Source organism: Priestia sp. FSL P4-0332, from assembly GCF_038005845.1.
Lineage (GTDB): Bacteria > Bacillota > Bacilli > Bacillales > Bacillaceae_H > Priestia.
The window spans coordinates 1-57,671 of sequence record NZ_JBBOUA010000006.1; the positions used below are offsets into that span (position 1 = coordinate 1).

The following is a 57,671-nucleotide window of genomic DNA, read 5'->3' on the forward strand; positions in this document are numbered from 1 at the left end:
CACAATATCTCCAACACAACAGCTTCGAAACAAATTCAAGTCACGAATGAGAGCTTACAAGAAGAAAATAAAGAGTTGAAAAAACAATTAAGTGAAGTTCGTCCTTCTGCCCAAGAACAACAAAAACGAGATTACTTGAATACAGTTAAACAGTTTATCGATGTGTCCTATCATCGTGAAAAAGATGGATTTGAGGAGCGAAAAAAGATTGCTAAAGCCATTATGGATAAGGAACTTTATGAGCAATTTTATCCTTCTGAAAAGTTCGTATATGGAGATAGTTACACCTCGACTCCAAACGATTTACAGCTCTATGTTCAACAATATGATGGAGGGCAAGAAGAGGTTGAAGTCATTGCTGAATTTACGAATCATCTTGTCATAAAAGATGAGAATGTCGACGATCAAACGCATGACATTATTAAAGTTTCTCTACGGAAAGAAGAGAATAAATGGGTGGTTTATAGTATTGAAGAATTGAAAACAGAAATGATGAAATGAGGTGGTATAAGTGGCGTTTAAAAAGCAATTGGAAGACTATCGGTTTAATTTAAATCGCAATCGATCATGGAAGTATACAGCCGTTTTAATCTTTTTCTTTATCGGTTTTTTATCCTTACTGACATCAAAATTTTATTTAAAAACAGAAGATCCGTTATACCATACCAAAACCTATGAGGCTGTTTCTTCCAACATAACAGGAACAGTAACGATTGAAAATCGTGTGTATCATCCGGCTTCAAGTTCACTCGATATGGTCATCAAAATGGATCAAACGGATGAAGAAGAAGTAAGTTTCCTTGCACAAGAAAAAGCGAACCCAAACATTAAATTACCTGTTCATTTATTGTATGAAGATGATGGCTATTATGTGGTAAGGATCAGCGATTTATCTCCAAATTGGGAAGCACTTGCCTTTGATCTTTATCAAGAAAATGAAGAAAAAGAAACAGTAAATGTGGACGATGTAACGAGTGATTCAGAAACCGATTCAACAGAGGAAATAGATGCTCATGCGTTAATTACAACGCTCTATTCTGACCAACGAAAAACGAAAAGTGAAGAAGGAAAAGGAACAAAAAACAAACAAGAATATGCGCTTTTGGTCAATGATTTAGAAAAGCAATTTGTTAAAAAGAAAATGAAAAACTATGAAAAAGCAATCACAGTAGAAGCCAAACATAAGCGTCAAACGCAACAAGAAATGAACGAGTTAAAACGTGATATGAAGTACCAAGTGAATGAGGAAAAAGCCGATACAGAATCAAAAATTGCGATGAAAAAGGATGCCATTCAGTCGAGTGATGAAAGCATTCAGCTCTATGAAGATGAACAAAAAATTTTGCAAGAAAAGCTCCAAAAATTGAATGAAAAGCAACAAGATTTAGCCATTAAGTGAAAAAACACAGGGGGACGCAAAGGGGACATGGCTCCAAAATAGGGGGACATAAAGGGGACATTGGGATTTTAAAAGGGGACGTAAAAGGGACGTACACCAAAAAAAGGGGACGCAAAGGGGACATTCAGCGACTTTCTTTGATATCACGGTTTTGCTAGGCTCTGCCTAGCCTATCACACCCTGTGATAGCAAAAACCCCTTATGCTCTTCTCTCTTTTGTAGTGGGGAACCACAATTTACAGGAAAGGAACGAATGTTATGGATATTCTTTTAAGAGATATTGATCCAACTGCCGTAAAAAAAATAGATGAAATTGCAAAAGAAAAAAAGATTTCTCGTCAGGAATTCTTAAAAGGTCAGGTTGAAACGCTGGCTGTTTTTCAAGAACAAAAAGAACGTGAAGCAGAACTCGAAAATATCATCTATAAAAATATAAAGATGATGGAAAAATGTGCAGTTGCAATTGAAACAGTCAATGGATTTATTCAAGAAATGATGGGAGAGGATGAAGAATGATAAAACAAAGACGTATGGTTTCTTTTGATCCAGAAACCGATCAGTACCTTAGTGATTATATGAAAGAACATCATTTTCGTTTTCCTGGTGATGCCATTGCTCGAATATGTAAGGAACATGAGGAATTTAAAAATAAGGAAGAGAATCATTCGCTCTCTATCAAAGAATCTGTTCCGAAGAATATAGAGTCTCTTTTAAAAGAAGAGCTAAAAGATATAAGAGATGAAGTAAATCGCACAGAAAGAAATATTCAGTATTCACTCACTAAAAATTTAATGGAGATGCGTGAGTATTTTTATCAAAAGGACGATAAAAAATGAATCAATCAACGATCACACCAGGGGTGGTATTAAAAACAAAGTTTGTCACAGCTGATAAAAAAGCTTTTCAAGATTATGTTGATTATGTAGATCGTGATGAGGCGAAAAAAGAACAGGAAGTACATGAGAAACTGTTTACTCTTTATCAAGATTATATGGATAACCCTGATAAAACATCTTCTTTGTTCACTCAACAATCCAATCACTTGAATGATGTAGAGAAAAAACAATTAAAAAAGTTGTTTGAAAAAGCTCAAAAAAATAACAGTATTATGTGGCAAGATGTCATCACATTTCATAATCCTTGGCTCCAAGAAAATGGTTTATACGATGCTCATACTCATACAGTGGATGAGAAAAAATTAATGGACATTACCCGTCAGTCTATGAAGGAAATGCTTAAAAGGGAAAGGTTAAATGAGTCGGCTGTTTGGTCAGCTGCTATACACTATAATACGGGGAACATTCATATTCATATTGCGACAGTAGAACCACAACCTACACGTGAGCGAGGCAAAAGAAAGCCTAAAACATTGGATGCGATGAAGTCAACAGTTGTAAATCAAATTTTAAATCGAGGTGAGCAGCAGCAGAAAATAAATGAGTTAATTCGAAATGATATGGTTGGGAAAAAGAAGCAGGATTCTTCATTAAGGTGGAAGAATCGAGACATTCAACCATTGTTTCTCCAAATTTATAATCATCTTCCAGAAGATAAAAGGCAGTGGCAATATAGCTACCGAACTTTAAAGCCAATGAAGCCATTTATTGATGTGCTGAGTCACAAATACATTGAAAAGTATCATAACCATGAGTATCAACAATTACTTGGAAAATTAGATAAAGAAGTAGAGGAATTAAAGAAAGCTTATGGTGAAGGAAAAGGAGATGAGAAGCGATACAAGGACTATAAGCAAACAAAAATAGATGATCTTTATAAGCGAATGGGGAACGCCTTTTTAAAAGAAATGAAAGATTATGATAAGCAGCAGCAACAGATTAAAAGAATGGCAGAAAGTAAGAAACAATCAAAACGTCCTGCAAATTTCAATCAAAAGGTCTCTATGCATGTTGCATTAAAAAAGATGGAGCGAGCGTTTAAATCAGAATATGAAAGTTGGAAAAACCAACAACATTATGAACGATTACAAAAAGAAATTGAACATCATCGTCAGGAAGAGAGGAGTTATTAAATGAATAAACAACGTATGAAATTATCATTGGATGAGGAAACAAAACAATATATTCAAACATATATGGAAGAAAACAATATAGGATTCACGGGTGAGGCGATTGCTCAGATCTGTATGGATCATAAAAAAACTAAAAGTAATGAATGGTCATTGCAATATATTTCGGAAGTGGTCAGCAATAACTTACATCAGGTTTTAAAAGATGAATTAACAAAGATTCGTCTTGGGGCAAATAGTGCTGATAAAAACACACAAATTTTAATTGAATATATGAACGGTCTTTTCTTCCATCACGGTTTTGATGGATTAATGACAACCGATTTACAAGAGTTAGATAGCACAAAGGTCGCGAAGGAAGCTGTTGAGAAGCGTATTGCAAATCAACGTCAAAAACGAATTGATTGGGAAGAGTCCAAAGGGAAACAGCCATCTCATTGATGGATTTATATAAAGATAGTTTAAAAAATGTAGAGGAGGAACGAAATATGTTTTTTAACAAAGATTTAGTGTTAGCTTCGATTAGAGCTGTAGGAGATGATCATGCCATTGTGCAATATCGAGACAAAGAAGTAGAGGTGAATTTAAGTCCAGAAGAAGCGAAGGAGTTTCATCAATATGTTGTACATCAAGAGAATATGTTGGTGCCAATGAATATTAAAACACAGAAGCTTTTTGTAGATTTAGAAGAACCTTGGTATGAACAAGAATTAGAAGAGCTTAAGGGGATCTCCTATCAAGAAGAGGAGGGAGAAGATGAGTAAAACCTATGCGAAGAAATCAGTCGAAGATAAGCGTAAAGAAGTCGAGGAGCTAACAAATGGAATGGAGAAAAAAATTGAGCAGCATTTTCATTCTGCCGAAGAACTAAAAGACTACTTATCTTTTATGGGTAAGTTTTATCAATACTCCATGTCGAACACGGCACTCATTCAAAAACAGTTTAGGGGTGCCCAAGCTGTTGGTTCATTTAAGTTTTGGAAAGATAAAGGGTTCTCTGTCAATAAAGGAGAGAAAGGCATTAAGATCCTTGTTCCAAATAAAACAGTCCCAAAATTCAGGGATGAAAAAGGGAAATGGAAGTCCATTAATAAAGCTACTCCCCAAGAGAAGCAGCTGATTAAAGAGGGGAAAAAAGAAGTTACTCAAGGCCGACTGTATTTTTCAGTCGGCCATGTTTTTGATATTCACCAAACGAACGCAACGGCTAATGATTTACCTAAGATATTCCCAAATCGTTGGTTAGAAGGAAACGTGGAGGACTACAAGGCGCTTTATAAAGGAATGGAAGCCATTGCTGGAAAGAATGGTATTTCCATCATTGCTCCTAAAGAAGAACTAGGCAGCGCAAAAGGCGCTTGCTATCCGTTAACAAAGGAAGTTGCATTGAATCCTCGTAACTCGGAACGTCAAAATGTAAAGACACTCCTTCATGAAATCACGCATGCCAAACTTCATACGGAGGAGTCACGGGCAAACTATACGGATACAGAAAGAGAGTTTCAGGCGGAAATGACAGCCTATACGGTTTCGTCTTATTTTGGCGTTGATACGAGTGAGTATTCTCTAGGATACCTGTCACACTGGACGAAAGGAAAGAGCTTTGAAGATAAAACCAAGATTTTAAAAGAAGTTCATGAAACGTCAGTTGGCTTTATTGAAACAATGGAAGAAACGTTGGTAAAAGAACGAGAAAAAAAGGATGAAAAACAGCAGCAATCAGATCCTCTTTCTTCTGAAAATGTACAAGAGAAAATGAAAGAAGGATATGAAGATTATAAACAAAAGCAGCAACAGGAATCGGCACAAAATGTAGATAGTATTTTAGATCGTGTCACGGCTGAAGAGAAATATTATTCAACCAAAACCCAAGCGATCAAAAATGGATGGATGACAAAGGAGGAAGTCGTGAAATTTGAACATCAGATTGATTCAACCATGACTAAAAACGAGAAGGGGGTCATGAATGGTCAAGTTCAGGAACAATCTCTTACTTTTCAAGACCGTATGGAAGTGGGCAGTCAAATGCAATTCCAAAAACGTACAGGCACCGTCAAAAAGAAAAATGAAGAACAGGAACTCGAAAGGTAAGGGAGCATAAAAAGCTCTCTTTTTTATTGTCCAAATACTACTTTAATGGAGGAATTTATGATGAAAAAAATTACGTCTCTTTCAAATGACCAATTTAAAACGCTCGTTTCCGATAAACGAGAATTAAAGAAGTTTATGAAGCACCCACAAAATGAAAAAATCGAGGCAGATTGGGCGAATGTCAGTGAGAAACAGCTACAAGACATTCCTTCTGGTGCTGTTTACTTAACACAATCAGCTCTAGGAGAGGAAAAACCGCAGGTTTTACTTGTTTCTACCGATGAAAAAGGGCAAAAACAAGCCTATAAAAGTGAAGCAACCGTTGATTTTTTGAGAAGTCATGATGTGAATCCTGTTTTAGAGAAAGATCGAGAAACGCAGCTCAAAACAAGCTATCTTACATTTTTACAAGCTCATGAAAAAGAAAAGCCTCAAGATATTGATAGTATGTTAGCCCGTGTAAATGCAGAAAACGATTATGTGATGTTGAAATCAAGTGCTTTAAAGGAAAAACAGTTCACCCCTGACCAATTGAAAGGAATGGAAAATGAAATTTCTCATCAGTTTCAAGCACGAAAACAAGCACAAGAAAAGGAGCAATATCAAGAAGATTACAAACAAGAAGTGCTAGAAGTTATGCAGCAGCCTAGTGAAGAAACACAGTATAAGCAAATGTTTAAACAAAACTTGTTAGCTCAATTAGGCATATCAGATGAAAAAGAGTCTTCTAAAGAAGCAAAAAAGGAAGCCGAAGTAGAAAAAGCTCCTGTCGAAAGACAGCTCAAGCAAGAAACACCTCAAGAGAAAGAGCAGCGTGTGGCCAAAATGAAGGAATTTGAACAAAAGCATTCCTTTGATAAGGTGTATAAATTAAAAAAAGAAGTGCTGCAGGAATTAAAAGAGCTTAATTTGACTGATTCTCAACGTGAGAAATTAACCAAGCTTGAAAAGGCTTTGGACACAGAGAAAAAGGATCATGACAAGCAGAAAAAAGAAGAGAAATCACAGAATGGATTTACAAAGTTTTTTGCACGGAATAATGGAGCATTTTCTTCAAAGAAACGGCAAGATCAACAAGAAATAGAACGTTAAAAATGGCAAAAGATTGAAAAAGAGTGAGGGGGCTGAAAAGCTCCCTTTTTGCATAGGGTGAAGTGAGGAGGGATTAAGATGAGAGAACGAAAACACGTCAAGGAGGAGGAGATTATGAAGGCACGAGATGTTGATTTGTTGTCGTATCTGAAATCCAAAGGCGAAACCTTTGTAAAAGAAGGAAAATACTATCGTCATACGGAACATGATAGCTTACTCATCAAAGGAAATATGTACGCTTGGAATAGCCGGAATGAAACAGGATACGGAGCAATCAGTTTCGCTCGAATGTATTATGGGATGTCATTTCCACAAGCCGTATTAGATATTAACAAAGGCAATTATAAAGAGCTTTCTCAGTCGCATGAGCAACCGTCGGTTTCATCATCAAAAGAGCCTTTTCGCTACCCAAAAGAGTTAGAAGTAAAGGATCAAAGCAAAATAAAAGATTATCTCATAAAAGAACGTAAAATAGATTCTCGACTAGTTGACTGGCTCCTTCAAAAAGATTTAATCGCCCAGGACAAACGAAACAATGTGGTATTTAAATGGCGTGAACATGGAGGTAAAGGAAAGGTAATTGGGGCGGATCGGCAAGGAACAGCTTCGATAAAAAATAAACGAGGTTCTTTTAAACAAGTCTTACCGAACGATAACCCACATACAGGCTTTTCAGTTGATATCGGACATCCAAATAAGATTCATTTCTTTGAAAGCCCAATTGATCTCCTTTCTTATTGGAGTATACAGGAGAATCAACTACAGAATACACGCCTTATTAGTATGAATGGCTTAAAACCTAAAACTGTTGCTCAATCTTATATCGAAGCTCGAAGAGAAGGCTTGAGCATTAAAGAAATGGTGTTAGCTGTCGATAATGACCAAGGTGGAAAAGAATTTATTGACAAAATGAACCAAATCGTTAATGCTGATTTAATAAGAGCAGATATTCCAAAGGGAGCGAAAGATTGGAACGACGCATTAAAGAAGAATGGAAAAAACATTCAACCTGTAGCATCACGTCTCCGGAATAAACAAACAGAACAGGAGCTTTCAATGAATGGATAAAGTGTTTCAAAGCGTGTTTTATCTTTTTCTTATCATCATTTTATTTAAGCTTTCTCAATTTGCTTACCGTGTTCTTCGTGAACGGAAGTATAGAAAAGAATTAGCCCAATCAGGCATGCCCTATATTGATAAAATGGATGGGAGGCAGTTCGAATTTTACTTGCAGGCTCTTTTCCAACAATTAGGGTACAAGATACAAGTAACACCATCATCTGGTGACTTTGGAGCTGACTTGGTGATGAAAGGAAAAGAAAAGATTGTGATTCAGGCCAAACGGTATAGCGCTAAAAATAGAGTTAGCCTTTCAGCAGTACAAGAAGTATACGCAGCAAAAGCGTATTATAAAGCGCATCAAGCATGGGTTGTGACCAATAGTTATTTTACGAAACAAGCCAAAGAGCTTGCAGCTGCATGTGATGTGACCTTAGTAGATCGTGCAGATCTTCAAAAGTTTATTAATGAGGTAAATCCAGTTTTTAAGGCACGAGAAATCTTTGAAAACATTACACCCGAACCTCGTAAATGTCCGAAATGTGGGCAAGACCTAGTGGTACGAGATGGAAACGGCACGCGTTTTTTTGGCTGTTCCTCTTTTCCAGATTGTCGCCATACAGAAAAAATCAGTAAGTAAATGTAGAAATCTAAACGAGTAAAACGCAGCAGAAGAGGTCTCTTGTATATGAATTTTATAAGAAAAACACTATGTAGCAAGTTAGGTATACTGCTTTTAGTAGCCATAATATTGATTGTAGTATTAGTTCTAGGATTGACAAATTGGACTGATAAGGACAGGATCTCCAATGATTTTGCTGAACAATTATTTAAATATCCCCTTCCACCTAAAACAAAAGTTATTGAAAATGAGCAAGCTAATGGAAAACATCTTGTTGGTGGTAGTGGTGGTTATTGGGGAGTTATTGCGTCAGTAAGGCTATCTACCAGACTAAGCAAAGAAGAGATATTGATGTATTATCAAAAAGCAGGATTATTTAAATACCCTAAAAGTGATAAAAGAGGTGTAGAACCTGAAATTTACTTTCAAGGTGACTTCCAGAAAGTCGAAAGTCCGCAGGGTGATTATTACAGAGATAAAGAAGGAACAAGGAGACTTTTAAGTAACTATTATTATGAATCAGGAAAAAAAGTAAATGATCGTATACTCAAGGAAAATCATAGTCATGAAGTGGAATATGTAGTTCAAATAACAAGTGACTTTGATTACCTTCTAAATATTGATTAACAAACGTTTTTAAAGTGCTCAAATTTGCATCGAATGGGCAGTTATACGTAAAACAAAAGTTAATTTCCTCAGAGAGCGTTTCTCTGCATATCAAAGTCGTAGGTTAACTAGGTTTTTATTTATAAATAATTGTGACGAAAAAGCATCTTTCTTAATTGGAAGGTGCTTTTTTCGTTTCCTATAAAAATATAAAAAAAGAGGAGAGTTTTTATGAAGAACATTTTTATGAAATCAATGACCGTTCTTACATTATCAATGGTCGCATTATGTGGAGTTAATGAAGGGAAAACAGAAGCAGCAAGTAAAGCTGCAAATCAAGATTTGATTATTATTAACAAGTACTACAACAAACTAGCTTATTTTCATAATGGCTATATTGAAATCGTTGATCCAGTAGCAACGGGTAAAACATGGGACAAAACACCAGTTGGCTTTTTTAAAGTGGTGAACAAGATTAAAAACCGTCCTTACTATACAGGACATATCCCTGGGGGCGATCCTCGCAACCCATTAGGAAAACGTTGGTTAGGATTAAATGCAAACGGTACGTATGGTGATACATACGGTATTCACGGCAATAACAATGAAAGTAGCATTGGAAAATATGTGAGTCAAGGTTGCGTGAGAATGCATAATGCAGACATCGAAAAGCTTTATGATAAAGTCCAAGTAGGCACACCGGTTGCCATTACGTATTCCTATAAAAGCTTCGTTGATCTTACAAGCGTATACGGTTATAAATTCAAAGGCTATAAGATGAAAAATAATTAATATCTGAGCAGCATTCCATGTTTTTCTATCATGGAATGCTGCTTTTTTTATTTGAGAAGCGTTAGGAAAATCTATCCATAACTAAAAAATTGAAGTAAAATCATACAGTACATAAAAAAACGACTAAAGAAAAGGGCGAGGTATGGGAAATGAAAACAGTTAAAATCGATGTTACTTTGCTAGTAGTTCTTTTAACAGCACTTGCATATGGAGCAACATATATTTATGAACGTACTTACCAAGCATATTATCAATTGCCAACGGAATTTATTGATTTAAATATAAATACTCTAACTGGTTCATTGTTTTTTATAATACTGGTAGTGGCAATAGATATAATCCTTGGAGTGGTTCTTACGACTTTAATATTAAAACTAAAAGATCCTTTTTTTGAAAATGTACCGATTGGTTTTTTTATATTTGTCTGCTTGATGATTATAACGGCGGCTACATTTGGTGGTCACATTGTTGCTTTAAAAAAAGAAGAATACATGGTTGTAAAACAAAAAGAAGAACTCTTTGTTGTGGTTACCTCTTATAAAGATAATTTAGTAATTGCCCCACTTAATATAAAAACCGACACTATCAAACCAAAATTTCAAACAATTGAAATGAAGTCTGCGAAGGATTCAGAAATTATTAATTTTGAAGATGGCATAAAGGTTGATAAGTTAAAGAATAGCAAGGAATTAAAAAAAGAAATTAAATAATGGGCTACATACAAAAAAGGCAGCTGTAATTTTCGTTTTTATCTCGTCTACTATTTTTATGGGGAACTCCTTAAAATAAAATATAATCACAAGCAAAAAACCTTAGCAGAACTAAGGTTTTTTTATTTGAGTAAAATTATCAATTTCTTTTATTCCTTTAAGTAATCTTTAAAGTACTTTATTAAAAATAGTTATACATTTTACACACCTTATAGAAAAATACCATATTTGTCGTCAGTTAGTGTAAATGATAAAACCTTAATAATATATGAAATACTTTAGTATTTACATAACAAATTATAATAAATAGTAAAAGTTGTTCGGTGGAATTATAGTCGATTGCAAGATTTATTTTTAGAGATATATGTATATGAATCTACAAATCTGGCCAGACTAATAACGTATTCCCCTATTCCAATAAATTTGAAAATCCTTTGCCTCATGGGTAAAGGGTTCTTTTTGTTTCTATATTATAAAAATGGGCAACTTCACTATTAAGAAAGTACTTTACGCTTAAAATACTCTCAATGCAACACTTATATAGATCTTATAGATTATCTAAATTCAATAAAATGTATTTCGTTAGATAATAAGAATCATATTATTTTCACAAAAAGACCAAATATGGAATAAAATAAAATATAATATAGTTATCAAAAAATGAATAAGAGGGAGTAAAAATGATGAATAAAAAGAGAATATTTATTGCTTGGTTGGTCTTTCTTGTATTTGGAACCACTATACAAGCACAAGCTGATGTAAGTGTACGTGGGTACTACAGAAAAGATGGTACTTATGTTAGACCTCATATGAGAAGTGATCCAGATGGAAACTTTAACAATAACTGGTCCACTAAGGGAAATATTAATCCTTATACCGGAGAAGAAGGAACAAAGACTTCACCAAGTGATAGTGATTCTTATGATTCTTCTTATGACTCATCAGATAACGATTATAATAATTTAGATGATTCCTATTCTGATGACATCTATTATAACGAAGATACAGATTACACCGGTGATAGTTCTTCAGGTCAAGACTATGGAGAGAATGAAGATATATACGACACAGACTCTGTAGATAATGAAGATGCGATGGTTGCAATGGATACAGTCTATAAATACTTTGATAAATTAAATGAAAAAGAATACAAAGATTCCTATAACTTATGGAGCTCTAAATGGAAAAAGAAACATTCTTATAAAAAATTTAAAAAGGGATACAAGGGTGTTACACACGAAATAACTACAATCTCTATTGATTCAAGCGATGACGATAAAGTGATTGTTGAGGGAGACGTAGCAACAAAAGAAAAAGGTGAACAACATAGCTACTCTTTTATTTACAAAGTAAAAGTCAGTGATAGTGGCAAAGGAAAAATAACAAAAGGAACATTGGTAAAGTCATATTAATATAAGCTAGATGATATAGTTTACTACGCATTTATTTAGCTTAAGCTTAGTTCAAAAATAATTATATTAATTAGCCTTAAAGACTATAGAAGCAGGCTTAAGCCTGCTTCTTCTTTTATTCGTGCAATAGGATATTGTAAATTTTCTATGCAAAGGTTGCATAACTATTGCAATCTTTAATAAAAATGTATTGACATCAGATATAGTTCAGGGTATTATATCGTTAATCGACGAAATAACGATATGTAAATGTGATGCGTTATTTTAACGATAGGATATCTACATTTTGTTTCATTAAAGGGAGGATGCACTTATAGACAGAAGTAAATATAGCTTTCTTATTAAGAATAGTTTTAATCAGTAAAATCGTCTTAAAAAATGTATTGACATTGTGCATTGCTCGGTATAATATATCGTTAATTAACGATTTGAAGATTCTTTTATTTTTTTGACCTAATATATCGTTTTTTAACGAAATGACGAACTGATTATTTTTTTGCGCTGATATATCGTTAATTAACTATATAACGATATATCATAGCCTGTTTCAAGTTATATAAGTTACACAGAGAAAGAGAGTGATTTAGTGAACATCAAAGATTTACTTGTAGGAATACTATTTACAATTTTATATGCATCGGGAGCTGTTGTAATGAAGTTTGGTATTCATTCAGCCCCACCATTAACACTATCAACTATTCGTTTTATCATTGCGGGTCTCTTATTACTTCTTTACCTTTACGGATTCCAAAAAGGCAAATATCGAATGCCCAATAAAAAAGAATTTAAGGTTTTATTTTGGTTAGGTTTATTAAACACTTCCATATATCTAGGATTCGGGTTAGTGGCTCTTAGAACGGTATCATCAGGAATATTTAATCTTTTCATACCTGTAAATCCATTTGTTTTTGCATTACTTGCTTTGGTATTTATGGGTCAATCTATTCGTCTTAGAGTATGGGGTGGAATGCTTGTATCTTTTATAGGTCTATTCGTAGCTACTTATCCATCCTTAGCAGGAAGTCATTCGTCAATAGGTGGTATCTTATTAATCATTTTTGCAATGATTGCAATGGCGATAGGTAGTATTATTTACAAAAAAGTAGACCTACAGTTACCGACCATAGTCGTTAACACCTGGCAAGTGATTATTGGAGGAGTAATCCTACTGATCCCAACGCTCATTTTAGATTCTGGAAAGCCTATCACTATCGATTATCATTTTATAGGCTACTTACTTTGGTCAGTCTTTGCTCTTTCGATTTTCAATATAAACCTTTGGTTTTATTTACTAAAAAAAGATGCGCTCAAAGCAAACAATTGGTTACTTCTTAACCCTATCGCTGGCTATATTTTGGCTTCAATCTTTTTGGGAGAACCAATTACGGTTTATGCAGTGATTGGGACAGTCGTTGTGTTATTAGGATTATATATTTCAGGAAGTTTTCGTGCAAAACCAGCTACAAATGTTACTGAAAACATAAAAGAAACATAACTCACAGGTAGTATGTGTAGTAAATCAAATTTTAATTGAAAATGATCCCCTTGAAAGGAGGTGAAAACATGAAATTGGAAAATGAAGTGGAAACTCTCTATCAAAAGATGGTTTCAGGCCAATCTTTAGATATTAACCATAAAATGATTCAACTGGTCGATAAAGAGAAGTCTGCAATCTATTTTGCTTCTCTTCGACAGGATTTTGATGACATTAAACATGTGATTCAAGCATTAAGTGGAAGCCTACTTCTTATGCAACTTGGTGTTAAACAGGATGTAAGTATGACCTTATCATCAGCCAAAGAGTCATTAGTCCAAACTACTGATCGAATTAAAGATTTAGTGGTCCCTCATGGATTGAAAATACACTTTGATCACTTGATGTATAGCGTTCAGGCCCTTAATAAAATGTTTGCTAAGCATTCTTTAGGTGAAGACATTTATTTTATGAATGACAAACAATTAGAAGACATTCAGCGTACGTTAGACTTAGCAAATTCATATTTGAAAAAATCATCTACTTTCTCAATGGGATTAGGGATGATATCTCTAGAAACAAGTTGTTTCTGTGGTGCACATTAATCAACAATAACATTTAAAGGAGTTTAAATTAAAATGAAAAATTATTCTATCTGGGTATTAGAGTATTCTCGCGTAGTTGAGTATCACAAAAGTGGTTTAGTTTATGCAGCACACAACGAAGGATATGTAAGAGTACCTTACAGTTATGTAGTTATAAAAGGAAATGGCCGTAATATTATGGTTGATGTGGGATATAACCATAAAGAGTATGGAAAGGTTCTGGGAGAGAGATTTAATGTAGTCGATTGGCAAAGCCCTTCAGTAGTGTTAAAAGAAGTTGGTTTAACACCTGAAGATATTGATACAGTTATTGTCACTCATGCTCACTTCGATCACTTTGGTAACGTAGAAGATTTCCCAAATGCAACTTTTTATATGCAAGAAAAAGAGTTGTCTAAATTTATCTGGGCAATGTCATTACCACATCAATTCCAGTTCTTGATGTCAGGGATCGATCCTTCAGATCTTCTACGAGGCGTACAACTTGCAAAAGAAGGACGCATGAAACTTATAGATGGTGATGTCGAAGAATTCCTACCAGGAATTGACCTATTTGCTGCTTTTGATACTCATACGTACGGTTCTCAGTTTGTTCGAGTAAAACAAGGTGGTTCTGAGGAAGATAGTTGGGTTCTAGCTGGAGATAATGCTTACCAATTTGAAAATATTGAAGGGAAAAATCAAGATGGTGTTCTTCTTCCTGTTGGAATGGCTACAGGAAGCACAACAGAAATGATATTTTCACTAGATAAAATGCTGAAGTTGGTAGGACGAGATTCAAAACGTGTTATTCCAATTCATGAACAAGGAATTACGGAAAGATTCCCTACTCGTATTTCTGATAAAGATCTATTTATTGTAGAAGTGGATTTAGCAGATGGTGAAGTATCAAAAGTACAAAAATAAAATAACTTAATAACATTTATTTAAATGGAACCATGGGATTTACAGATTGTAAGAACATCCCATGGTTTTACTTTTATTTTTTTATATATTGGAGTTGATACAATTGTCTATGAATAACCAATTTAAAGAACACCGTGGTTATAATCAAATGTTTAAGGAAAATGAATTGACGCTTGGTCTTATATTTCCACTAGAATCTTATCTAGGTGATATCCCACAAATGCTTATAGCTGAGCAGATGAATTTAGCTAAAAAAGCGGAATGTTATAATTTTGCCTCCTTATTTATTAGAGATGTGCCTATGTATGATCGTTGGTTTGGGGATGTAGGACAAATGTATGATCCATTTGTTTTTCTAGGTTATTTAGCAGCTCATACGGAGAAGATAGCATTAGGTACAGCAAGTATATTATTAACATTACGTCACCCTTTACACGTTGCAAAAGCAGCAGCTTCTATTGATAAGTTATCAGGAGAACGCCTTGTACTTGGAATAGCGACAGGAGATAGGCCCATTGAGTTTCCAGCGTTTAAAGTAGATCCTCTTGAAAAAGCAGAACGTTTCCAAGAGTCTGTTATGGTTATGAGAAAAGTTTGGGGAGAACAGTTTCCTCGTATTGATTCACCAAGGGTCCATATGACCGAAGGAGATTTGCTTCCTAAACCTATATTTAATAATATTCCCTTACTAGTAACTGGACACTCTTCTCAGTCAGTTGAATGGATTGCAGAACATGGTGATGGATGGATTTATTACCCTAGAAGCGTAAATCACCAATTAAATCGGATACAGACATGGCGTTCTTCAACGAATGAATTTAAACCATTCGTACAATCTTTGTACATTGATTTAACTGAAGATCCTAACCAAGAGCTTACTCCTATACATTTAGGATTTCGTATTGGACGTAATAGGCTTATAGAATATATCCATCATTTAAAACTTATTGGCGTTAACCATATTATTATCGCTCTAAAAAATTCGAGAAGACCAGCTTCCGAAGTTATTCAAGAATTAGGTGAAGAAGTCGTTCCCTTTTTTCCTTCGTTAACCATGTAATTGACTTAACCTATAAAGAGATTTATCAAAAACTAAATAGAAATCTTCTGTCTATTTGTACTATCATATAGAAAAAATATAGAGAGTTTATGTTGAATGAATGCCTTCTCCGTTTATAAAATAGAACCTCCTAAAACACTGTCATACAATAGATTAGAGTTATCTCATGAAGGATGTTTGACATTTCGTGAAAGGACGATATAATGAACAGTATGAAACCAGTTGAAATTTTTAAAGCATTAGGTAGTGAAACCAGACTGCAAATATTAGATTGGTTAAAAGAACCTGAGAAACATTTTACGCCGCAACCCGCAGAAGTGAGTGACTTTCAAAAATCAGGGGTGTGTGTAACGCAGTTCCATAAGAAACTAGATGTGACACAATCCACGGCTTCTCAGCATCTTTCCATTCTAAATCGAGCTGGACTTGTGACAGCAAAACGTCACGGAAAATGGACATATTATAAAAGAAATGAAGAGACTTTCCAACAGCTGAAAGAGATGATTGGAAAGGATATATAAAAATATGCTGAATCTCCTATCCAATCTTAAGGGGTTCAGTTTTCTTTCTATATCTTACGTTTGATTCTTTATTTCTTCCTATATGTTTATTTTTTATAACAATATATCGTTATTTTATTTAATAACGATATATTGTTTCGCAATAACGATTCTAAAGCTATCGTATAAATTAATGTAGACAAAAACTTAGCCGAATGATGGCAATAACAATGAAAGCAGCGTTCCATGCCAAAGCATAGGAATGCTTTTTAATATTTAAGGGGTTTATTTTTGTAATAAAACAACAAAGCTGCACAATTATACAATAACAAATGAACATTTGTGTAATGTAAGTCACTCTAAAATAGTGGCTTTTTTTATTGCGCCATTAAAGCGTCTTTTTGTTGAATAAGTTCTAGACATAAAGCCCAAATAAAAAAGTCAACTCTTGAATATCTCCCAGTTTTCTATTTCTCGTCTACTCGAAGTTGTTTTGGAAAATAGTTAATCTATTAGATATCAAATGACAAATATTAATATTTGTCATTTGATAATCGTTATGTTATGCTTTTTTTCAAGGAGGTGTTCATGGCTCATTAGTCATATGCATATGAAGAAAAATAATGAAATTTTATCAAAAGAACAAATACTTACCGCCACAGAAGAAACCCTTAGAAGATTTGGTATAGCTAAAACATCTGTAACCGATGTGGCTAAGACTTTGAATGTCAGTCATGGAACCATTTATCGTCATTTTAAGAGTAAAGCAGAACTTTTGGAGGGGGCTACAGAAAAATGGTTGAATGAAACAATTATTGCTCCTTTAACTGCTGTTTATGAAGATCATTCACTAAAAGGCTCAGACTCCTTAAAAACATATATTCAAACATTAATTGCATTAAAAAGAAGTTCTGCTCATCATGAAAAAGAATTGTTTGAGATGTATGCCAGGGTAACTGAAGAAGCTGGAGATCTCATTGAACAACACGTCAATCGTATGACGAATCAAATGAGCGAGATAATCAAACGTTCTGATCTTCAGGCAAGCGCTCCTGATCGTTTGGCTCATTCCATTTTTTTTGCAACCACGCGATTTCATCATCCGTCCCACGCATACGAATGGGACAGCCCAACCATTGATCAAGAGTTTCTAGATTTATGGGAACTGTTAGAAAAGGGATTTTTAAATAAAAAATGAGGAGGAAAATAATAAAATGAAACTTTTAGAAGGAAAAGTCGCAATCATCACCGGTGCTTCCAGAGGAATCGGACGCAAAGTAGCCGAGCAATTAGCCGATCTCGGTGCAAAGGTGACCATTAATTATTCAAGTAGCCCCGATAAAGCAGAAGAAGTTGTAAAAGAAATTCAGGATAAAGGTGGGAAAGCAATTGCCATTCAAGCAGATATCAGCCAAATAGATGATATAGAAAGGCTTTTTTTGGAAACCATTTCTGCTTTTGAAAAGGTCGACATTTTGATTAATAATGCAGGAATCATGATTAATAAGCCCCTGACAGAAGTCACTGAAGCAGACTACGATAAACAATTTTCCGTGAACGTAAAAGGAACCTTTTTTGCTTGCCAGCAGGCAATGAAATATATGGAGGAAGAAGGCCATATTGTGAATATCTCAACCTCTGTGAACGGACAAATGTTTCCTACATACAGTGTCTATTCAGGCACAAAAGGGGCGGTTGAACAATTCACGCGGCAACTTGCAAAAGAGTTCGGTCCAAAAAAAATAACAATCAACGCGGTAGCCCCCGGGCCGGTAGACACAGAGCTTTTCTCCGTAGGAAAAACAGAGCAACAAGTAGAGGGGATGAAAAAAATGAATGCATTTGGTCGCCTCGGTGAGCCAGAGGATATTTCGAATGTCATCGAATTCCTAGTAAGCGAAAAATCACAGTGGGTCACTGGTCAAACAATACGTGTTAACGGAGGATTTATTTAAGCCTCCTCCTCAATTATCGAGTCTCGCATGGAGAAGGGCTTACCATTTGCTCTTCTCCAATTAAATTTGTGACTTTATGATGCCTGTAAGGACCCCCTAATCAGAAAATTTCCCTCGTTTAACTAAAAGAATATTTATAATGAATAATCCTTCGCTTAATAGTACGTTCATCGAAGTATACAATTTTAGTTAACATAAAGCTGATTATCGATATGAAAAAATAACCTCCGATAGAAGATCCCTTTGTTGCTTATTCAATTAAAGCGCCCGATTGCGGAATCTCGATATCAGTTAATGATTATTAAAATTAAAGCCTATGGTAGTTTGAAAATGTTAAATTGAGTTTTAGAGCAACAACTTTTTATATATTAACTAAGTGAAGTTCAAGATTGGCATTAAGCATTTATCGTTTTATATTTCTTGTCATTCCAATTGAGTATTTCTTAAATCCTAAAGATTCATAATAAGACTCCAAATTTTCTACACACATAAGTTGAGGAATAACTCGATTTTGCTCACAATGTTGAATGATTTGGTTCAACATTTCTTTGCCGATACCCTTAGATTGATATTTTGGTAGCACACCGACTCCGCAGATAATTCCAGTAACCACGCCATCCGATATCACGCGTCCCATGCCAACCAATTGTTGTTTATCAAAAGCATATATTGCATACCAACTTTGATTGCACATTTGTTTTAAATCATTAACTGTTAATCCAAGTGAATTCCATCCTAAAGATTCGTATAAGATCAGTAATTGCTTAAAATTTTCAGGGTGATCACTTATATAACGTATACTGTTTTCCATATATAGCACTTCCTGTTTTTTTAAATTTCCCTATACGTGATAATGTTCGATGTTTCATTTCGGACTCCTCCTGTTTCACTATTCATTATTGACATAACATAAGGTATCGGTAGTCAATCTATCTATTTAGAATTCTATAGAAATCCTCCCAGACCTTGTTCTGAAGACATTTCTTGTTAACATAAAACGGCTTATAGGAAATCCTAAGCAATAAAAAAACACTTTCTATAACGAAAGTGTTTTTTTATTGCTTAACTGTATTTAACTTTTTTTTTGAAAATAAAATTTGTAATTGTTCCAACTATTAAAGCACCTACAATGGCAGCTATAATAGCTTTCACTATAAACAGAGCAAGACCACTACCAGCAGTAGTATTAGCCATAAAAACAAGTGCTAATATTACAAAAGAAATAATATAATCTTTTTTCCTGATCTTCACTATTTCCACTCCTTTTTATTTTCTTATGTTCGTTGTCTTAAAAATTTTACCACTTTTTGTACAACTAAGTTGTCATAATGGACCTTCTAGAAAGAGTGAGTGATTCAATTTCTAGTCAACATAATCAAGATTCTCGGCACAAAAAAAGTAACGCCATAAAAGACGTTACTTTTTTCTATAAATTGATGTATGACCCACATATAAGAAGAGAGGGTACATTAATTTATAGGATGATTTTGTTCATCATAGATAACAATTTTATAGGCATCACCTTCAATTAACTTTTTCATCTTTTTCCTTTGGAGAAGGACATTTACTTCTTTTTGTATTTGTGCGGCATACTCTTTTGCGTTAGGATCAGCATCCATAATAGGTGTACTAATCGCAACAATTGCTGGATCTTCTAACGTTATATTTGTTAGTTTGCTTCTAACACCTTTGTATTTTTCTTTTTTCCATAAGTTTTCAAATACATAAAAATCTATCATACTCCATCTGTGTTCTTTTTCTACTTGTTTCATATCTAGTGCATGAACCGTGATCTCATAGCCCTTTATATTATTTTCTTCAAACTTTTGTTGGATTTCTTTTTTTACGTCACTAGCTTGTACCGTATTTTCAACATCCATCCAAATATTACGGTTATCTTGTGAATAGTTTATGACAGGATATCTAGCCGAAATGTTATCAAGAACCTTTTGGACAATACTACCTTTGTCCTCCACACTAGCTTTAGAAATTTGACATGATGAAAGTAGTAATGTCACGCAAATAAAGAGTATACAGGCTTTTATTCTCTTCATTCGTTACCTCCTTTTATCAATGGTGAATTAATCACCTTATTTGGATAATAAATCCATTATTTCATAAAATAGAAAAAATAAAAATATAATCTTTATTTAAAAGTGTATATGATATGCATTGCTAGTTAACATAATGGATTTTACCGGAAGCTATAAACTAAAAGAGAAGATCATATTTCTGATCTTCTCTTTTTTCTATCTTAGATAAATTTATTATGTAACATTCCACACAATATTCATATTCTATATGTTTTCAGGTGTTTTTTTTAGTCTTTTAATATCTAAAAGTTAGTTCGTTCATTAGTCTATTTAAAGCTATTTGTAAAACTTCATATTCCGTATACTCTTGCTTAGATTCTAAATACATCTGACCTCTTTCGACCAATAATTTTCTAATGTGATTACACAAATCAATTTCAGAATTCAAGAGTTTTATTTCTTTTCTAGTTTCTATTTGCTGATCCAAGAAATCATCTCCTTTTTCTTTTGAAGTTATAAAAATATTCTATGCAAAAACGTAAAAGTCCTATGAAGATGTTTTTTCTCTTTTTATATAATGATTATTTTTTTACATATTGAGCAAACTACTCATGATGTCACATAACATCGTCCTAACAACAAATGTATGTAGAAAAAACTCCCTACCGGCTGTGGAGTTTTTTCTGTTTTTAGTCTGTATATCGTATACAGAGGTAGTTTACATAATCACTCTTTCCGGAACCAAGCAAGCAAAAGAACCCTTGCGGCAGTAGGGTTCAGCTAATGATTCTTTTGCTTGTGTATGCAGCTTTTTATACATCCTTGATGCGCCAACAATCTCCTTACAGATAAATGGAAGAAAGGGTGCATAAAAAGTGCACCTTTTATACATATGTTGGTCCTTTGAAATATAGTATTTTTGGAAAAAATACGCTATAATTTGTCTGCAGTTATAGAGTTACCTTAAAAAGCAACCTCACTCGAATGCCATTAGAGAATAAGGTTGCTTTTGCTTTCTTCATTAAAAACCAAGACTAATAAATTGAAGTTATCTTTTCTAATTTGTTTAAAAATGGATCAATGATTGGAAATGCAGTTGATTGATGAGTGGAGTCTTCCTTACCTTTATTTGTCTGAAAGCCTTTTATTGTATAACCATGCTTAATGCGCATTCACCAAGTAAGAGTGCCATAATAATATTAAATATTCTAAAATGCTTCATATATACACTTTGAAAAACAGCACCAAACGCAACCCATGCTAATGTTGCAATTGTGCCAATTGTAGCGATTGCTAAAGCAAATAAAAATACCATCAAAAATGATTTGTAATAGGGCATAACGAATCCTGTAAGAGCAGTAATACCAAATATATATATCTTGATATTTACAAATTGCAGTAAAAACCCAAACCAAAATAATAGCTTGTTCTTACTTTTAGTTGAAGTTGGACTGCTCCTTACTATGTGAATGGCAAGCCATATTATATATGCAGCACCTACATATTTTAAAGTTTCCATTATCGGGTTCAAAAACTGATTCAAGCTAAAAATAGAAACAGCACATATTGCTTGAACTACATAATAGCCTACAAAGATGCCTAGAAACAATTTTTTACCTTTTTTCCAGCCGTGAATACTCATCGTATTTAAAGCTAAAAGGTTTCCAGGACCCGGAGTAAAGGCATTGATAATTGCATACACTGAAAAAGAAAGAATAACTTGTATCTCCATTTCTTATACCTCTCTATACTTCTTATTGATGATTATCATAGCACTCCATTTTGATTTAGGATAAAACTAAAAAGCAATGGCTTGATATAGTTTTAAGCTATATCAAGCCATTACCTAGAATAAGCTTACATATCGAACGTTATATTCTTTAACTTTTCTATATAAATTTCACCCAGCTTACTTAATGTAATATCTTTATGGACAATTACACCAATTCGTATTTTCTCTTCCACCTCAAGGGGAATTGAAATTATATCCTTTCCATGAAGATATTTTGGAAATATACCGGATGAGATAGTATATCCATTTAATCCTATAATAAAGTTTACAATAGCTGCTCTATCACTTACCTTGATACCCTTTTTTACACTTCTTGTACTGAGTATCTCTTCAGAAAAGTAAAAAGAGTTATAGTCACCTTGTTCGAAAGTTAGACAAGGTAAATTCTCTAAATCATCAAGGGATACAGAACTTTGACTAGCTAAGGGATTTTCCCTACTAATAAATACGTGAGGATTAGCTGTAAATAATTCGGAAAAAAAGAGGTTACTTTCATCTAGATATTTGCGAATGACTTGTTCATTAAATGAGCTTAAATATATAATACCAAGTTCACTTTTCAAATTCCTAACATCATCAATAATATTAAATGTTTTGGTTTCACGTAAAGTAAACTCGTATTCTTCCAATCCAAATTCTTTCACTAATTCTACAAAAGCGTTAGCTGTGAAAGTATAATGCTGTGTAGAAACTGAAAAACGTTGTTTGGATGGAGTGGAGTTAATGTATTTATCCTCTAATAATTCTGCTTGTTGTAAAACCTGGCGAGCGTATCCTAAGAATTCTGTCCCATCATTGGTAACTTTTATCCCTCTATTTGTTCGTATAAAGATATTAATTCCAATTTCTTTTTCTAATTCTTTAATCGCAGCTGAAAGGCTTGGTTGCGATATAAATAAGTCTTTCGCAGCTTCACTGATCGATCCTTTATTTGCTACTTCAAGAACGTATTTTAATTGTTGCAGTGTCAAATATTTTTCCTCCTTACTAAATAACAATATCCAACAAGAATCTTTATTATAGACGGAAACTTAGCTGAATGTATCGAATTTTTCTAAGAAATAAAAATGTAATTGGCAACTTGTTATTAAAAACAGAACCCTCCCGATTGTTATAATTCTACTTCAGCTCAGCCAAAACTCATCTTACCGAAAAAATAAAGAAAAAGCCTCTTGTCTCCGGGACAAGGGGCTTTTTCTTTTTACAAACAGTCCTTCTCTTTATGCAAGATGATTAAGTGTATCTTTTCCAAGAAGAGGAAAAGGTAAAACTTATATATACAAATTAATTTTACGCAATTAGTTTTATGAGGAAAGAGCGTTCAATAAAGTATACCTTTACGGACAAACTCCAATTTCATTTGGCGAACGCTTATTTCCGTTCGTTTATGTATGTAAAAAATATACGAACGACTCTAATCTAACACATGACATTTACGAACAGTTTTCGGAACAATACGAACACTTATTATTGAAGGAAGTTTTACTTTTCACACACTTTCTAGAAAAAGCCCATATTTGTCGTCAGGTAGAGTAAATGATGAAACCATGAAAATAACAAAAATAAGATAGTATTTACTCTTGTTTATAATATATAAATAAAATATTATTTATTGTTCAAATATAAAATTATTAGTCTTTTGCATCAATATATTTTTTACAAATATTATTTCTATATTCCCGTTAACCCTATATAAATATATTTATCCCTATTTTGTTCAAGAATGTTTGAACACTTTCAACTAGTGTTCATAAAAAAGTAAGTAATTTACGTTCGTATTATACGATTAAATTTTGACAATTTGAGGATTTATATAAGAAAAACAGTAGCAGAATGTTTATCTGCTACTGTTTTTCTTATATTTTTTTTATCCAATTATCAGAATGCTCTACACCATAAGCTGATTGAAGAACAGGATGGAGTACTTCTTGTTCGAAATTTTTTTTCTCGCAAAAGCTTCCATTTCATCACTATGAACACATTCTATCTCTAAGGTCTCGTATCCTTCTTTACGTCCGTATTCCATAAGTAAATCTATTAGCCTTGTAAAATTCCCTTGTCTTCGTTTTATGAACTTTATTAAAACAACAGTAAGCTTTTTATCTCGTTCACTTTCAAATCGTAAAGTTAACTCATTACGTTCGTTTTTACCTCCCTGAATAAAAAGAGTTTTATAACGAAGATATGCTTCATTTATTTGACCATCAGCATCTTCTTTCATTAACTCATATATCTTTCTTAATTCTAAAGGCTGGTCATCTACATTTTTTTTATAATCAACATACTTTACAAGCATATTATACCCCCTTTAATTTGTGAATTTGTAAAAGATATATTTCTCGAATAAAACAAAAAAATCCTGTCTAAGACAGGATCAAAAGGTATACATAGTAGAAATAATATACAATAAGTATTAGCAATGTATATATTTACAAAAATTAATATTTTACGGATTCACTTAATAAAAAGGGGATAAACAAAATGACAATAGTAACAGATCCTGGCCTAATATTTTTAAATAATAAACGTAATGATTATCGTGAAAATCATAAAAGTGAAATTATAAAGCGATATTTAGGTTTTTATGTTGAAAGTTATCCTAAAGCTTTATCAGAAATTCTTTCTCTATTTCATTATCAATTTAATCATTTACTGAAGTATATGAACGGTAGAATGGAAAGTGGTTACTACACCGCGGAAGAAAGTAGAAGTCTTATTTATTGGATAGAAGAATTAAAAACATTAGAATCAAATTTAAAAGATACAAAATATGAATTTGAAACAGATCCTTATTATGCATACATATTAGAAGAATGTGATGAATTTCTACAGTACTATAGAGGAAGTACAATACCTGAACATATTACAAAAATAAATATTATTGAAAATGCACCTATATTTAAAAATAAAAATTCTAATTCTGTAACTAAAGCAAACAAAAGAACATCATTCTCACTCAAATCAGTAGGAAGAGGGTCTTATGCTACAGTACATAAGTATAAAGACGATTTTTATAATCGAACTTTTGCAGTAAAAAAAGCTGATAAAAACCTCACTGAAGAGGAATATAAACGTTTTAAAATTGAGTTTGAGGAGATGAAAAAACTAAATTCTCCCTATGTCATAGAGGTTTACAATTTTGATGAAGAAAACCGCCAATATATTATGGAGTATGCTAGTGAAACCTTAGATCAATATATATCAAAAAATAATAACAACCTTGAGGTTTCAGAAAGAATAAATCTTGTTAAACAAATACTAAGAGCTTTTATTTATATTAATAGCAAAAATGTTTTACACAGGGATATTAGTACAACTAATATTCTGATAAAAAGATATGAAGAACTCAAAGTCATTAAAGTATCAGATTTCGGCCTAGTAAAAAGAGAGAATAGTTCTTTGACTAATATAAATACCAAAATGAAGGGCTCTTTGAATGATCGAAAACTAGAGCTTGTTGGATTTAATAATTATAAAATATGGCACGAAACCTATGCTTTAACTCGATTAATTTATTTTGTAATGACAGGTAAAAGTAAAATAGGTAAGTTTAAAAACGATGGGTTTAAGAATTTTATTGAAACTGGAATCGCGGATAATGAGGAAGAACGATATCAAAGTGTTAAAGAGATGCAGGAAGCATTTAATAAAATTGTTTATACCTTTTATTAAAAAGAAGCTCAATGAGAGCTTCTTTTTATATCATATAATTTCTATTATAAATTTCTTTTGCTAAATTTAGTTAAACTATATAGTGAAATGAATAAATAAGCAAACAACGCGGCTAACTGACTAAAAAATAATCCTAATAAAACCCATTTCAACGTTACACTATAAGCCTTTTCTGGATAAGGTAATAACGTACTCGGGTATACAATACCAACTATACAAGCATATACTAATACTATTAATCCACCCCATAAACCTTTTGGTTTTACATAATCCTGAAGTATTTTATTTTGTTCAGTCTTCTGCATTTTTAAAAAACGAAGTTCGTCTTGAAGATTATTACGTTCTTTTACTTTATCTTTATAACTTTGAGCAGCTGTAACATCAGGCAAAGTATTTAGCCCTGCACCAAATGTGTATAAAGTATTTGAATTTTCTCTTTCAACATACTTCTCATACATAGCATCATATACAAATTCATACCAAAGCTTTTTATCTGGTAATCTTATTTCTTTTTCTTTAATAAACTCTTCAAAATCAGAAGTAACATTACTAGAATTATTTTTTATAAGTAGCTTAAGCTCACTCTCTAAAGACTTAAATTCTTCTACATAGGGTTCAATCTCTTCTCCTGTTAAAGCTGTGTATTCATCTTCCTCAACAATTTCTTGCAAAGGAATTTGCCCCCATAAAACCTTCTCACAGTTATCCTTAAAAAAATCATTTAAGTCTTCTTCAAATATATAGTGAACAGTTTCCTTAAGCATTTCCTCTTTTATACGCAAATTATTATTAATTTCATTAAATCTTCTCTCTACGGCAACCCTTTCACTAGATAATGCTAACACTCTACTTACTAAAAAACCCCCAATAATAGCTACTAATGCAGCCGTGGACGCAATAATCGTATTTATCAATCCATTTAAATCCATAATGTATTCTCCTTAATACAGACCGCTATAAAAATATATTGTTTCATCTATACTTCATCATATAGATGAAGATTTATGTCCTCTACCTCTTCTTTAACATATTGTAATCTATCATCCATTCTATTTAATATATCCTCTACTTTATCAAAAGAGGATTCCAAAGTACTTTCAAAATAAGATTCCGTTAATAGTTCTTCTTTCAATTCTTGAATCAACTGTTCAATGATAAGAAAATTAGTATTTAACCCTTTTTCTTCCTCTAAGCTTTCAAACAACAAATCACCATATATTTCTTCTATTTTCTGTATATTCTTCTTACACTTCTTATGGGACTTGTCTCTTTCATTTTTGAGTCTATTAGATAACTTTTCCATCTTTCTAAAGACCCTCTTTTGTTCATTAGGTAAGTTATTTACAAAATGTATAAATTCAGCTTCTTCTTCATCTGACAGTTCCAAATGTTCTTCTGCCCATTTTTTTGTATCATTAAAAAAGGCAGCTTTATCAGCAACAAATAAAAACTTAACTTTCATTTTCAATTTCTTTGCGGCTACATAATTTTTCAATTCTTTATTCAATAAATCGTGGATTTCCTTTGTTTTAGATAAAAAATCTTCTTCTATCTTTAAGTACTTCTTAGTTTGTTCATATCCCTTAAAAGAAATTAATGAATTCCCCTTACCCTTAGTTCTCTTCATAAAACTTTGGGAGAATATAACATACTTAAACATTTCATCTTCATTTTCTTTGAAAGCCTTTATTTCATAAAATTCTAACAATTGATGAAGACTCTTGTACTGACCTTTTCTTTTCAAAAACATATTTTGTTGTTTTGATGACATATTATTTATATACAAACCCACTACAAAAAGAGTTAGAGCGTAAACAATACTTAAAACATATGATGCTAGACTAGTATCTGCTCCTTTTGGCAACTTCAAATAAGCAATTATGCTTACTATGGTAATAATAAATGCTAATAAATACGCTATCGTTTTATAACGTAATTCTTGAAATGTAAATACACTAAACTTCATATTATACTCATACTCTCTTTATCTCCTCTGAATAAGATTCATATTTTACCTATAAAGTTATTTTATAGCACAAAAAGATAAAACTCATTATTTTTTTCTTCTTTCCTTCATATAATATTGGTCCTATTCTAAGCACACTACCCATACATAACTTCCTTTTTACTTTTAAGGAGCGTCATTAACCCACTTGCAACATTTTTTCTAATCCAGGATTTACACTTCTACTAATTGAGAGCAAACTTCTTACAGTCCTTCTAATATATAAAAAAAACCATTGGTTTAATATAAGCATATTCCCAATCCTGTAGTTTGTAGGTTAAAATACTCAACGTAAAATAAAACAATAGAATTAAATAAATAGTTAAAAAAGGAAAATATAGTCCTTTTGGAGAATATTATGGAGTTGTATACCACTTTATTTCCAAAGGAGGAATTATAATGACTTGTGATAATTGCGGAAATGACTATGAATATGGAACAGGAACATCAAATAATGGTTGGGATTTCTGTAGTTCTCGTTGTGAATCAGCCAAAAGGAATGAACTCGAGAAGGATAGAGGTTAATCTTTTAAACTAACACTAAATAGACTATCTAATCTTTTGATATACATCGTATAGTGTACAAGAAGAAGTGACAAATGAGTGTTGTCACTTCTTTTTTATCAATTAAAAACAACTTTACGGGAGGAAAATATGAATTTTACTGATTTTGATCTTATCTTAGAATTAAATAAAATGGAGCAATATAGTAGGGAAGAATACAAATTTACTATTCTTAAAAAAGCAATTATTAATAATAAAGAACAAATAAGTGTACATAATACAACACTTATTCTGAGTAAGATAAATAATTTGTTTGAAATATTAGTAGATTCATTAGATGAATTTAGCGATAGAGACTTTAAGTTTGTCACAGACGAGATGTTTGAACATTACTTTTCCCAATTTAAAAAATATAAATTAAGAATAGGAAATATTCCTGAACTCTTTGATAAAGAATATAAAGAAGATTTTCAAAAGAAGGTCTTGCTGCATTGGGAAAACGAAGACAAAGATAGCGAAAAGTCTTTCATAAAAGTATTTGATGATTTTCATCGAAACTGTGTCGAAAAACATCCAAAGCTCTTCATCAAAGAATTAGGTCAATTAAGAAACTTATATAGAGCACAAAGAGGCAGATGGTTTAACAATTACGAAAGAATGGTTCCAATTCCAGCTCGAAATGATAATAGATGGAATCCAAAAGGCTATGACTTTTTATATTTGGGGTATGAGAACAATATCAAAATGTATGATAAAAATGTTAATTCTATAGAAAAAACTTGTTTTGAAGAATTGAGACTACAATCAGGTGAAGATGTCACTACTTGTAAATTCTCTCCTGTAAATAAAAAGCTAAAAATAATTGATTTTTGTTATGAGGATATTAGTTTTGAGGATATTGAAAATAATATAGAACAGTTGATGGATGATATTACACAAGAAAAAGCTAAAGAAATCCTTAAAGATCCAGCAAACATTTCAAAAATTAAGAGAAGCGAATTTTCTGGAACAATTATTGAAAGAATTTTATCTAAGGATAAAGGATGGAAAGAAGTTAAATCAAGAATCAGAACAGAGAGCGAAATGTACCTTGGAAGAACATTAATGAAAAACATCGATGAAGCAGTATTTTTACCGATAGATGAAAAAGAAGATCCAGAACTAAATGCATATAAACCATTCCATTTACTCTCTAAATACTTAATGGACAAAGGGTATGGAGGTATCCTGTTCAGAAGCACGAGGATGAATTTGATAGGCAAAAAGGGAAAAAATTTAGTCTTGTTTAACAAAGAAGACGCGACCTATGTAGAAGGATCTATAAAAGTATATCATTATGATGGAAAACAATATCACACAATACAACATTCACTAAAGTAAAAAGTCCATACTATTAATGAAGTTAATAGTTAAAATATAAACACCAAGAGGTTAATTCTCTTGGTGTTTATATTTTAACTTTTCTTTTATTACTTGTAGTAGCTCTGTCTCTACATCTATAACTCACTACATTTTTTAAACTACACTAGCTCATTTACTCAACATTTTTAATTTAGATCATATTTTTCCTTTTCTGCTTCCGGTAAATTTTCTGGTCGTCTGTAAAAAGAAAAACTGCACTTACATCCAATACTATGTATCTGTAGATCCTTTTTTTTTGCTCCTTTAACGGTTATAGCCTCTGTTTTACACAATGTTGAACCACCCATACCATTAACGAGAAAAACTGCATTAGGGATATCGCTTTTCTTAGACTCTAATTTCCCCATTTTATATTCTCTATTTCGGTAGGTTATCGTTAATAAATGACGCATTAATGTTTCTAGTTTCTTTTTTTCAAACATTACTTGTTTCTTGTCATTTACCGGAAATTCAATCATTAATCCATTAGGAGTCGAGTGAATATATCCTGCATCCTTAAGTTCTGTAGCACCACGTTGATGATAAAAATTTTCAACATCTTTTTCTGCTTTTAAATATTTTTTTCGACCAATTGCATTATAAGAAGAAAGAAGAACCCTGGCGTCTAGTGACAGATTATAAAACTTCTCTCTGTATTCCAATAAATTAACCTGTTCTTTTAATTCGTTTTTTATATAATAGTAAATTTCGTATTCTTCAGGACTACTAGAATTTTTGGCTCGTTGCAGTTCTTCCTCAAATTCTTTCCACTCATACTCTTTGAACATTAAAAAGGACATTAAAACATAATCTGGCTTAATACCGTTTAAAGCAAACCAACAAACTTCTCTATGAATTAGGTCTATTTCAACTTCTGTAAGCCCCCCTATTGGAATTTTTATATCCTTAGCAGCTTCATATCCTTCCTGATTCACTCCAAAAAAACGGGAGGCACTCTTTACTTCATCTTCATTTTTAGCAAATGATCTTACTAAATATTCATTGGATTTCTTTATCAATTCAATTGACTTATTTATATCTCCACTGTCAAAAATATCCCTTGCCTGTTGAAACAATTCTTTACTTTTTTCTTTATTGAAATCTTTATCCTTTACTTGTGTCGTTTCTTTTTGCTTTATTGTTGTTGATGTATTTGGATTAAGAATATCCTTTAAGAATTTCTTAAACATTTTTACATCCTCCTCTTCTGTAACAATAATTTCAGTAGTCTAATCTTACCATTTCTTTTTAATCTTCTATACGAGAGTAATATTTCACATTTTCCCCTTAATATCATATGGATTTTGAAATAGACACACTACCCATACATAGACTCTCTTTTACTTTTAAGGGAAGTCATTCGCTCGCTTGCGTAATCTTCTTCTAATCAACGATTTTTACCGCTGCTAACTAAAAGCAAACTGCTTTGCTTATAGTCGTTCTATGTTATAAATCCACTACGACCTTACGACCCTATTGAATTTATCAAGTCTTTTTTATACATTCTTCTAATTTAAATCAATATGATATACAACCTTAGTTAACATAATTCAAATTATCTATAATAAAAAGCTTTTGTAATTCACAAAGGCTTTTTATTATAGATGGTTCAAAAAAGTACACCTATTTAGACGGTTAAAATCCTAATGTCAAAACGGCCATTTAACCTATAAAATTAACCTTTTTATGCATTATGTCATACACAGTATTTGTTCTTCTTATTGTAACAATAATCGGGAAAAGATTCCATTGAATAAAGAACATTTGTTCGTATATAATAAAGAACAAATGTTCTTTATTAAGGAGTTATTCCAATGGATTATGGGCAGCTACCAAACAGAGTCATTATTTGTATTGATATGAAAGCATTTTATGCTTCCGTTTCTTCTGTCATACGGGGTTTAAATCCGTTGAAAACAAGGCTTGCTGTTGTAGGAGATATCAAACGGTCGGGATCTGTTGTGTTAGCTGCCACACCTTTATTAAAGAAAGAAGGGATCAAAACAGGAAGTCGCCTTTTTGAAATTCCTAAAAGGAAAGATATCCATGTGGTGAATCCATCCATGGAGAGATACATCAAGGCTTCGAACTATATTTCTAGTTTGGTGTTACAGTATGTGGCTCCTGAAGACTTTCATGCGTATAGCATTGATGAGTTGTTTATTGATGCTACAGCTTCTTTGCATTTATTTGCTCGAACGCCAGAGGAGCTAGCTCATCGAATACTTAATGAGATCTATAGCAAAACAAGACTGACAGCTACCGCAGGAATCGGCCCGAATCTCTTACTGGCTAAAGTCAGCTTAGATCATGAAGCGAAGCGCAGCCCAACAGGGGTTGCTTATTGGCGATATGAGGATATTCCCTTTAAGTTATGGTCGATTCATCCAATGAAGGATTTCTGGGGGATCTCGTCAGCTACAGAAAGACGTTTAAACCGTTTAGGCATCTATACCATAAAAGAACTCGCTCTTTCTTCTAAAGAGATGTTACAAAAAGAATTTGGCATCATGGGAGAGGAAATTCACCAACATGCGAATGGGATTGATTTTAGTCGTATTTCCGATGTGTACATCCCTAGTTCCCGTTCCTTTGGGAAAAGTCAGATTCTCTTTCGAGATTATACAAGCCGAAAAGAAGTTGAATTATTACTATTGGAGCTATTGGACGATGTTTGCTTTCGTTTACGCATGCACCAAGTGGTGGCTCAAACTATCCATTTATCGATTGGCTACAGCAAACAAACAGGGGGAGGATTCTCCAGACAGAAGAAAATGGGGCGAGCTTCGAACCTAAGCCAAGACATTTTCCCTTACTGTTTAACCATTTTACATAATTTTGATAATGGAATGCCGATTCGCTCCATTGGGATCTCCTTATCAAATACGAGCATTGAAGAAGAGGAGCAAATGAGCTTATTTGAGGATATCGATCAGCGTGAAAGAGCCTATGCTCTTGCCAAAACGATTGATGAAATTCGGATGCGTTATGGAAAGAATAGTGTTCTACGAGCTTCAAGCTATCTGGATCACTCAACAGCTCGTTATCGAAATGGTCTTATAGGCGGCCATAAATCTTAAAGAAGGATGATACTATGAATTACGATAGAGGAATGAAAAAATGGCGCCCATTTGCGAGTATGCCCGAACAATACACAGGATTGCAGGAAGTTATAAACAAGCAACTAGAATTACCTCAACCTCTTTTAACAGAAGAGCAAATGGAACAAATTAATTTCACCTTGATTGAAGCCTTACATACAAATAAACAAGTTTATCTTACATACTACAAAAAGGGACAATGTATTACAGAAAAGGGATTCATCCAATTTGTTGATTCCCTGGGGAATTTGTTTGTTTTTATCGATGAAGTATTTGAATTAAAAAATAAAATGAAGTTAAGTGAACTAATTGATGTTCGTTTCATTTAAGACTACAGTATTGTTAAATATCAAAGAGAAGTAGTTACTTAAGGATAGGTATAGACCTTAGCATATAACAAGTTGATATACCTATTATTTACATGCTTAGTTTCTTTACGATGAGTAAGAATAATATCCCATAAAATGTACTAAAGTCCTATTTTAGTATATAATAGTAAGTGATTTTCATACTATATGAGAGCAAGGGGAAAGGTCTATGCAAACGAACGAATTTCAAGAATCCAGTATTAGGCAATCACTTGAAGGTACTAAATATAAAGCAAAACTTGATGAATTAAATGAAACAGTAAAGCCAGTATTAGATAGAACTGTGAATACACTTATTGGTTTTACTGATCACTCCTTAAATCATTCTCTAGGGGTAGAAAATGCATATGACATATTATTAGATGGGAAATACGACACTTTAAACGACCAAGAAAAGTATTTTTTAATTGCAGCTACACTATTGCATGATATTGGAATGGTTGGTTTAAAGACTGATTTAAAGATGCAGGATTACGAAGGCTTTAGACGAAAAGCTCATAATTATATATCTAAAGATCGAATTATTGAACAAGCAATTTATTTAGGCCTTGACCATGATGAAGCAGTGATCATAGCACAAATAGCTGAAGCTCATAGAAAGGTTGACTTAGATACTTTAGATGAAGAAAAACCTTTTGGAATGGGAAAAACAGTTTTGCGAGTCCGATTATTGGGCGCTATGTTAAGATTTGCTGATGAATTACATGTAACTAAGGGTCGGACCAATACATTAGTAATGAATATCTTGGAGCTAGATGAAGAAAGTATGAAACACCACAAAAGACATGAACGTGTGTCGGGTGTTGGACGAATCCCTTCACAACCAGGAACAATAATCATTTCCGCAAGCGCTGAGGATTGGGAAATGGAATCGTTAATGCTGGAAATGGTTGACGAAATAAAAAATAAATACGAACAAGTTAAAGAAATATTAGAAAAAAATGGAATTTCAGTGGCAGATGTGAAATTACAATTGCACGTAGAAGAAATTGTCCAAAAAGAAATATGCTTAGAGCTTGCAGAAGAACCACAATCGTTGATGGAACTAATGGACAAATTAAACCATAGAAAACCACAGGTTATATCGAAAATGCTTGAAGCTTTGAAAATTCACGAGATTTTAAGACTGGATGATAGTACAAATAAATACAATCTGGTAGAAGATGAAACTACCTGTAAAAAGGTATTTAATTATTTAAAGACAAGCGATCAAGTTTACAAATTCATCCAATCAGCGTATTTAAAGCAAAATATTGGTCATATCTTTGATGAAATAGCTTATCGAATATATGGACATAGAATTGAAAATGGAGATAGGGAAGATCGATTGTTACTAACTAGAAATTCCCCAATAGTATTAGATCATCTTTTAAATAAACAAGATATGGACCCTCATTTTGCGCAATTGAATCGATCTGTTGTTTTAGATTTACTTATTCTTAATGGGTATATGCAAGATGTCTCTAAATTCCCATCTTTATCAAAAGATGAGGAGATTATATTAGCGATGCAAAACATTCAAAATAGCTTACACACTGGGCTTAATCCGTTTCTTAAGTTAGTTCAACATCTAGATCCCGATATACAGGAACAAAGTAAAAAGAGACTTGAAGAATCTTTTGAAAAAAAAAACTAACAGCAGATAACGACAATGAAAATCAGCACACTTTAACTGTATCAGCTACAGTACAAAAAACTGATTATAATCATACTAACTTCATGTCACTATATTTAGCATCAGCAAGCTCAGGTCAACGACTTAAGATTTTTAAGGACTTTAGTGTTAAGGATACAAATATTAAAGATTTTAACCCTCTAGAGGGTAAAACTATGATGATGGAATTTATTCCTGATAATTCTCTTCCTTCTGTTATTGGGGCAGACTTTTGGGCGACAATTGAAGAAAATGTTATAGATAGAACTTTAACATTTAAAGTAGTGAACAGAGAAGAGCTAGATTATATACCTTATATATTAAAATTAAAAATTCATTCTCTAGACAATGCAACATTTAATATACAACCGTCGCCATTTGCTTCAGCAAATGATTGGTATAATTGGTCTCGTGTCCTGTGTAAGATTAAAAACCTAGAATATAGAAGGACTTTTATAATGACGAGTGAAGGTCAGTACATTATGAAAACTTGCTGCCCTAGCTTAAATAATGTTCCAAGTATTATGGAAGCTGAATTTTATAAAAAATTAAGTAGTTTAGAGGAAAAAGCAAATATGGTGATAAGACCTCCTCACCAGATAACGCCGTATTCAAAAAAAATACTAGCAGATATTGAAGAAAATTTGAAAGAAAAGCCTTCCGAATTAATACAACAGGATGTGAAATTATTAGAGAAGAACTTTAGCGTTCCCAAGTCAACACTAGTATCTGTTGAATTAAAATCTCAAAATGGTGTTATCCAACGCATACTAATAATTGAACATCAAGGATGGTTCAATTATTCTAGTTTTAAATTCGAGTTTATTGATCCAGAACAAAAGAATGATTGGAAAAATAAAGTTAAAACTCAAGGCGAAATTCAATTGGGCGTTCATGGGAGAACTTTTAATCCAGAGGATTTCTTTAATCATCTAGCTAAACTGAAGTCTGAAGGTGAGTTTAACATATTTAATATGATTGAGAAGCTCATAGAAATTAAATCAGAAGGTCTACCAACTGTTAAGACGAATATACAAATTAATTTTCTAGCTCCTAAAGGGGTCGTGCAAGAAATTAAAGTCCTTATTCAAGAAGCAGATGACGATTATAATATAATGGAGAAGCTATTAGAAGAAAAAAATTATATTGAAGCTATTCCATATTTTGAAAAATTTCATTTATATGAAGAAAACTTGGCCTATGGATATGCTTTGAATGGACAATATGAAAAAGCAATAAACTTAGCAGATAAACTAATCAGGAGAGATTTATCTACTGTTGCACATATGACAAAAGGACTTGCCTTAGTTGGAAAACGTGAGTATTATCTGGCATATGAGGCTTATCTTTTAGGTGTTAACGCCTGTAAAGCTGAATGGTATCCAGTAGCAAGGGATAACTTACTTAAGTTTATGGATCTTAAAACAATTGAATTAACAGGCGAATTACAAAAAGTTGTAGATCTATTAAGTATTAAAAAAGCACCTTTAAAGTTAAAACAAAACTGTTACTGTGGCAGCAAGAAAAAGTTTAAAAAATGTCATGCGAAAGTTACAACAAACTAATAATAAAAAAGAGCAACTATTAAAGTTGCTCTTTTTGTTAAAGAAAATTAAAAATTTTATAGGATTATAGGTTCTAGAAATTTATTAATTAGACCAGGTAAAAGAGTAATGAAATTAATGTGCATTGAAAGGACGAGAAAAATGCTACCAGAACTTAATCCTCAGCTCATACATGACTTTAGAAAAAAGGTTCATGAAAATAATAACTTCGTATGTCAATATTTTGTTAATTTTAAATCTAAATATGATGAGGAAGGCAAAGATGTTTGGAGTAAAATCTGTTCATGTATGGATTGGTTAACAGTAGCTATAGAAGGTATAGAAAGACCAAAAATCAATAAGAATATGAACTGTTCATCTTTGGAGTTTACTCATTTCTTAGTAACAATTGACATGATTATAGAGGCTATTACTCACTTATGGATGGCTATAGGAGGAGCAACAAAGTCTAAGCAGCCATATATCGAAGATAGGAGTATATTTCAAGCAACGGAATTTGATAGAAAATATACAGATGAGAAATACATTAAGGAAATTAGATCGTGGTTTGGAGTCCATGCTGTTAATGGAAATGAGGTTCAGCTTGATGGTTTTAAAAAAGGAATTCGCTTTTTTAGTAGTTGGTCAGGCTCTTCCGATGGGAAAAGTTTTTCCATTCAATTATATTCAAACAATCGAAGTGCTGAAGAAAAGTACGGAGGGACAAAAAAAATTGAGGTCGATTGCCTTGTGAAGTTTGCTGCCTTAAGGTATAACACGCTTACACAGCTTATGGATGAAATTGACCTTCTTTACAGCAATGTTAAAAAAGAATTGCAGAAGTTAAGAGTACAACTAGATGACAGTAAATCTGAATGCGCCCAATTGCAGCAATTATATAGCCAAGCTAAAGAAAGAAAACTAACAAGTGAACATTATGAGGATGATATCCTCAAGTATATTTCGTTTTTGGAATGTGATTTAAATGAGCTTCAGGAACGAGAAAGGGAATTAGTTTCTGATTATCTTCTTGAATTAAAGAGAATTATACCTATATATAAAAACATCATTCAAGAAGTTGACCATAGAGAATTTGATGTTTTTGAGAACTTACATATGCGCTCGCAAATTTATGCAGATAATTCGTATGAGTTCTCTAAAACGCTCGAATATGCGGAAGGACATAGTCTGTACGGATCTGGGGACATCACATTAAGAACTCTAATTAATAAAGGATTGTTACCGGAGTACAGTGTTCACCTATCAGGTTCATGTTTATCATTATTAATTCACGCACTAGATTATAAGCACAATAAAATTCACCCAAAAAAAATCAAAAAAAGTAAATTCGTCCAAATAATAGATGACATTTCGTACCCTTCCGTTCTTATTACACGAAAGAATGGTAAGGTAATAATAACTGAAAAATACAATAACGATATTAAAGATTTAACGAAAGAGGACTCGAAAGACAATTGGAAATAACTTCAAAATGTAATTAAATGGGCCATTAAACTTTAACACTTGTTCATTCTTATTTATGGTAATCTAATGAGAGTCAATAAGAAAAGAGTGATCAACGTGGAAGAAAAACAGCAACAAGAAATAGATCTTGATAAGATTTATGATTACAATGAATTTCCAGATAAAAAAAGTGGTCGTTGCGATAATTGCAATTCAGCTTACTTTAAAAGTTCCGTAAAAGGTGGCATTTTCTTACGTGAATGCCGCGAATGTGGCATGAAGAAAAGCATCTAGTTATTTGAAAAGGATAAAAGGGACAAACAATTAATTAAAGATTTTGGCTTGAGTGGTCATCATGCCCTCTATCGTCATAAAAGATACTTAAAGATATATATAAATACATGGGGGAACAATTATGTTTAATTTCTTACTGGGGGTTGCAGCTGAACAATCTAATTCTCAAGCTACTGAACAAAAATTTACTGAGCTTGAAAACGGTATTTATGAGCGTATGCAAGATGTTCAAGATATGACTCATACTATTCAAAGTGATCAAATTACATTTTTAAATGATCAACTTACAAACTTTTATACAATTATCAGTATTGCTGTTGCCATATTAACTGTTCTAGGCAGTTGGGCCATTACTTCTATAAGAAACGCTAACAACAAAGCTAAAGAGCATATGAACAAGGCTGAAGAGCATATGGAATTAGCCACAACAATGATGGACAATGCCCAAACTCTAAGCCAGGAAGCAAAGGAGAATATTAAACTTCTTCAAGAAGAACAAACGAATTTAAGGAAATTACTAGATTCTAAGGATTTAGATGATAAATTGATTACTTTAGAAAGAACAGCTGAAATAACTTCAAGGTTAGAAATGCAGGTTAATGCTACATCTAATTTACAAAGAGCCAAAACGTTTCTTGAAAAAGCATTAGAAACATATACAAATAAGGATTTTAAAAAGTATTGGGATAAAGATAAAGCAGCCAGCGAACAAAGAAAAGATGGCTTAGCTGCAATTGATCGTGTTAGTTTTCTAACTACTCAAATGCTTCAAGAAATAAACCTCTTTGGAAGTAATCCTCAATTCTTTAATAAGAAACAGGTGCATGCTGAAATAGAAAATGTACTAGCTGAAGCAAATGAAATTTATAAAGACGCTACAAATTTTTATTATGAATATATAATGCCCCAGCTAGAACGTATATGGGAAAAAGGAGATTGAATTAATCAATCTCCCTTTTTTATTTGCTGAGAGGACGTTGCCAGAAACTTTTAGTAAGTGGACGTTGTGAAAATTGTAATTCAGCTTAATTCAAAAGTTCCGTAAAAAGTGGACTTTTTCAGTGCCCTCCCTCTTTGGTATCAATTGTACCGTCTCGGTTCGCGAGTACGTGGTTTTACTTCATAACCTTCCTCACCCTTACCAGTGTCTTTAATCACTATATTCCATCTGAAATTTTCATCATGATGTGGAGTTGCATAAAAATAATAATACGTAGAATTATCCCCTAATCCTGCCAGTTCCTGATCAAACTCCACATCAGAATAGCCGTTATTTTCTAGGTACTCAGTAAGTTCTCTAATTTTTTTCCTAAATTCACTCACACTAACAACCCCCTTATTTAATTTTCCACCCTTTACCGTAAATTTTAGCTAGTTGTTGGAACGAATTTTCACTGTTTGTTACTGCTACAGGCGTCCCTATCTGTACTTTATCATATAGTTTAATAATTTCGTTGTTATACATACAAATACAACCACAATTTCCATAGCCGCCAATCCTCAATATATAAAAAAGAGCACATATTCTATAACCATCTAATCATCACCTACTGCGGTAGATTTTCTTTTTTGTCTATCAAGGTAAACATGCAACCTTACTGCGGTAGCTACTTAGTATCAAAAGAATAACTACTTCGTTTGGTAATCAGTATCTACTTCGTTAGTGATACTGCGTTAATACAGGCTTTATGTACGTATTGAAGCCAATCTTGGAATTTGTAAGGAAGCTGAGCCGGAGAGGCGAAGGGGGCGACCGGATGCACGATTTTGAAAAACTCTATACATGAAATTCGAAAAAACATAAAAATAAATGACAATAAAAAAAGCCACTTATATAGTGGCTTTTTGCTACGTTGAAGATTGTTAAACAGTTCATGTGTTATTCCCAGTATAATTGTAACATATATATTATCTACATCCAAAAATCTTCGTAAGTAACAGTACTATCTAATTTTTTTAGAAAACGTAGAATTTTTGTTGCTGTTGTTGAAGAAGGTAAATAGTCCTTATCAGAACAAACTCGACTCACAGTACCTTTACTTAACTTCGTTTTATTAACCAATGTTGTTTGACTAATTCCCCTCCTATCAATCCATTTCCCTAACTTACTTCGTTTTTTACCCAGCGCAAACCATTCCATTATAATTACTCCTTCTCTTCTAATGGTATTAATATGGTGGTCAAAAGTTCATTTTTTTAAACTTTGTTTTAAGTTTTTGAAAAAAGTTGCAAGTAATTAGGAAAGTTATCCAAGCTACTAAGCATATACTCAATTAAGAGGTCAGAACGAGACGCCTTTTAGAATAATGTCGATATTTTTGTCATAATCATATAGCATGAATACAGTTAAGACCGCCTTATACACTAATACATAATGGGCGGTCTTTGTTGCGGATATGCTATGATTTTAAACATTTTATATAAAAAGAAGAAGATCCTGTTTGAAAACAGGATCTTCTTCTTTACACCGATAAAAAACGTAGATGTCAGTATGCTGAAATTCTTAAAACGCTTAACCTTTTTTAGTATAGCATCCGCCTGAATAATATATCCACCATTTATATACGAACTAGATGAATCAGTTGGACGTTTACTTAACTACTGAACCAACGTGACATAAAACCTTTTTTCTTTATGTCCTTCTCACGTTCATTACGTTCTACGAGATTTATAACACGATCAAATTTTTCAGACATAAAGTCTAGTTGGTCTTCTTTTTCTTTGTTTTGGCGTCTTAATTCTACATTTTCATCCAATGCTTTTTGCGTTAGCTTTACTAGCTCATTAAATTCCTGTTTGCTCACTGTATTCTCTTGGATATATGTCAGTTTGTTAATAACCTGTTCGAGAAAAGGTTGTAAAGATTCTTCTTGAACTGTTGTCGCAACTTCTTCTGATACACTCTGTATCAGATCCGTATCAGTTACCTTTGAGTCTTGACCGTCTATTGCAAATGCAGCCGCCTTCGCTAAACCCTCATCCTCTTCTTTAATCCTCTTAAGCATCTTGTACAGAACTAATTCATCCGTAGGGCTATATAGGCGCATTCTTTTTTCGCCTTTTCTAAAAACATAGCCAGCTTCCTCTAATACCCTTGAGTATTTTCTTAACGTACTTTCTGGCATATCAAATATTTTCGCTACCTCTGAGGGTTTCTTATATTTACTCTTACCTACCTCAACTTCAAAGGCATTGTCCATAAAAACCCACCTCTCTCCCCTTTAATATTATCTGACACGCATCTGATATCCTTCAATAATCGATAATTTTTTAACCTTATTTAAAAGGAATCAATTTTTCTTATTTTTCACGGGTATCAGATAGCCTATCCTTTATGTATCGGATGATTTCATCACATTTATTTATTTAAACACACCAAAAACAGCTCTGCAATCAATCCGCACGCTATGTATCAGATCGCATCAGATACTTCATCCACTTATAACGCATCAGATACTTTCATCTGATATATCAGATCGTGCGTTTCATAAAATTATCTGACACGCATCTGATATCCTCCAATAATCGATAATTTTTTAACCTTATTTAAAAGGAATCAATTTTTCTTTTTTTTACAGGTATCAGATAGTCTATCCTTTATGTATCGGATGATTTCATCGCATTTATTTATTTAAACACACCAAAAACAGCTCTGCAATCGATACGCACGCTATGTATCAGATTGTATCAGATACTTCATCCACTTATAACGTATCAGATACTTTCATCTGATATATCAGATCGTGCGTTTCATAAAAAAATACGATAATCTTATCAATTAAGTTCAATTAAAGATAAACTTAATTCTATCATTCTTCCCCATAAGTTTAAAAGATTAAGAGAATCTATCATTAGATTACCTTAAGTTCAACTAATGACTATTTTTAGTTCAATATAAGTTCAACTCATTAGAGTATTTAACATATCCGTATTTTTTGTAAATTAAAGCAACACAAAATAAAGCTACCTATTTTAGAAATGGAATTTCTGTAAATAAGGTAACTTAGTTAATAAAAATATAAATTTTCATTGTCTTAAATATCCGTTGACTTCAGTCAACAAATTAACCCTAAAGGTTTTTCAATTTTTATTAGATGTCAATATACTGACAAGAGAACCCACTTAATGACTTATATCATCTTTAGGTGTTTTTTTAGCCTTTAGGCTTTATATGTTTATTTAGGAAAAAGTGGGATCGAAAAGGTTCTTTAAATGCTGATTTATCTGAAATAACGATTTAATTTTATAGAAAAATTTGGTTTATATTTCATTTTAAAGCTACAACAGCACAAGTTACTCATTCTGTCAGTTTATAAATTTTTCAATATTGAAAGTGTTTCTTCTGCCTTGGATGCAACAACACATTTAGACACTGCTAGTTCAATAAACATTGATACAAGATTACCTCTCATTGCTACGCAGTCATAAACGGTGAAAAAACGAATTATTTCTCACACGCATATACAACCGGCACTTTATCCATTTTAACGGTTTTGGCCACAATATAACGACGATAGCCATCTTTTAAGACCTTCGAGCCTTTCTCAATCGTTAACGGCTCATCTAAGTATCCTGTACGCTTCACAAAATCAATGACCTTTTGCGTTTTTTCAGGGTTTGGGCGTGTCTTTAAGAATGCTTCAGGAACGATAATCTCCTCAAAGCTTACGACATCCTGTGTCCCTTTTGGATGAGTTGGTAGCTGCTTCTGTTGTGGCGCAGCCTTTTTCTCTTGAACAGGCGTTTCTTTCGCTTCTGACTGTACTGTTTCAGCTTCCTTTTTCTCTTCTTTTGCTACAGGCTGAGAAGCAGGAGCTTGTTTTTCTTCCTGCTTGGTAGCTGCAACCTCTTGTTGTGCCTTAGAAACCTCTTGTTTCGCTTCTTTTTTATCGTTTGACTCATTAGCTTCTTTATCGTTTTTATTCGGGAGAACGGTGATTTGAAAGCAGATGATACCAATTTCCCCAGGGCACTCGTCAATGGGAATATCTAACGTTGGTTCTCCTTGAACTAAGATTTTTTCATGCATAATACTCTTTTTTGTCAGTCCGGTTTTATTAAAGGCTTTCTTGGCAACAAACACGGTATACGAAATAAAGGTGCTCTTTTTCAGACCTTTAGGCGCAGAAGGTGAACCTTTTTCACGCATATCAAAGGCAACGTAGCGATCGTATTCTCGTAAGGGACCTGTCGCAGATCCTGTTAGTGTCATTTTATGGGGCATAGTGAACTCCTCCTACATAGATTTATATATTAATTATTTAGAACATGTTTCTAAATAATAATACTCCTGCTAAACCTCAGCTTCCAAGGGATTTCTTCACTTTTTATATGTTCTCCTGTCGTGCATATAAACAGAAATTATGCACATACTTTTAGTATGGACTTGTAGCTCAATGGCAGAGCAGCCAGTCGTATTACACTATACAACTTGGTTTCTTGCAGGTTCAAATCCTGCCAAGTCCTTATTATCTTCTGACTACTTTTAAAAATTAAGAAGCTGGTTCCTTTAAATTAGCATGTTGGTGCAATAAATCCTGTTCCTTAGGTGTTAATGCTTGTCCTAAATCTTGTTTCAGTTCAGCCATTTCTAACGAACTGTACGTAGAACTGTGCTCTTGGAGTAAGGTTTCTTCTTTAGGCGTTAGTTCTTGCCCTAAATCTTGCTTTAATTGAATCATTTCAAGCTGTTGATCCAGAGAAATAGCTGCTTCTTGTGTAGACTCTTTTTGCTCCTGTTCAGCTTGTAACCAAGCAGGAACGATTTCCTTACGGATGATCTTTTTAGGCGTAAATAGCGCTTTTGGTTCAGCTTCAGTATGTATGTCTGACTCAGATGATTGTTCTTCTGTATTTCCTTTTAGTAGATTGCTAAATTGATTGTAAGCGATTTGATAAACTAAACGGCACATTTCATCCAGTGATAGGGGAGTACCCTTATGATTCGCCTCATGGATATATTTATCTAAGCCTACAATGGCTGTATAAGCGACTTCATGAACTTGTTCTTTCACAATCTCAATCTCTGTATCTCGTTTTACTGCTTTTGCAGCATTTTGAATACGAGCATAAAAGTCTTTAAGTTGATGACCATATTTACTTGCATACACGTTATTTACTTTTTTAGGCACACCTTTGATATAAGCAAATGCCTGTGAAGCAGATATTAAATGATTATTTAAATGATTTTTAGGTAAATCAAGGTTAATAAAGGGGGACGATGCTTTTTCGTCCTCAAAGCTTGGTGTATCAACGTTTTCAGCACTTTCTGGACTTGTCACAGGAGTTGTCACAGGAGTTGTCATTTCTTCTTGTTGAAGCGTTTGGACACCTGTTGTGTCATGGTCAAAAAAGATTTCCTCACAAATTTGATCAAAATTCGTATGGCTTTTAAGGATAAATACATAGCTATCAGGATGAGCACCTGTTGTATCTTCTTTGATATAACGTGCCACAATCATAAACGGTGTTTCCTTTAATGATTTTACAAAGCGAGAAACGGTACTTTGGGATACATCAAATTTTTGCATAAGTGTTTTTGATTGGATCGCTTGAATGCCTGTAGCAACAAGGTTATAAATCACGTAATCTAACATTTCCATCCGTTTTTTAGGGAATACTTTATGTAGAGCTACTTGTTGTTGTTTAAAGTAAGTACGAAGTGTTTCTAAAAACGATTCTTTCTTTTTACGAAGGGTCGGTTTTTCTTTCCATAACCATGTGAACCGTCCATTGAAGGTATTTACATCTTGTAAATAGCAGGTAAAGAGCTTTGTCATTTGTTCATCTTCTCCTTTAAGGAACACAAAAAAGACACTGTCTCCCTTATGAAAGGAAAACAATGCCGTGATTTTGATGAACTAAGCCCTTGAAATAGATGTCAATTTCATATAAAATAAACACATAAGTTTTATTTTATAAAAACTAACTCTATTAACAAGAGGCTTCGACAAGTGTTTTTCCTACCGTAACTAGGAGGAACGGTTTAAGAGTGTCCGTACACTACTTAAACAGTTGAAGTCTTTTTTCTATCCGCACGTTTTTGTTAGTTTTATTATAGCGTTAAGTAGTCTTATAATTCAATAAAAATTAGCAAAATATATCAAAACAAGTATATTTAGCTATGAGTGATCCTGTATTGCTGTAGGAATCACCTTTATCATATATGAGTTTTTTAGAGTAGGGGAGGGGAAAAAAGTTTCCCCTCCTCAAGTGTTCTAAAGTATGTTATAATTTTATGTTTTAACAATATTGGAAATTTAATGATAAGAATATGATATAAGCAGCTTCTATTTATGAAAATAGAGGCTGCTTTTTTTGTTAATGTATGAGGGGAAATTCGTCCTATTGGAAAATTAGGGATTGCAAGTTAATCTTAAGTTAAACTAATTTATTTATATTTACAAATCAGGATAATTATAGATATCGAAGAGAGGAGTAAACTATATGAGAGTGTTGAAAAACAATGTAGTTCCAATTCTTATATCTTTCCTTATAGTTGGTTTAGTTTTTACTGTTTTGTTTATAGTGAAAGGCTTTTTATTACAGCTTATAGGAGCAGCATTAATTATTGTGGGAGTAATCTTTTGTATCTTTTGCGGCTTGTATATGTTGGGTTATATATTATTGGGAGTAATAGGAATAGTGGCTCCTTTAATTGGTGTTTTATTAATAATTGGAATATTTATATGGATTTTCTAAGGGGAATATATGAAAAAATGAGTCTTAGGAAGCTTATTTAGTGGTAAAAATAGGAATAAAAAGAACAAAATACATTTATATGTAATTGTTAAACAATTATTTAGGTCTAAGGAATCCGCAAAAAGACTTCTAGAAATGTAAAAAAAAGGCACTATGTTCTATTTGATAATGAATAATTGTTTGATAAAATAAACCAAACGAATGTTCTGTTTGGGCATGAAAAACGGGGAGAAATATATGAATAAAGTTATACTTTTTAATTTTAATGGGACTATTGTAAACACAAAGAATTTGGCAATTGATATTTTTAATGAAATTGCAGAGAAACAGGGCTATAAAAAAATTAGTGAAGAAGAGGTTCCATTTTTAAGTACATTATCAATACGTGATCGATGTAAGACACTTAATGTACCTATATATAAAATGCCCCTTGTTGGAATTGCAATAAAAAGAAGATATCAAACATACATTCCTAATTTAAAACCTGTACTTGGAATAAGTGAAGTTCTTAAAGAATTAAAAAAACAGGATTATAAATTAGGTTTTTTAACAAGTAATAATCAAAATAAAATTGATGAATTTTTGATAAATAATACGATCAACAGCTTTGACTATAGTCACTATTCATTTAACCCTTTCTCTAAATCAAAAGACATTTCATCTTTTCTAAAAAATAATAGATTAAAAAAAGATGAGGTTATTTACGTAGGTGATGAATTAAGAGATATTAAAGCAGCTAAAAAAAATGGCCTTTTTTGTATAGCAGCTTCTTGGGGGTATGATTCAATAGAGCTTTTAAGCACAGGTAATGCAGATTTTGTGGCAAAGCAACCAAAAGATATTTTAGACATTTTGTCTGGCACTTAAGAATGTTATTTATATTTGTTTTTAATTTACTATTTGCCATTATTCTGTTCATTACTCAACCTAAAGAAAATGAAGCAAACCGATGGATGATTACTTTTGCAATGTCTGGGGGGATAGGTGCATTATCAGAAGCCATATTGACTGACATTATACCAGGTGTACATAAATTTGGAGTTGAGAGTATATCCCATATATTATTTACAGCACATATCTATTTGCAATTTTTAGGTGAAGTTATTTCTCCCTATGCTATTCTAATGTATTCAATTGTTTATTCACAAATAGTTAAAGGGAAAAGGAAAAAAGCTTTAGCTTATGTGCTTTCTTTACCAATGGTTTTTATGATATTTTTCACTGACTTTCACCCAGATATAGATATTAACTTTCGCATCCTTTTAATTTGGTCTGCTCCATACTTTTTGATTGCTAGTTTTATTATGTTTTGTACATGGCGTGACGAGATAAATGTTTATCAAAGAGAGCAAAAGTTTCGAGTCTTTATTGTGCTCGTCCCTGCATGGTTAGGTGTATTTATATTTAATTACGTTCTTAGGGCTATTGATTCACAGACAGAGTTGTTTCGAATTGTACCTATGTTTTTCTTCGGGGCTTATATATTCTTTATTGGATATATCTTTCTAAATGGTGCCTTTGGAATTAAGGTGAAAGTAGAACAACAGCAAATATTAGATAAGTCCATTCAAATAATGAATGGGGGAACAGCTGTATTAAATCACACTATTAAGAACGAAATAAGTAAAATAAAGTTTTTCTTTAATATTGCTCAAAATTCTATTGAAAAAAGAGATCTAGATGAGGCTGAGAAAGCAATTGATTCAGTTTTTTCTGCAATTGAAGGGATAGATAACATGGTGGATCGTATTAGAGCAAAGACAGAAGAAATTGTTCTGAAAGAAACAAATGTAGAAATGGTAAACTTAATCACAGATTGTGTACGTGGAGTAGAGAAAATTTTTAATGCCAAAGGTATCGAAATAAAAACTGAATTCACAGTTGATACAATATTATATGGTGATCCAATTCTTTTAAAAGAAGTAGTAAACAATATCTTAAACAATGCTATGGAAGCAATTGTTGTGACAGAAGGTTTAATTCATATTCAAATGTTCAAAATGAAAAATGGTGGAATTAGTATTGAAATTACTGACAATGGAGTTGGGATCTCTAAAGAAGAATTAAATCGTATTATGGAACCCTATTTTTCTACAAAGAAAAACATTAAAAATCATGGTTTAGGACTTAGCTTTTGTTATAAAACAATAAGAGCGCATGATGGTGAACTTTCAGTACATAGCGAAGTAGGAAAAGGGACTTCAATGATTATTAAACTTCCTAAATCTAGGATGATTTCTACAAAACTTAGCTCATAACCAAATGGGAGGTAAATCTACATGAAAGATAAAAATATAAAAGTAATTCTAGTAGAAGATGATCCTTTTTGGCAAGAAAATATATCCATGTATATTGAAAAAGAAGCAGATGATATTGAGGTTATAAAAATTGTAGATTCTAAAGAGAAAGTTCTAGAAATTGTAGAAAATGAAAGTCAGATTGATATAGTTCTTATGGATATCAATTTAACAGCAGCTAATCTTGATGGAATTGAGATTATTGAAATATTGAGTAAGCAAAAAATCAAAGCAATCGCACTTACTTCAATTAGTGAGCAAGATGTTATTGTTGACTCCTTTGAATCAGGAGCAGTTAATTATATAAATAAGAGTAGTATTTATGATATTATCTTGGCTATACGTGAAGCAGTTGAAGGTAGGAATCAAATACACTCGGATGCTGCCGGAGCTCTATTAGGGAAAATGAGAGAAGAAAAGAAATTGCGTAGTCTTACATCTTCTGAAAGAGAAGTATATAACCTTGAAAAGAAAGGTTATAAAAAAAGCGATATTGCTGAACGTCTATATAAAACTATAGATACTATAAAAAAACACTCTCGGTCATGGAGACGGAAACTAAATGCTTAAAAGGGATCTTAGTATTGATACTAAGATCCCTTTTTTTGTTGAAATTAAATTAAAAAAGCAAAATAACTTTTAAGTATAGCACATTCTTTTGTATTTGAGGAGGGGAAAAAAGTTTCCCCTCCTGCAAACGAATAAATTCCTATAACATATATTTAAGGATTATTTATCTGATATTGAATGAATGAATTTTGTTAAATATTCTTTCGCTTCAGGAGTTAGATTATTAAAATCTTTCAAGAACGACATGTGATTAAGTAAAAGGTTCTCTGCTATTTCAATATCTTCTGGCGCCATAGTACTTAGTATGATATTAATTCTTTCATCATTACGATCGAGGAGATTTAAATCTAAATTCTTAGTAATTTCAGAAGGAAGTACATCGTATAAAGTAATTCCTAAAACCTCACAAATCTTTATCATTACTTCAAAAGAAGCAAATCTGTCTCCACGCTCAATACCACTAATTGTGGTTTGAGACGTATTAGAGAGCTTTCCTAACTCGACAGAAGTTATTTTAAGTTCTTTTCTATAATCTTTTATTTTTGTACCTATATACTTCTTTAATTCATTCATATTATCTACTCTCTTTAAGTTTTTTTTTTAATTTTATCAAAGACTGAAAGTAATGTGAAATCAACAAATTAAACAAAATTAGAAAAAATATACGAATTTGGTTAAAAAGTTATTTACAAAATATCCGAAAATGAATATAATGTAATCAAGGAGGTGCTGGAAATAAAGACCATACGAGAAAAGAGGTTAGAAAAGAAATGGAGCCAAACTTATTTAGCTCAGTTATCAGGAGTCCCGCAACCCACTATTTCTCAAATCGAAAATGGGACTCGTCAATATCCAACGTTTGAAAATATGAAGAAAATCGCAGAGGCATTGGATCTTAGATTAGAAGATATTTTCTTACCAGGTCAGAAGGATATGAACTAAGTTTTTAAATACTTAACAGCTTAAAGGGGCGATGAACATGGAAGCACAAAAGCGACTAGCATTCTATGATATATCAGATGCACGGGCGAAAAGTGCCAAAACCTTTGATGGAAAGTTGTATACGTTAAAAGGAGGGGTAGCTGTAGAAAAAGGAACGGGCGATGTCAAACGTGTAGCTGATATTTATTATGAAGTACGCTCAGTAATGGATCAGGCTCATACCATCGTCGCCAAGCGCAGAAAGAAAGATGAGGAATTGAAGGAAGTTTTACAAAAGACCTGCTAGTTCTTAGATGCAGCATACAAGCGATTTTGAAACGTGCCGAGAGCACGAGTAAGGGAACCTTGACAATTACATATTGCGTGCCTCCCCTAAAGGGATCACAAGGGGATTAAGGTATACGATAACGATAAGGTTCGATGAGTGCGTCCTAAAACTCATCGGTGATCTAGTAATAAAACAGTGACGGTGTATCCATGATCTGTGAAGAGTGATGGCGTGAGGGTAAATCCGAAGAAGCGACAACACTCCAAACAGTAGATACACGAGGTTCTTCGTACATGCCGAAAACGTTGTGCATTATTGGGCTTAGTGAAAACTATGCATGCCAATATAGGGTTTGCCCTTCCAGCCAGAAACGGGTATATAGTTCCTTTCATAGCCTTGAAAAGACAGAGATGATCGCTAAACCTATGGTTAAATATTACTCTCGGTAGGTTTCAGAATCGCTTGTTATGTCTGAATATTAAGAACAAAGGAGAATGGTTATGAAAAACAAAAAATGGTTACTTTCTGCGGTGGCAGGAATCGTTGTGGCTCTTGGAATAGGCACAGCGTTTGTCTCTTCCCAAAATTCAAGTGAAGTGAAAGGAAATGGTGAACTAGAAGAATTAAGTCCTCTTCAAATGAAGAAATTTATGAAAGAAGATGGTACAGGATTTATTATGTTCTCTTTTAATAAGGAGAATCGTGATTTATACATGAATGATGTCAAACATGCGATGCAACAAGGGAATGTTGAAGGAAAGGAGTTAGATGGTCATCATCCTAAATTTGATGGTTCTAAGAGTCAAAACGACTATGGATTAGATCAACATGCTGACACTTTGGCTGTCTATAAAGATGGCGAATTAAAACAACAAATTGAGTTAGATGAATATGATCCATCGCAGTTAGAAGCAGAACTTTCTCATTTTATTGAAACATCCAAAGAACTGTATTTCGAAGAATAAGAGATTTGCTTTGAAAGGTGGTGGTATCTTGACGATCTCCCAAAAGGAATTAAAGAAATCAAAAGATCTCGTGGAAAAGTTACTAAAAGTGAATGGAAACAAATACAATGACTGGCTACATCAACAGCACCAACAGTTTATTGAAGAAAATCAAGATTTAATTCTTCAAGCATTAAGCGCCTTTACAGGTCAAGAAGAAGATGAGGAGGAGAAAAGAGAACCAAAAGTAAATGAACAAGTTTCTGTAAGACCAACAAGTATTCCCGTAACGCAAAATTAACGAAAAAGAGGAGTGAAAAACATGTTAGATTTATTGAATAGTGTTGATGTGACGCAGCTAACCTCTCATTTAACCCTTGGGGCTGCCGATGGTATGTCAGGATTAATCGAGAGTGGAAAGTCCATTATCAAATGGATGCAGCGTATTGCGATGGTGGCGGCAGCTCTTGCCTTTTGTGTGGGTGGTTATCACTTAATCTTAGGTGGGGAACGAGGTCGTCATAAATGTATCGCATGGTTTGTTGGGGGCGCAGTTGGGTTAGTGGTTGTTATGGGTGCTTATGCATTAGCTGAAGGTGTCAATACAAATATCCGATTCGGAAGTTAAGAAAGCTATACAGTCGATTGTATAGCTTTTTTCTATGCTCATTTTTAGACGAAAGGAATGGAGAAACATGCTGTCTGTCATGTTTATAAAAAGTGAAACGAAAGAGTTAAAGCCATTTCAAAAGTTATCAATTCCAGAAGCATGCGAGATAACAGAAACATTAGAAACACAGTATCGACGTACTAGGAAAAAGGCTTATGCTGATTTTTTTATCCTTGATGAGGAAGATCAAGAGGTATATGCAGGAACGTTTTCCATTGGATCAGGTCTTGCTCGTCATGTAGTCGATCATATTAAGAAAAAGTTAATCTCTTTAAAAATGGATGATATACAGGAAGCTCGAAAGAGAAGTTTTCTTGAACAACTTGAAAAGGAAGTACCGGACCATCTGAAAACAACAGATGGTTCCTCTTCTTTAGAGGATGCAACAGAAGATTATGTGCAAATGAATCAAACGTCTGTCCTTTCTACTCGTAATCGGAGGATGATTTATGGAGGGGGCATCTTATCTCTTATTATCCTTTCAGCAACGTGTTTTTCAACAGTAGCTACTTCCCAAGATCGAGCTGAAACGATTCAAGATTTACAAAAACAAGTCAAATTGGAACAAAAAATAACAGGGACATATGAAAAAGCACTCTTAGGGGACTCAGAAGGGGCTTTAAAACGACTTTCCTCTATTAATGAACAAAGTCTCACGAACGAACAAAAAAACGTCTACATGAGCCTTCTCATCGATCAAAAAAAGTATGAGAAAGCTATTAAGCTTCAGGGAAACCATCCAGAAGCAGTGGAAAGTATGATTTCAAAGAAGGGGGATGTCAATGCGTTAAAAGAGTTTCAACAAACGTTTCCTTCTCCAAATGGAGCATTTGATCTTGCCTATCATGAACAACGATGGGAGGACATGATGAGCCAATCAGGGGTAGAAATGACAGATAAACGATATGAAATGAAGGCTTATGGATATCTGAAGCTAGATAAAGTGAAGGAGGCCAGAGAAGCAGCAGCTCATATTCAGAATCAAGACTTGAATCAAAAAATAGAAACCTATGAAAAAACGAAAAAGGAGGTAGAAGAAACGAAAAAACAAGTGGAAGAGGAGAACAAGAAAGACAAAAAGGATGAAAACAAAATTAAGTCGTTAACGGAACAACAAAAGAAACAAGAAGAAGTCCTCAAGAACATATAAAAAGGATGTGTTAGAGGTATGAAAACAGTAGGGGGTCATTCTTCTTTTCTTAATTATCGTCTATTTTGTTTCTCTACAAGAAAATGGGGATGAAATTTTTAAATCTTTATATACTCCACTTTCATTCGGAGGTTAGTATTTAAACCAACTAACAAACTATTTCAAAAGAAAGGGTGAACAGCATGTATACACAAACGAAAGTTAAAAACCATAAGCAAGCCTTCGTGGTAGGGGTTGAGTACTATGAAGAAGATTTGTTTCTCGAAATCGAATTAGGCACCTTTTACACGACTCAGCTCCACGCCCAACGTATTGCGAACAGTATCCATAATGTCATTCTTTTGGAAAATCAGATTGTTGTTATCTTTAAGAATGCCGATTCTATCACTCTTACAGATGATTTTCTTAAATATGCGTTCAAGTTTCGATTATGCACGAAACCAACTATGCCACCTCTAGATGTCTCTAAGCTCACTCAACAAGAAAAAGACGACTTAGTTTTTAATGAAGCCTATATGGTGACAGAAGAGGATATGAAAGAGGTACAATGGGACATTAATACGGCCTTTCGCTACCTTCAACATAAGTATGAGGCAAGAGATCAAACGTTTTTTTCTCTTTCATCAAGTGCCTATTATGTCATTCCTACTTCTGAACAGATTGACCAGGAGGGAATGAGAAATGCAACCTAATAAGTCGATCAAATATGTGTTCGCTGAAAAACAAGTACTTATTCCTTTAAGTGCTTGTTTTTTTGTGTCTATTCTTCTTATCTTGAACTTTCTTTTTAATATGATGCGGAACCTTGTTCAAACAACGTTTAGTGATGTATTTGAACCGCAGCCTTTTCATTTGGAAACATCTTTTTTGACAGAGATACATCTTCAACAGTACTCACCTTTATATGGAGCCATGTGTCTAGTGGCTGCCTTATTAACGGCTAAATTTGCTTATAATATTCGATCCAACTTTAAAGATTTAAACCGCAACCAAAAAGGGTCGGGGCGATTTACAACAAGACGCGAACTGAAAAAGCAATATCGAAAAGTACCTGAAAAAACGACAACCTATCAAGGCGGAGGTGGTGTACCTGTTTCACGTATTCAAACCTATGATCTGATTCAAACATGGAAAGAGTACAAAGCTTTAAAGGGAATACAGAAGCTACTCCACACACATCGATTCTTTACGAAGAAAAATTATATGCTGATTGACGATACACCCGTTAATAATTTGATCATTGGGATTACACGATCAGGGAAAGGGGAAACCTTTGTTTTTCCAACGATTGATATCTACTCACGGGCTGAAAAACAACCTTCTTTAATTGTGAATGATCCCAAGGCAGAGATACTAGCTGCTTCGAAGGAAACACTTGAAAAAAGGGGCTATCATATCGAAGTTTTAAATTTACTCAATCCGTTAGAATCCATGAGTTATAACTTGTTGGAAATGATCAAAGAAACGTATAAAGATGGTGATTACTCAACAGCTCAAGCTTTATGTAATACGTTATCCTATACGCTTTACTACAATCCAAATGCCAAAGATCCGTTCTGGCAACAATGTGCCATGAGTTTATGTAACGCCATGATTCTTGCTGTAACGGATAAGTGTATTAAGGAAAAGGAAGAAAATAAAATCACCATGTACACGGTGGCGAATATGTTGTCGGAGTTAGGCTCGAAAGAGGTTGTGATTAATAAAAAAGGAGATATGCAAAATGCGTTAGATTTGTACTTTGATGGGTTGCCAACAGAAAGTGTCGCCAAAATGCAGTATGCGACTTCAAACTTTTCAAAAGGCACAACAAGGGGTGGGATCTTCACCCAAACGATGAATGGATTATCCATTTTTACATTTGATGAAATTGCGAAAATGACCTCTAAAAACAGCGTCGATTTAAAGCGTGTTGGCTTTGGGAAAACAATCAAGGGAACAGCAGCACCCCTTACTCGCTTAGAAATGACCTTTCCAGATGGTCAAACAGAAACGATTAAAACGGATGCCAAAGGGTTATTTGAGGTCAACTTTACAAGTGAAGTAAAGCAAAATGATGAAATTATTCTAGCCGAAAAGTTGAGTGATAAAATTGTTACTTCATCGAGGCTTGAAACCGTTATATCGATTAATAAAATCACGAAAGAAACAGGAGCTACGACGTTTACAGTCGAGAAGCAGCATCCAACCATTCATGTAAAAGAAGTGACATATTTTACAAAACCAATCGCCATTTTCATGGTTACACCAGATTATGATTCTAGTAATCATGTGATAGCGTCGATTTTTGTTCGGCAGTTATATTATGTGCTTTCTAAGAATGCTTCATTGGCAAGAGGAAACAAGTGCCACAGGGAAGTGATTCTAATTTTAGATGAATTTGGAAATATGCCAGCTATTCAAGATATGGCGAATATTATCACGGTTTGTTTAGGGCGAAACATACGCTTCAACTTAGTGATTCAAGCCTATGCACAACTAAAAAATAAATATGGAGATGATGCTGAAACGATTGAAGGGAACTGTGGGAATACGATTTATATTTTAAGCAATAACTATGAAACAGCAAAGACAATCTCGCAAAAATTAGGAGACGGTACGATTAATTCTACCTCTCGAAGTGGGAAAGCGTTATCAACGGATAAAAGTAAAACAGAGGGGGTTGATGGCAAACCGTTATTAACACCCAATGAGTTAATGGAACTTAAAGAAGGAGAAAGTGTGGTTGTACGTGTTGTAAAACGTCAAGATAAAGCACGTCAGAGAATTAAAGCACATCCCATCTATAACACTGGAAAAACAGCGTTGAAATACCGTTGGGAATACCTTGGAGATGACTTTAACACAGATCGTTCCATTCTAGATATTGATATTTCGTCTTTACATGAACAAGTCAATCCAAGATCTTTGGTGATTCATAATTTCTTTCCTTTTCAATCACAAGCTCCATCAGTGGAAAAAGAAGAGGAACTAGCCGACGATCCGTTTCCTTCTCTAACATATGAGAACTATAAAACTAAGACAGTCAAAGAGTTTTTCGGTGGAGATAAGAACGTTTCTATTTCTCTAAAAGAACATTTACCAAAAGCGATGAATAAAACGGTGGAAGAGATTGAGCAGCAGTCCATGAGTGATTTTGAAGAGGAATTAAAGATGTTAGGAGTTAGTGACCGACTCAATAAGAATGTCCACCAACTTCTTCAAACAAAAATAAATACCATCATCAAGAAGTTACAACATGAGATGGAAAAACAAGAAGCCTAATATCAAAAGGGGGAGAAAGAATGACGAGTATTTCAAAGGAGTTAGAGCGTATTTTAGAGGACTATGCACCGATTGTGAAGGAAGGGCATCAGGTGTTGATTGGTTTACTAGATGGTACTGTACAACTGGAAAAAGGACAGGAGGGAGAAGCACCTGTGCAAATTCGCGTTTCTCCTCTGGATGAACGAATAGAGATGACAGTTGATGCTTTATTTCAAGGGATCTAATACCTTTGTAAGGAGATGGGCAGATGAAGGATGAAGAAATTCTAAAAAAGCTACATGAGTTTTCAGAGTACTTAGATGCTGGAAATATCCTCAGCTATTTATTGCGGAAATTTGGATGGGCGTGTATCAAAGTTCTTTCCATTCTAGTGGATGGATTAGAAGGGATTACAGACAGCATTTTAGGGATTAAAACCTTCTTTAATTCACCGGATATTCAAGATTTTATTACTAAGGTTCAACCCTTTTTATATGTGTTACTGGCTTTTTCCTTTTTGTATATCGGCTACATGTTAATCATTCAGAAGAAAGTCAATCGTGAACAAATTATGATTAACATTTTTATTTCAATGGCAGTCTTACTTTTATTAAACACAAGCATGTTAAAGGCGGATAAGTTCACTGACCAAGCCATTGAAGCCGTTGATTTAAATGAAAAAGGCACTGTAAGTGAAAAGATTATTAAAAGTAATATCACAGATGTGGCACAATTTGACCTTACGAAATGGAAGAGTCCAGAATTGAAAGAACCAAATAAAGTGCCTCAAAAAAATATTATGATGATTGATATTACTGAAAAGATTGATGATAAATTTAAGGTTTCTAAAGATAAAGAATTAAGTGCTGATGGAAAAGACATAATCACCCATAAGACTGCTTTGACACCAGATGGGAAAGATGGAGTTGCAGAGCTAGATAATGGATGGTTTGATTTCTTTCCAGAACTTTATTATCGATGGTCATGGAACTTCTGGACAATTGCTATTTCCCTCTTTGTTATAGGGATGACACAGTTGTTTACCTCAATTAAACTAGCGAAACTGTGTTACGAAATAGGATTTAACTCGATTTTAGCCCAATTAGTTGCACCTGCCGATGTATCAGACGGACAAAAGTTAAAAGCTGTACTAAAAAACATAGTGAATACGTTCCTAGTCATCATTATGATTTTCATTTCCATGAAGGTCTATTTGATGGGAACGGTCTTTATTAGCGATAAATTAGAAGGTATTCCGTATCTCATTGCATTGATTGCCTTTAGTATTGCCGTTGTAGATGGCCCGATCATGTGTGAACGTCTATTTGGCATTGATGCCGGCCTCAAGAGTGGTTGGGGTGCTATAGCAGGAGGATTTGGAATAGCAAAAGGCATTGAAAGTGGTATTGGCATGATGAACAGAACAGCAAAAGGAGGAGCTAACCTTGCAAAAGGTATTGGTAATGTAGGAAAAGGACTTGGTAGTGGTGCTCTTCAGACAGCAGCAGGAGTTGGCGGTCTTGGTAAAGGGTTAACTACACAAGGAAATAAAGAAAAACAGCCAGCCTTGCATGAAGAAATGAAAAAGGCAGGAATGGCAGGTGAGAAAGGAAACGCTGCTTCTAAAGGTCAAAACTCAGGAAATGAGCAGAAAGCTCAACAACAGGGATTGTCTGCTACTGAAAAACAAGAAGGGGGCAAAAATACTGAAGGAAATTCTTCAGAAGGGAAAGGAGCAGGTC

General features: G+C 33.4%; 61 protein-coding genes and 2 pseudogenes (1 of these 63 running past the window's edge). 46 read left to right on the plus strand and 17 right to left on the minus strand.

Annotation, left to right across the window (positions count from 1 at the left end; translation table 11 throughout):
* The 22 genes and pseudogenes from MKY06_RS30010 to MKY06_RS30115 form a co-directional block, all read left to right on the plus strand.
* Positions 1-501 (plus strand): DHH family phosphoesterase (locus MKY06_RS30010; protein ID WP_340962255.1); only part of this gene is annotated, 501 nt, incomplete at its 5' end.
* 10 nt (positions 502-511) lie between these two features.
* Positions 512-1,399 (plus strand): hypothetical protein, encoded by an 888-nt coding sequence (locus MKY06_RS30015; RefSeq protein WP_340962256.1) that lies wholly within the window; start codon positions 512-514, stop codon positions 1,397-1,399.
* 258 nt (positions 1,400-1,657) lie between these two features.
* A complete protein-coding gene (locus MKY06_RS30020) occupies positions 1,658-1,915 on the plus strand; it encodes a hypothetical protein (protein WP_340962257.1) in 258 nt (85 codons plus the stop codon).
* Positions 1,912-2,235, plus strand: coding sequence for a hypothetical protein (locus MKY06_RS30025; protein ID WP_340962259.1), 324 nt, complete (start codon positions 1,912-1,914; stop codon positions 2,233-2,235). Before MKY06_RS30020 ends, MKY06_RS30025 begins: the two co-directional genes overlap by 4 nt.
* The gene (gene mobP2 / locus MKY06_RS30030) at positions 2,232-3,428 is read left to right on the plus strand and encodes a MobP2 family relaxase (protein WP_340962261.1); all 1,197 of its coding nucleotides are present in this window, start codon (positions 2,232-2,234) and stop codon (positions 3,426-3,428) included. Before MKY06_RS30025 ends, mobP2 begins: the two co-directional genes overlap by 4 nt.
* Positions 3,429-3,866, plus strand: coding sequence for a hypothetical protein (locus tag MKY06_RS30035; RefSeq protein WP_340962263.1), 438 nt, complete (start codon positions 3,429-3,431; stop codon positions 3,864-3,866).
* Between the two features lie 47 nt (positions 3,867-3,913).
* Positions 3,914-4,189, plus strand: a complete 276-nt coding sequence (locus MKY06_RS30040) for a hypothetical protein (protein ID WP_340962265.1) — start codon at positions 3,914-3,916, stop codon at positions 4,187-4,189.
* Positions 4,182-5,180, plus strand: a pseudogene (locus MKY06_RS30045) (ArdC-like ssDNA-binding domain-containing protein); the annotation flags it as partial. The gene MKY06_RS30040 and the pseudogene MKY06_RS30045, both read left to right, overlap by 8 nt.
* A gap of 396 nt (positions 5,181-5,576) precedes the next feature.
* Positions 5,577-6,608 carry a hypothetical protein gene (locus MKY06_RS30050; RefSeq protein WP_340962267.1) on the plus strand — a complete coding sequence of 344 codons (1,032 nt, stop codon included), beginning with the start codon at positions 5,577-5,579 and terminating at the stop codon, positions 6,606-6,608.
* 78 nt (positions 6,609-6,686) lie between these two features.
* Entirely contained in the window at positions 6,687-7,676 is a 990-nt protein-coding gene (locus MKY06_RS30055; protein ID WP_340962269.1) for a DUF3991 and TOPRIM domain-containing protein, read from the plus strand.
* Positions 7,669-8,307, plus strand: a complete 639-nt coding sequence (locus MKY06_RS30060; protein WP_340962271.1) for a restriction endonuclease — start codon at positions 7,669-7,671, stop codon at positions 8,305-8,307. Before MKY06_RS30055 ends, MKY06_RS30060 begins: the two co-directional genes overlap by 8 nt.
* 48 nt (positions 8,308-8,355) lie before the next feature.
* Positions 8,356-8,916, plus strand: coding sequence for a hypothetical protein (locus MKY06_RS30065; RefSeq protein ID WP_340962273.1), 561 nt, complete (start codon positions 8,356-8,358; stop codon positions 8,914-8,916).
* 210 nt (positions 8,917-9,126) lie between these two features.
* Positions 9,127-9,687, plus strand: a complete 561-nt coding sequence (locus MKY06_RS30070) for a L,D-transpeptidase (RefSeq protein WP_340962275.1) — start codon at positions 9,127-9,129, stop codon at positions 9,685-9,687.
* 149 nt (positions 9,688-9,836) lie between these two features.
* Positions 9,837-10,397 carry a hypothetical protein gene (locus MKY06_RS30075; protein WP_340962277.1) on the plus strand — a complete coding sequence of 187 codons (561 nt, stop codon included), beginning with the start codon at positions 9,837-9,839 and terminating at the stop codon, positions 10,395-10,397.
* Positions 10,398-11,080: 683 nt separating this feature from the next.
* Complete coding sequence (locus MKY06_RS30080) at positions 11,081-11,809, plus strand: hypothetical protein (protein ID WP_340962278.1); 729 nt, start codon at positions 11,081-11,083, stop codon at positions 11,807-11,809.
* A 586-nt stretch (positions 11,810-12,395) separates the two neighbouring features.
* Complete coding sequence (locus MKY06_RS30085; protein ID WP_340962280.1) at positions 12,396-13,304, plus strand: DMT family transporter; 909 nt, start codon at positions 12,396-12,398, stop codon at positions 13,302-13,304.
* 68 nt (positions 13,305-13,372) lie between these two features.
* Positions 13,373-13,888 carry a hypothetical protein gene (locus MKY06_RS30090; protein WP_340962282.1) on the plus strand — a complete coding sequence of 172 codons (516 nt, stop codon included), beginning with the start codon at positions 13,373-13,375 and terminating at the stop codon, positions 13,886-13,888.
* A gap of 33 nt (positions 13,889-13,921) precedes the next feature.
* Positions 13,922-14,794: an N-acyl homoserine lactonase family protein gene (locus MKY06_RS30095; protein ID WP_289525302.1), complete on the plus strand. Its 873-nt coding sequence runs from the start codon at positions 13,922-13,924 to the stop codon at positions 14,792-14,794.
* Positions 14,795-14,903: 109 nt separating this feature from the next.
* Positions 14,904-15,854 (plus strand): LLM class oxidoreductase, encoded by a 951-nt coding sequence (locus MKY06_RS30100; RefSeq protein WP_340962340.1) that lies wholly within the window; start codon positions 14,904-14,906, stop codon positions 15,852-15,854.
* Positions 15,855-16,066: 212 nt separating this feature from the next.
* Positions 16,067-16,375: an ArsR/SmtB family transcription factor gene (locus MKY06_RS30105; RefSeq protein ID WP_289525311.1), complete on the plus strand. Its 309-nt coding sequence runs from the start codon at positions 16,067-16,069 to the stop codon at positions 16,373-16,375.
* A gap of 589 nt (positions 16,376-16,964) precedes the next feature.
* Positions 16,965-17,552, plus strand: coding sequence for a TetR/AcrR family transcriptional regulator (locus MKY06_RS30110; RefSeq protein ID WP_340962285.1), 588 nt, complete (start codon positions 16,965-16,967; stop codon positions 17,550-17,552).
* Between the two features lie 16 nt (positions 17,553-17,568).
* The gene (locus MKY06_RS30115) at positions 17,569-18,309 is read left to right on the plus strand and encodes an SDR family oxidoreductase (RefSeq protein WP_340962287.1); all 741 of its coding nucleotides are present in this window, start codon (positions 17,569-17,571) and stop codon (positions 18,307-18,309) included.
* A 403-nt stretch (positions 18,310-18,712) separates the two neighbouring features.
* Here the strand turns inward: MKY06_RS30115 and MKY06_RS30120 are convergent, their stop codons facing one another.
* The 7 genes from MKY06_RS30120 to MKY06_RS30150 all read right to left on the minus strand — a co-directional run bounded on the left by MKY06_RS30120 (position 18,713) and on the right by MKY06_RS30150 (position 24,430).
* Positions 18,713-19,120 (minus strand): GNAT family N-acetyltransferase, encoded by a 408-nt coding sequence (locus MKY06_RS30120; protein ID WP_340962289.1) that lies wholly within the window; start codon positions 19,118-19,120, stop codon positions 18,713-18,715.
* A 251-nt stretch (positions 19,121-19,371) separates the two neighbouring features.
* On the minus strand, positions 19,372-19,560 hold the full coding sequence (locus MKY06_RS30125; protein WP_340962290.1) for a hypothetical protein: 189 nt from the start codon (positions 19,558-19,560) through the stop codon (positions 19,372-19,374).
* Between the two features lie 218 nt (positions 19,561-19,778).
* Positions 19,779-20,363 carry a DUF4030 domain-containing protein gene (locus MKY06_RS30130; RefSeq protein ID WP_340962292.1) on the minus strand — a complete coding sequence of 195 codons (585 nt, stop codon included), beginning with the start codon at positions 20,361-20,363 and terminating at the stop codon, positions 19,779-19,781.
* 274 nt (positions 20,364-20,637) lie between these two features.
* A complete protein-coding gene (locus tag MKY06_RS30135) occupies positions 20,638-20,829 on the minus strand; it encodes a hypothetical protein (protein ID WP_340962294.1) in 192 nt (63 codons plus the stop codon).
* A gap of 657 nt (positions 20,830-21,486) precedes the next feature.
* Positions 21,487-22,074 carry a LysE family transporter gene (locus tag MKY06_RS30140; RefSeq protein ID WP_074897602.1) on the minus strand — a complete coding sequence of 196 codons (588 nt, stop codon included), beginning with the start codon at positions 22,072-22,074 and terminating at the stop codon, positions 21,487-21,489.
* 125 nt (positions 22,075-22,199) lie between these two features.
* Entirely contained in the window at positions 22,200-23,105 is a 906-nt protein-coding gene (locus MKY06_RS30145) for a LysR family transcriptional regulator (RefSeq protein WP_271997144.1), read from the minus strand.
* A 917-nt stretch (positions 23,106-24,022) separates the two neighbouring features.
* Positions 24,023-24,430: a hypothetical protein gene (locus MKY06_RS30150; protein ID WP_340962297.1), complete on the minus strand. Its 408-nt coding sequence runs from the start codon at positions 24,428-24,430 to the stop codon at positions 24,023-24,025.
* A 185-nt stretch (positions 24,431-24,615) separates the two neighbouring features.
* Here MKY06_RS30150 and MKY06_RS30155 point away from each other — a divergent pair, with 185 nt between their 5' ends.
* On the plus strand, positions 24,616-25,806 hold the full coding sequence (locus MKY06_RS30155) for a protein kinase domain-containing protein (protein ID WP_340962298.1): 1,191 nt from the start codon (positions 24,616-24,618) through the stop codon (positions 25,804-25,806).
* Positions 25,807-25,850: 44 nt separating this feature from the next.
* Here the strand turns inward: MKY06_RS30155 and MKY06_RS30160 are convergent, their stop codons facing one another.
* Both MKY06_RS30160 and MKY06_RS30165 read right to left on the minus strand, forming a co-directional pair.
* A complete protein-coding gene (locus MKY06_RS30160; RefSeq protein WP_340962299.1) occupies positions 25,851-26,735 on the minus strand; it encodes a hypothetical protein in 885 nt (294 codons plus the stop codon).
* A 47-nt stretch (positions 26,736-26,782) separates the two neighbouring features.
* The gene (locus tag MKY06_RS30165; RefSeq protein ID WP_340962300.1) at positions 26,783-27,772 is read right to left on the minus strand and encodes a hypothetical protein; all 990 of its coding nucleotides are present in this window, start codon (positions 27,770-27,772) and stop codon (positions 26,783-26,785) included.
* Between the two features lie 693 nt (positions 27,773-28,465).
* Here MKY06_RS30165 and MKY06_RS30170 point away from each other — a divergent pair.
* A complete protein-coding gene (locus MKY06_RS30170) occupies positions 28,466-29,695 on the plus strand; it encodes a hypothetical protein (RefSeq protein WP_340962301.1) in 1,230 nt (409 codons plus the stop codon).
* Between the two features lie 167 nt (positions 29,696-29,862).
* On the opposite strand, the gene MKY06_RS30175 is transcribed toward MKY06_RS30170, so the two are convergent.
* Entirely contained in the window at positions 29,863-30,906 is a 1,044-nt protein-coding gene (locus MKY06_RS30175) for a hypothetical protein (protein ID WP_340962303.1), read from the minus strand.
* Between the two features lie 624 nt (positions 30,907-31,530).
* On the opposite strand from MKY06_RS30175, the gene MKY06_RS30180 reads away from it, so the two are divergent.
* From MKY06_RS30180 to MKY06_RS30210, 7 genes are all read left to right on the plus strand, one after another.
* Positions 31,531-32,796, plus strand: a complete 1,266-nt coding sequence (locus MKY06_RS30180) for a Y-family DNA polymerase (RefSeq protein ID WP_340962305.1) — start codon at positions 31,531-31,533, stop codon at positions 32,794-32,796.
* A 14-nt stretch (positions 32,797-32,810) separates the two neighbouring features.
* Positions 32,811-33,146 carry a YolD-like family protein gene (locus tag MKY06_RS30185; RefSeq protein ID WP_340962307.1) on the plus strand — a complete coding sequence of 112 codons (336 nt, stop codon included), beginning with the start codon at positions 32,811-32,813 and terminating at the stop codon, positions 33,144-33,146.
* 208 nt (positions 33,147-33,354) lie between these two features.
* Positions 33,355-34,821, plus strand: coding sequence for an HD domain-containing protein (locus tag MKY06_RS30190; protein ID WP_340962309.1), 1,467 nt, complete (start codon positions 33,355-33,357; stop codon positions 34,819-34,821).
* A gap of 194 nt (positions 34,822-35,015) precedes the next feature.
* Complete coding sequence (locus MKY06_RS30195) at positions 35,016-36,404, plus strand: hypothetical protein (RefSeq protein ID WP_340962311.1); 1,389 nt, start codon at positions 35,016-35,018, stop codon at positions 36,402-36,404.
* A 141-nt stretch (positions 36,405-36,545) separates the two neighbouring features.
* Positions 36,546-37,868, plus strand: a complete 1,323-nt coding sequence (locus tag MKY06_RS30200; protein ID WP_340962313.1) for a hypothetical protein — start codon at positions 36,546-36,548, stop codon at positions 37,866-37,868.
* Between the two features lie 96 nt (positions 37,869-37,964).
* Positions 37,965-38,141: a hypothetical protein gene (locus MKY06_RS30205; RefSeq protein WP_340962315.1), complete on the plus strand. Its 177-nt coding sequence runs from the start codon at positions 37,965-37,967 to the stop codon at positions 38,139-38,141.
* Between the two features lie 121 nt (positions 38,142-38,262).
* Positions 38,263-39,081, plus strand: a complete 819-nt coding sequence (locus MKY06_RS30210; RefSeq protein WP_340962317.1) for a hypothetical protein — start codon at positions 38,263-38,265, stop codon at positions 39,079-39,081.
* A gap of 140 nt (positions 39,082-39,221) precedes the next feature.
* On the opposite strand, the gene MKY06_RS30215 is transcribed toward MKY06_RS30210, so the two are convergent.
* The 5 genes from MKY06_RS30215 to MKY06_RS30235 all read right to left on the minus strand — a co-directional run bounded on the left by MKY06_RS30215 (position 39,222) and on the right by MKY06_RS30235 (position 43,365).
* Positions 39,222-39,464: a hypothetical protein gene (locus MKY06_RS30215; protein ID WP_340962318.1), complete on the minus strand. Its 243-nt coding sequence runs from the start codon at positions 39,462-39,464 to the stop codon at positions 39,222-39,224.
* A gap of 13 nt (positions 39,465-39,477) precedes the next feature.
* A complete protein-coding gene (locus tag MKY06_RS30220) occupies positions 39,478-39,606 on the minus strand; it encodes a hypothetical protein (RefSeq protein ID WP_340962320.1) in 129 nt (42 codons plus the stop codon).
* A gap of 447 nt (positions 39,607-40,053) precedes the next feature.
* Positions 40,054-40,281 (minus strand): helix-turn-helix domain-containing protein, encoded by a 228-nt coding sequence (locus MKY06_RS30225; RefSeq protein ID WP_308359077.1) that lies wholly within the window; start codon positions 40,279-40,281, stop codon positions 40,054-40,056.
* A 454-nt stretch (positions 40,282-40,735) separates the two neighbouring features.
* Entirely contained in the window at positions 40,736-41,341 is a 606-nt protein-coding gene (locus MKY06_RS30230) for a hypothetical protein (protein ID WP_340962321.1), read from the minus strand.
* 1,244 nt (positions 41,342-42,585) lie between these two features.
* Positions 42,586-43,365 (minus strand): plasmid stabilization protein, encoded by a 780-nt coding sequence (locus MKY06_RS30235; protein WP_340962322.1) that lies wholly within the window; start codon positions 43,363-43,365, stop codon positions 42,586-42,588.
* A gap of 158 nt (positions 43,366-43,523) precedes the next feature.
* Between MKY06_RS30235 and MKY06_RS30240 the strand changes: the two are divergent.
* Positions 43,524-43,607 (plus strand): annotated as a pseudogene (locus tag MKY06_RS30240).
* A gap of 26 nt (positions 43,608-43,633) precedes the next feature.
* On the opposite strand, the gene MKY06_RS30245 reads toward MKY06_RS30240, so the two are convergent.
* The gene (locus MKY06_RS30245; protein WP_340962323.1) at positions 43,634-44,920 is read right to left on the minus strand and encodes a replication protein; all 1,287 of its coding nucleotides are present in this window, start codon (positions 44,918-44,920) and stop codon (positions 43,634-43,636) included.
* Between the two features lie 667 nt (positions 44,921-45,587).
* Between MKY06_RS30245 and MKY06_RS30250 the strand changes: the two genes are divergently transcribed.
* From MKY06_RS30250 to MKY06_RS30265, 4 genes are all read left to right on the plus strand, one after another.
* Positions 45,588-45,842, plus strand: a complete 255-nt coding sequence (locus MKY06_RS30250; RefSeq protein WP_029325376.1) for a hypothetical protein — start codon at positions 45,588-45,590, stop codon at positions 45,840-45,842.
* 237 nt (positions 45,843-46,079) lie between these two features.
* Entirely contained in the window at positions 46,080-46,709 is a 630-nt protein-coding gene (locus MKY06_RS30255) for an HAD-IA family hydrolase (RefSeq protein ID WP_029325375.1), read from the plus strand.
* 86 nt (positions 46,710-46,795) lie between these two features.
* Positions 46,796-48,100 (plus strand): sensor histidine kinase, encoded by a 1,305-nt coding sequence (locus MKY06_RS30260; protein WP_218813136.1) that lies wholly within the window; start codon positions 46,796-46,798, stop codon positions 48,098-48,100.
* Between the two features lie 21 nt (positions 48,101-48,121).
* Positions 48,122-48,709, plus strand: a complete 588-nt coding sequence (locus MKY06_RS30265) for a response regulator transcription factor (RefSeq protein ID WP_340962327.1) — start codon at positions 48,122-48,124, stop codon at positions 48,707-48,709.
* Positions 48,710-48,868: 159 nt separating this feature from the next.
* Here MKY06_RS30265 and MKY06_RS30270 read toward each other — a convergent pair whose 3' ends face one another.
* A complete protein-coding gene (locus MKY06_RS30270; protein ID WP_051390591.1) occupies positions 48,869-49,282 on the minus strand; it encodes a helix-turn-helix domain-containing protein in 414 nt (137 codons plus the stop codon).
* 153 nt (positions 49,283-49,435) lie between these two features.
* Here MKY06_RS30270 and MKY06_RS30275 point away from each other — a divergent pair, with 153 nt between their 5' ends.
* From MKY06_RS30275 to MKY06_RS30320, 10 genes are all read left to right on the plus strand, one after another.
* Positions 49,436-49,651, plus strand: a complete 216-nt coding sequence (locus MKY06_RS30275) for a helix-turn-helix transcriptional regulator (RefSeq protein WP_035439574.1) — start codon at positions 49,436-49,438, stop codon at positions 49,649-49,651.
* 37 nt (positions 49,652-49,688) lie between these two features.
* A complete protein-coding gene (locus MKY06_RS30280; RefSeq protein ID WP_029325370.1) occupies positions 49,689-49,937 on the plus strand; it encodes a hypothetical protein in 249 nt (82 codons plus the stop codon).
* A gap of 482 nt (positions 49,938-50,419) precedes the next feature.
* Positions 50,420-50,884 carry a hypothetical protein gene (locus MKY06_RS30285; protein ID WP_340962329.1) on the plus strand — a complete coding sequence of 155 codons (465 nt, stop codon included), beginning with the start codon at positions 50,420-50,422 and terminating at the stop codon, positions 50,882-50,884.
* Between the two features lie 28 nt (positions 50,885-50,912).
* The gene (locus MKY06_RS30290; protein WP_218813134.1) at positions 50,913-51,164 is read left to right on the plus strand and encodes a hypothetical protein; all 252 of its coding nucleotides are present in this window, start codon (positions 50,913-50,915) and stop codon (positions 51,162-51,164) included.
* A gap of 21 nt (positions 51,165-51,185) precedes the next feature.
* Positions 51,186-51,491, plus strand: a complete 306-nt coding sequence (locus tag MKY06_RS30295) for a hypothetical protein (protein WP_057275462.1) — start codon at positions 51,186-51,188, stop codon at positions 51,489-51,491.
* 67 nt (positions 51,492-51,558) lie between these two features.
* Positions 51,559-52,683 (plus strand): hypothetical protein, encoded by a 1,125-nt coding sequence (locus tag MKY06_RS30300; protein ID WP_340962332.1) that lies wholly within the window; start codon positions 51,559-51,561, stop codon positions 52,681-52,683.
* 182 nt (positions 52,684-52,865) lie between these two features.
* Positions 52,866-53,375, plus strand: coding sequence for a hypothetical protein (locus MKY06_RS30305; protein ID WP_340962334.1), 510 nt, complete (start codon positions 52,866-52,868; stop codon positions 53,373-53,375).
* Positions 53,365-55,947, plus strand: a complete 2,583-nt coding sequence (locus MKY06_RS30310; protein WP_340962335.1) for a VirD4-like conjugal transfer protein, CD1115 family — start codon at positions 53,365-53,367, stop codon at positions 55,945-55,947. Before MKY06_RS30305 ends, MKY06_RS30310 begins: the two co-directional genes overlap by 11 nt.
* Positions 55,948-55,967: 20 nt before the next feature.
* The gene (locus tag MKY06_RS30315; RefSeq protein ID WP_218813130.1) at positions 55,968-56,174 is read left to right on the plus strand and encodes a hypothetical protein; all 207 of its coding nucleotides are present in this window, start codon (positions 55,968-55,970) and stop codon (positions 56,172-56,174) included.
* A 23-nt stretch (positions 56,175-56,197) separates the two neighbouring features.
* Positions 56,198-57,671: the 5' portion of a pLS20_p028 family conjugation system transmembrane protein gene (locus MKY06_RS30320; RefSeq protein ID WP_340962336.1), read on the plus strand. The gene runs 1,340 nt beyond the window's last position; the window shows 1,474 of its 2,814 coding nt (coding positions 1-1,474); its start codon is at positions 56,198-56,200; its stop codon lies off the right edge, out of view.

What these genes read in the sequence shown, in the direction of transcription:
- MKY06_RS30020 (WP_340962257.1), top strand. Translation starts at nt 1,658, where the DNA reads ATGGATATTCTTTTAAGAGATATTGATCCAACTGCCGTAAAAAAAATA.
- MKY06_RS30025 (WP_340962259.1), top strand. Translation starts at nt 1,912, where the DNA reads ATGATAAAACAAAGACGTATGGTTTCTTTTGATCCAGAAACCGATCAG.
- mobP2 (WP_340962261.1), top strand. Translation starts at nt 2,232, where the DNA reads ATGAATCAATCAACGATCACACCAGGGGTGGTATTAAAAACAAAGTTT.
- MKY06_RS30035 (WP_340962263.1), top strand. Translation starts at nt 3,429, where the DNA reads ATGAATAAACAACGTATGAAATTATCATTGGATGAGGAAACAAAACAA.
- MKY06_RS30040 (WP_340962265.1), top strand. Translation starts at nt 3,914, where the DNA reads ATGTTTTTTAACAAAGATTTAGTGTTAGCTTCGATTAGAGCTGTAGGA.
- MKY06_RS30050 (WP_340962267.1), top strand. Translation starts at nt 5,577, where the DNA reads ATGAAAAAAATTACGTCTCTTTCAAATGACCAATTTAAAACGCTCGTT.
- MKY06_RS30055 (WP_340962269.1), top strand. Translation starts at nt 6,687, where the DNA reads ATGAGAGAACGAAAACACGTCAAGGAGGAGGAGATTATGAAGGCACGA.
- MKY06_RS30060 (WP_340962271.1), top strand. Translation starts at nt 7,669, where the DNA reads ATGGATAAAGTGTTTCAAAGCGTGTTTTATCTTTTTCTTATCATCATT.
- MKY06_RS30065 (WP_340962273.1), top strand. Translation starts at nt 8,356, where the DNA reads ATGAATTTTATAAGAAAAACACTATGTAGCAAGTTAGGTATACTGCTT.
- MKY06_RS30070 (WP_340962275.1), top strand. Translation starts at nt 9,127, where the DNA reads ATGAAGAACATTTTTATGAAATCAATGACCGTTCTTACATTATCAATG.
- MKY06_RS30075 (WP_340962277.1), top strand. Translation starts at nt 9,837, where the DNA reads ATGAAAACAGTTAAAATCGATGTTACTTTGCTAGTAGTTCTTTTAACA.
- MKY06_RS30080 (WP_340962278.1), top strand. Translation starts at nt 11,081, where the DNA reads ATGAATAAAAAGAGAATATTTATTGCTTGGTTGGTCTTTCTTGTATTT.
- MKY06_RS30090 (WP_340962282.1), top strand. Translation starts at nt 13,373, where the DNA reads ATGAAATTGGAAAATGAAGTGGAAACTCTCTATCAAAAGATGGTTTCA.
- MKY06_RS30095 (WP_289525302.1), top strand. Translation starts at nt 13,922, where the DNA reads ATGAAAAATTATTCTATCTGGGTATTAGAGTATTCTCGCGTAGTTGAG.
- MKY06_RS30100 (WP_340962340.1), top strand. Translation starts at nt 14,904, where the DNA reads ATGAATAACCAATTTAAAGAACACCGTGGTTATAATCAAATGTTTAAG.
- MKY06_RS30105 (WP_289525311.1), top strand. Translation starts at nt 16,067, where the DNA reads ATGAAACCAGTTGAAATTTTTAAAGCATTAGGTAGTGAAACCAGACTG.
- MKY06_RS30110 (WP_340962285.1), top strand. Translation starts at nt 16,965, where the DNA reads ATGAAGAAAAATAATGAAATTTTATCAAAAGAACAAATACTTACCGCC.
- MKY06_RS30115 (WP_340962287.1), top strand. Translation starts at nt 17,569, where the DNA reads ATGAAACTTTTAGAAGGAAAAGTCGCAATCATCACCGGTGCTTCCAGA.
- MKY06_RS30120 (WP_340962289.1), bottom strand. Translation starts at nt 19,120, where the DNA reads ATGGAAAACAGTATACGTTATATAAGTGATCACCCTGAAAATTTTAAG.
- MKY06_RS30130 (WP_340962292.1), bottom strand. Translation starts at nt 20,363, where the DNA reads ATGAAGAGAATAAAAGCCTGTATACTCTTTATTTGCGTGACATTACTA.
- MKY06_RS30140 (WP_074897602.1), bottom strand. Translation starts at nt 22,074, where the DNA reads ATGGAGATACAAGTTATTCTTTCTTTTTCAGTGTATGCAATTATCAAT.
- MKY06_RS30150 (WP_340962297.1), bottom strand. Translation starts at nt 24,430, where the DNA reads ATGCTTGTAAAGTATGTTGATTATAAAAAAAATGTAGATGACCAGCCT.
- MKY06_RS30155 (WP_340962298.1), top strand. Translation starts at nt 24,616, where the DNA reads ATGACAATAGTAACAGATCCTGGCCTAATATTTTTAAATAATAAACGT.
- MKY06_RS30160 (WP_340962299.1), bottom strand. Translation starts at nt 26,735, where the DNA reads ATGGATTTAAATGGATTGATAAATACGATTATTGCGTCCACGGCTGCA.
- MKY06_RS30165 (WP_340962300.1), bottom strand. Translation starts at nt 27,772, where the DNA reads ATGAAGTTTAGTGTATTTACATTTCAAGAATTACGTTATAAAACGATA.
- MKY06_RS30170 (WP_340962301.1), top strand. Translation starts at nt 28,466, where the DNA reads ATGAATTTTACTGATTTTGATCTTATCTTAGAATTAAATAAAATGGAG.
- MKY06_RS30175 (WP_340962303.1), bottom strand. Translation starts at nt 30,906, where the DNA reads ATGTTTAAGAAATTCTTAAAGGATATTCTTAATCCAAATACATCAACA.
- MKY06_RS30180 (WP_340962305.1), top strand. Translation starts at nt 31,531, where the DNA reads ATGGATTATGGGCAGCTACCAAACAGAGTCATTATTTGTATTGATATG.
- MKY06_RS30185 (WP_340962307.1), top strand. Translation starts at nt 32,811, where the DNA reads ATGAATTACGATAGAGGAATGAAAAAATGGCGCCCATTTGCGAGTATG.
- MKY06_RS30190 (WP_340962309.1), top strand. Translation starts at nt 33,355, where the DNA reads ATGCAAACGAACGAATTTCAAGAATCCAGTATTAGGCAATCACTTGAA.
- MKY06_RS30195 (WP_340962311.1), top strand. Translation starts at nt 35,016, where the DNA reads ATGATGATGGAATTTATTCCTGATAATTCTCTTCCTTCTGTTATTGGG.
- MKY06_RS30200 (WP_340962313.1), top strand. Translation starts at nt 36,546, where the DNA reads ATGCTACCAGAACTTAATCCTCAGCTCATACATGACTTTAGAAAAAAG.
- MKY06_RS30210 (WP_340962317.1), top strand. Translation starts at nt 38,263, where the DNA reads ATGTTTAATTTCTTACTGGGGGTTGCAGCTGAACAATCTAATTCTCAA.
- MKY06_RS30220 (WP_340962320.1), bottom strand. Translation starts at nt 39,606, where the DNA reads ATGTATAACAACGAAATTATTAAACTATATGATAAAGTACAGATAGGG.
- MKY06_RS30225 (WP_308359077.1), bottom strand. Translation starts at nt 40,281, where the DNA reads ATGGAATGGTTTGCGCTGGGTAAAAAACGAAGTAAGTTAGGGAAATGG.
- MKY06_RS30230 (WP_340962321.1), bottom strand. Translation starts at nt 41,341, where the DNA reads ATGGACAATGCCTTTGAAGTTGAGGTAGGTAAGAGTAAATATAAGAAA.
- MKY06_RS30235 (WP_340962322.1), bottom strand. Translation starts at nt 43,365, where the DNA reads ATGCCCCATAAAATGACACTAACAGGATCTGCGACAGGTCCCTTACGA.
- MKY06_RS30245 (WP_340962323.1), bottom strand. Translation starts at nt 44,920, where the DNA reads ATGACAAAGCTCTTTACCTGCTATTTACAAGATGTAAATACCTTCAAT.
- MKY06_RS30250 (WP_029325376.1), top strand. Translation starts at nt 45,588, where the DNA reads ATGAGAGTGTTGAAAAACAATGTAGTTCCAATTCTTATATCTTTCCTT.
- MKY06_RS30255 (WP_029325375.1), top strand. Translation starts at nt 46,080, where the DNA reads ATGAATAAAGTTATACTTTTTAATTTTAATGGGACTATTGTAAACACA.
- MKY06_RS30260 (WP_218813136.1), top strand. Translation starts at nt 46,796, where the DNA reads ATGATTACTTTTGCAATGTCTGGGGGGATAGGTGCATTATCAGAAGCC.
- MKY06_RS30265 (WP_340962327.1), top strand. Translation starts at nt 48,122, where the DNA reads ATGAAAGATAAAAATATAAAAGTAATTCTAGTAGAAGATGATCCTTTT.
- MKY06_RS30270 (WP_051390591.1), bottom strand. Translation starts at nt 49,282, where the DNA reads ATGAATGAATTAAAGAAGTATATAGGTACAAAAATAAAAGATTATAGA.
- MKY06_RS30280 (WP_029325370.1), top strand. Translation starts at nt 49,689, where the DNA reads ATGGAAGCACAAAAGCGACTAGCATTCTATGATATATCAGATGCACGG.
- MKY06_RS30285 (WP_340962329.1), top strand. Translation starts at nt 50,420, where the DNA reads ATGAAAAACAAAAAATGGTTACTTTCTGCGGTGGCAGGAATCGTTGTG.
- MKY06_RS30295 (WP_057275462.1), top strand. Translation starts at nt 51,186, where the DNA reads ATGTTAGATTTATTGAATAGTGTTGATGTGACGCAGCTAACCTCTCAT.
- MKY06_RS30300 (WP_340962332.1), top strand. Translation starts at nt 51,559, where the DNA reads ATGCTGTCTGTCATGTTTATAAAAAGTGAAACGAAAGAGTTAAAGCCA.
- MKY06_RS30305 (WP_340962334.1), top strand. Translation starts at nt 52,866, where the DNA reads ATGTATACACAAACGAAAGTTAAAAACCATAAGCAAGCCTTCGTGGTA.
- MKY06_RS30310 (WP_340962335.1), top strand. Translation starts at nt 53,365, where the DNA reads ATGCAACCTAATAAGTCGATCAAATATGTGTTCGCTGAAAAACAAGTA.
- MKY06_RS30315 (WP_218813130.1), top strand. Translation starts at nt 55,968, where the DNA reads ATGACGAGTATTTCAAAGGAGTTAGAGCGTATTTTAGAGGACTATGCA.